The organism is Actinomadura sp. 7K507, from assembly GCF_004348425.1.
Lineage (GTDB): Bacteria > Actinomycetota > Actinomycetes > Streptosporangiales > Streptosporangiaceae > Spirillospora.
The window spans coordinates 1-44,013 of the sequence record NZ_SMKK01000054.1; the positions used below are offsets into that span (position 1 = coordinate 1).

Here is a 44,013-nt window from a genome sequence, read left to right on the forward strand (position 1 = left end):
GGTCCGGGCGGCGGCGGCCCGGCCGGCGGCGAGGGCGACGGTGCCGCACAGGACGAAGGCGAGGATCCCGCCGAGGACGACTTCCTGCGTGGGGAGCTGGTCGGGGACGACGTGCTCGCCCTCTTGGGTGTTGGTCGAGGTGGCGCGGTCGCCGACCTGGTCGACGGTGGGGGCGGGGGCGGCGTGCTTGGGGGTGTACTTGGCTTCGACCTTGACCTTGGACGGGTAGCCGAAGCCCACGACGGAGTCCATGTCGCGGGTCTTGCGCATGAGCTTGTAGCCGTCGGCGTTGCCCTCGATGGTGTGGAGGGTCTTGCCGTCCACCTTCTCGACGATGCCGACGTGGTCGATCCGGTCGATGTCCTCGGAGCCGTTCCAGTCGTAGAAGACGATGGCTCCGGGTTCGGGCTCGCCGCCCCAGGCGTCGTGCTTCTCGAACCACTTGGCGTGATCGACGGTGGCGGCGAACTGCCCGGCCTGCTCTGTGACGTCGGCCTTGTCGGCGGCCCAGGCGAGGAACATGTCGCACCAGGGGGCCGTCTTGAAGTAGTCGTTCTTGTCGCCGTCGACGTTCTCGGTCCACCAGTTGCCGAACTTGGTGTAGCCGTCGCCCTTCTCGGTGTAGCCGAGTTCCTTCTTGGCGATGTCGAGCAGCTGCTTGCCGATCGGGTCCATTACGCTCCCTGCCGTCTCGCGCGTCCGGGCAGGGTGGGGCCCGACCGGGGGGACGGAACTTGCCTCGTTCCAAGGTCACGTTCTGATCTCGATGGAATGTAGCCGAGGTAAAAGGTGGGCGGCAACCTGTTCCGGGGAAACGGTCAAAACGGGCTACCTAGTAGTAGCCCCTGGGCAGGACGGTCACGGGGCACGTTGCGGCGCGCAGAACCTTGAGGGCGACCTCGCCCACGAAGACGCGGTGGGCGGCGGCGTCCTCGCTGGACGCGCACACCAGGATCTCGTCTTCGAGCCAGTCGACGTCGTCCAGGGCGTCGGCGACGTCGTCGCCCTCGGCGAGCTCGGCGGAGACGTCCTCGGGGAGCAGGTCGGAGGAGTCCAGGGCGAGCCGGATGGCGAGGGCCAGGTCGTCGCGGAGCCGCTCGTCGCCGTCGTCCCCGCCGACGTCGCCGATGGCCAGCGTGACCAGGCGGAGGGGGACCTCCAGGCGCTCGGCGGCCTGCGCCGCGCGGAGCACGGCCTCGTCGCACTGCGGCCGCCGGACGTACATGACCGTGATCCGGCCCAGGTCGTCGGGCGTGGCGTAGCCGGACGGGGCGAGCATCACCGCCTCGGTCGCCGAGTGCAGCAGATGGTCGGCGGCGGCGCCGACGCCGATGCGGCCGCGGGCTCCGCCCTCGGGGGAGCCGACGACGATCATGTCGGCGCCGATCCGGCTGGCGAGCACGGTGAGCCCGCGGGCGACGCTGCGGCCCTCCTGGGCGAGCAGGTCCGCGGGCTGGCCGTCCAGGAGGTCGGGTACCTGTTCCAGCAGTGCGCGCGCCTCGCCCGCGGCCGCGGGAAGGCCCGGGGGGTGGACGTTGGCCACGCTCAGCCGCCCGCCGGTCAGCGCGACGATCGCGGACGCCAGGTCGACGGCCTCCCTGCCGCCCCCGTCGTTGACGTATCCGGCCAGCACGTGATCGCCGATCATGCCGACCGCGCCTCGCTCCCGCGCCATGTGCCTCGGCCGTGCGGCTCATCCTCGATCATGCGACCAGCATTCCCCCGATGTGGCGGATCAGACCAGGTGGGATTTGAGGTAGTTTTTCCTGGTTGTCACTTTTATGGGGGGATTTGCATGGGCGCCGAGGTGTCCGACCTCGAAGCCGGCCGCTGGACCATCGACCCGGTCCACTCGGAGATCACCTTCACGATCCGGCACCTGATGACCACGGTACGCGGCACGTTCCCCGACTTCGGGGGCGAGGTCGAGATCGGGGAGGACCCCCTCGACTCCCGCGCCCGCGCCGAGATACGGCTGGCCTCCATCGACACCCGCAACGCCGAGCGGGACGAGCACGTCCGCTCCTCGGACTTCCTCGACGTGGCCGGCCATCCGGTCATGACGTTCACGGCCACGAATGTGGAACGTGCCACAATCGGCCGCCGGGCCCGCAGCCCCCGCTACCACCTGGACGGAGAGCTGACGATCAAGGACGTCACCCGTCCCGTGCGGCTGCTGACCGAGTTCCACGGCGTCGGCCCCGACCCGTGGGGCGGCACCCGCGCGGGCTTCACCGCGACCGCCTCCATCAGCCGCCGTGACTTCGGCATCGAGTTCAACGTCCCGCTCCAGGGCGACAGGGTCATGCTCGGCGACGAGGTCACGATCGCCCTGGAGATCCAGGCGGTCCGCGCCGCCGAGGACACCCCGGCCGAGGAGCCCGAGGCCGCCGCGGACGCACACGCCGACGCGCACGCGTGACCCGCGGCCGGACGGCCTCGCAGCCGGCCCTCAGATCACCGTGTGGCCGAGCGGTGGTCCGCCGCGGACGGGCTCGACAGCAGCTCCAGGCATTCGGTGATCGCGTCGGCGGCCAGGTCGGCGTCCACGGCGAACGGAGTCCCGCGGGCTGGGCGGCCTGGAATACGACCTCCGCCCGCGGCGTTCGCTATTATAGTTGAAAGTTCTACTATATGGGAGGCCGGCATGCAGTTCGGAATCTTCTCGGTCGGCGACGTCACGCCCGATCCGACGACCGGACGCGTCCCGTCCGAGGCCGAGCGGATCCGGGCGATGGTCGCCATCGCCGAAAAGGCCGAAGAGGCAGAGCTGGACGTCTTCGCCACCGGCGAGCACCACAACCCGCCGTTCGTGCCGTCCTCCCCGACGACGATGCTCGGATACATCGCGGCGCGCACCGAGCGGCTGATCCTGTCCACCGCGACGACGCTGATCACCACCAACGACCCGGTGAAGATCGCCGAGGACTTCGCGATGCTCCAGCACCTGGCCGGCGGCCGGGTGGACCTGATGATGGGACGCGGCAACACCGCACCCGTCTACCCCTGGTTCGGCAAGGACATCCGCGACGGCATCCCGCTCGCCATCGAGAACTACCACCTGCTGCACCGGCTCTGGCGCGAGGACGTCGTCGACTGGGAGGGCAAGTTCCGCACGCCGCTCCAGTCGTTCACCTCGACGCCGCGTCCGCTGGACGGTGTCCCGCCGTTCGTCTGGCACGGCTCGATCCGCAGCCCGGAGATCGCCGAGCAGGCCGCCTACTACGGCGACGGCTTCTTCGCCAACCACATCTTCTGGCCCAAGCAGCACTTCCAGCGGCTGATCGGCCTCTACCGGCAGCGCTACGAGCACTACGGCCACGGCTCCGCGGACCAGGCGATCGTCGGCCTCGGCGGGCAGGTGTTCATGCGGAAGAACTCCCAGGACGCCGTCCGGGAGTTCCGTCCCTACTTCGACAACGCGCCGGTGTACGGGCACGGCCCCTCCCTGGAGGAGTTCACCGCCGAGACGCCCCTCACCGTGGGGAGCCCGCAGCAGGTCATCGAGAAGACGCTGACCTTCCGCGACAACTTCGGCGACTACCAGCGCCAGTTGTTCCTGATGGACCACGCGGGGCTGCCGCTGAAGACCGTCCTGGAGCAGATCGACATGCTGGGGGAGGAGGTCGTCCCCGTGCTGCGCAAGGAGTTCGAGGCCCTGCGCCCGGCGCACGTCCCCGCGACCGCCCCGACGCACACCGCCCGGGTGGCCGCCGTGGAGGAGGTTCGATGACCAGCCTCGCAGTGATCTCCGCCGGGCTCGGGCAGCCGTCGTCCACCCGGCTGCTCGCGGACCGGCTGGCCGCGGCGACGGCGGACGCGCTCGGTCCGGACGTCACCGTGGAGACGGTCGAGCTGCGCGACCACGCGCACGCGATGGTCGACGCGGCCCTCACCGGCTTCCCGGGCGGGACGTTCCGCGCCGCCGTCGAGAAGGTCACGGGCGCCGACGGACTGATCGCCGTGACGCCCGTCTTCAACGCCTCCTACAGCGGCCTGTTCAAGACCTTCTTCGACGTCCTCGACCGCGACTCGCTGGACGGCAGGCCGGTGCTGCTCGGCGCGACCGGCGGCACCGAGCGGCACTCCCTCGCCATCGACTACGCCATGCGCCCGCTGTTCGCCTACCTGCGCGCCACCGTCGCCCCGACCGCCGTCTACGCGGCGTCCGAGGACTGGGGCGCGGGCGGCTCCGCCGGCGGTCCCGCCGGCGGCCTCGTGGACCGGATCGCCCGCGCCGGCGCCGAGCTGGCGGCACTGATCGACGCCCGTCCCGCCCCGGCGAAGCCCGACCCGTACGACACCCCGGTTCCGTTCGAGGAACTGCTGTCCGCGAGCACCCGCTAACTTCTTAAGGCTTGGCTTATATAAGCTGAGGCTGTAGTTTGGTCGCATGCACGCATTCGATGTGCTGGGTGACCCGGTCCGACGCAGGATCCTGGAGCTGCTCGCGGACGGCGAGCGGTCCTCCGGGGAGGTGACGGGCGTCATCCGGGAGGAGTTCGGGATCACGCAACCCGCGGTCTCGCAGCATCTGAAGGTGCTGCGGGAGAGCGGGTTCGCGGTCGTGCGCGCGGAGGGGACCCGGCGCCTGTACGCCGTCGACTCCGCGCCGCTGCGCGAGATCGACGTGTGGCTCGACCGCTTCCGCTCGTCCTGGACACCGCACCTGGACGCATTGGCGACGGAGATCGCCCGCGGCAAGCGCGCGCGCCGCCTGAACCGGCGGTCACCGGGCGGCAGCCCGCCCGCGGCGCCGCCAGGCGAGCCGTCGAACCGGCCATCCGGACAAGAAGCAGCAGGGAGCGAATCATGATCGAAGTGACGGGTCAGATCAACGCGGTGCGCCGCCAGGTAGGTCAGCGGGTGCTGGAGGCCGGCACCGCACGGACCTCGACGGTCAGCCAGGTCTACGACACCGGCGTCGACGACCTGTGGGACGCGGTCACCGACCCCGAGCGCATCAAACGCTGGTTCCTGCCCGTCTCCGGCGACCTGAGGCTCGGCGGCCGCTACGAGCTGGAAGGCAACGCGAGCGGGACGATCGAGCGCTGCGACCCGCCCAAGAGCTTCTCCGCGACGTGGGAGTACGGCGGCCAGACCAGCTGGATCGAGGTGCGGCTGGCCCCCGAGCCGGACGGCCGGGCCCGCTTCGAGCTGGAGCACATCGCCCACGTCGACGACGACATGTGGAACCAGTTCGGACCCGGCGCCGTCGGCATCGGCTGGGACCAGGGGCTCCTCGGCCTGGCCCTGCACCTGTCGCCCGGAGGCGCCCCCGGACCGGAGGCCGGCCAGGAATGGGCCATGACGGACGAGGGCAAGGAGTTCACGCGGCAGAGCGGCGAGGCCTGGCGCGAGGCGCACATCGCGTCCGGCGCCGAACCGTCCGTCGCCCGGGAGTGCGCGGACCGCACCATCGCCGCCTACACCGGGAACATGGAATGATCTACGGCTTGTGACGTCGCTACGGGGCCTGGACGAGATCGACTGGACGGCCCTTCGGCACGCCTACGGCTCCGCCGGCGACGTCCCGGGACTCCTGCGCGGCATCGCGGAGGGCCCTGATCCGGACGGTGCGCTGGACGACCTCGACGTCAAGATCTTCCACCAGGGCGGCTTCGTCTGCTCCGCGGCGACCGCCGCGCTGCCGTACCTGACCGCCATGGCCGCATCGCCTCATCCGCTCGCATCGCCCGTGACGGCGGTGCGAGCAGGTGTCCTGGAGCTGATCGGAAGGCTCGTCCAGGAGGCGAACACCCCGTCCAGGGACGACGACCGATCGCACGTCGACGGCGGCTGGCCGGAGGCCTGGGCGGCGGCCCTGCCCCGCCTTCTCGCCCTGCTCGGCGATCCCGCCGTGGCGGTGCGGCGCGAGCTGACGTCCACGCTGTCGGCGGCGACCGGCGACGCCGACACCGTCGTGCCCGCCTTGCGCGCACGCTGGGCGGCCGAGAGCGACAGGGCGGTACGGATCGGGGTCGTCCTCGCGGTGGGGGAGCTCGCGGGCGGCTGCACCGCCGGGGTGCTGCCGGAGGCGCTCGGCTGGCTGCGGGACCTGCGCGGCCGCGAGGACGCGCCGATCCGGGCGGCCGCCGAGATCGCGCTGGCGGAGGCCGTCGCCGCGCAGCGTCCCGATCTCGGCGTGCTCGTGGACGCCGTCAGCGGCGACATCGCGGTGTGGCGGGACGTGCCGTGGGTCGGAGCCGCCTCCCCGGACCTGGCCGAGTTCTACGGCGGCGGAGCGTCCCAGCTGCTCGGCTGGTTCGGCACCAGGCTCACCGACGTCACCGGCCGCACCGGCGCCGCAGCCGCTCACGGGGTCGATGCGCGCACGCGTTTGGCGACCGCGTTCGCCGGCGCGCAGGACGCCGATCGGCGGATCGGAGCCGTCCGCATCGCCGCCGATCTTCTCAGCGGATGGCGCTCACCGGCCCGAACGCTCCTGCCCGCCCTGGCCGAACGCACCGCCGACCCGTCACCGGTGGTGCGCCGCTACGCGACCCACCTGCTCGCGGCACTCGACGAGGACGACACAGACCTGCCCGAAGGCCTGTCCGCAGAGCTGTTCGCCGATCTGCTCGCCGAGCGTTTGGACGACACGGCGCCCCTCGCCCGTCACGGGAGCGAACGGATCTCCGACCTGGCGGCCTGGGGCCTGGCCCGGCGGCGGGATCCGCGCTGCCTTCCCCATCTCATCGACCGGCTCGGCGGCGACGTGTCCTTCGTCGACGCGGTGTCCGGCCCGTCCGGTCCCTTCAGCACGAGTCCGCCGTCGATGCGTCACGTGCTGGCGCCACTCGGCATGTACGCCGACACCCTGCTCCCGGTGATCCGGGGGCGGCTCGGGGAGACCGGTGCCGCGGCCGGCTTCGCGGACGTGCTCGCACAGTGGGGACAGGCCGCGGCACCTGCCGTTCCGGAGTTGATCCGGCTCCTCGAAACCGACGCGGCCGTCCAAGCCGCGAGGGCCATCGCCGCCATCGGGCCGCCCGCGGAGGCGGCCGCCCCCGCCCTGACCGTGCCACGGGAGCCGGGCGGCAGCCGGGAGGACCGGCGGTCGAACATCGTCCTGATGTGGGCTCTCTGGAAGGTGACCGGTGACCCGGACCCGCTGCTCGCCGCCGTGGACACCCTGTTGGACGGCTTCGATGGCGGCGCCGGTCTGCTGAGGTACGTCGCTGACCTCGGGCCGCTGGCCGCCCGTCACGCGACCCGCCTGCGGTTGCTCCTCGACGTCCGCAACGACTGGAGGAGAGTGGAGGCAGCCCACGCGTACCACGCCGTGACCGGTGACGCCGATGCCGCGTCGGCGTCCCTGGCGCGGGAGATCCACGAGCTGGCCGCGGGCCGCTACCTGCCGGTGAGATGGGCCGCGGCGCGCTACCTCACGGCCATGACACCGGGGAACCCCGGCATCAGGGTGGCCGCGGGCGCGATCCTCGCCTCCGACCGTCGCCACCACTGGGCCACCGGCTGGCGTGCCTTCGCCGAGGACCACGAACTGCGCACCCTGGCGTCCCTCCTGGCCCAAACCACCGAGTTGTGAAGCACGGGGTTCTGAAGCACCGAGTTCTGAAGCACGGGGTTCTGAAGCACGGGGTTCTGAAGCGCACCAGGCCATGAGACACGCGCCGCTCCGGCATTCCAGGTTCGCGCGGCCCGGCCGGGCAGAATGGCGGGGTGGACGTCCGGGTCGGCGTCCGTGTCGAGGGGGTCGTGCAGGGCGTCGGGTTCCGGCCGTTCGTGCACGGGCTCGCGACCGGCCTCGGGCTGTCCGGGCTGGTCGGCAACGACGCGGGCGGCGTGTTCATCGAGGTCGAGGGGGCACCCGACGTGGTCGGGCGGTTCCTGAACGGCCTGCGCGCGGATCCGCCCCGGCTGGCCGTCGTCGAACGCCTCACCACGACGGAGCTGGACGCGCGGGGCCGGGACGGGTTCGCGATCGTCCGCAGCGACGCGGCAGGGCAGCGCCGAACGCTGGTCTCCTGGGACTCCGCGACCTGCGATGACTGCCTGCGCGAACTCCGCGACCCGGCCGACCGGCGGCACGGGTACCCGTTCATCAACTGCACGAACTGCGGTCCGCGCTTCACGATCGTGACGGACGTCCCATACGACCGTCCCAACACGACCATGGCGGGATTCGAGATGTGCGGGCCGTGCGCCGCCGAGTACGAGGACCCGGCGGACCGCCGCTTCCACGCCCAGCCGGTGTGCTGCCCGACCTGCGGCCCGTCCCTGTCCCTGCTCCCGGCACCACCGTCCCGGGAGGGGCCGTCGCCTCCCGAACGCGCGTCCCTATCAGCGGCCGTCCCGGCGCCCGCGCCCATGGCCGCGGCGGCTGACGTCCTTGCGGCCGCTCGGGCGATGCTCGCGGACGGTGCGGTCCTCGCCGTGAAAGGACTGGGCGGCTACCATCTCGCGGCGCGGGCGGCGGACGCGGACGCGGTGGCGGCACTGCGCTCACGCAAGCACCGCGAGGACAAGCCGTTCGCCGTCATGGTCCCCGACCTGGCCGCGGCGCGCGCCCTGTGCCTGATCGACGAAACCGAGGAGGCGCTGCTCACCGGCCCCCGGTGCCCGATCGTCCTGGTCCGCCGCCGCCCCGGCACACCACTCGCGGACGCCGTCGCGCCAGGGAACGGATCCGTCGGCCTCATGCTCCCCTACACCCCGCTGCACCACCTGCTCGTCACCGAACCGGTCGTCCTGACCAGCGGAAACGTCTCCGACGAGCCGATCGCCTACCGGGACGACGACGCCCTCGAACGGCTCGGCGGCATCGCCGACGCGTTCCTGCTCCACGACCGTCCGATCCACACCCGCACTGACGACTCGGTGGTGCGCGCCTTCCGTGGCCGCCCCCTTCCGGTCAGGCGCTCCCGCGGATACGCGCCGGAACCGGTACCGATCGCTCGCGGACGCCCCGTCCTGGCATGCGGCGCCGAACTGAAGAACACGTTCTGCCTGACCCGCGACGGCCGCGCGTTCGTCTCCCACCACGTCGGCGACCTGGAGAACTACGAGACCCTCCGCGCCTTCGAAGAGGGCGTCGACCACTTCCGGCGGCTGTTCGACATCACGCCGGAACTGCTCGCCCACGACCCGCATCCCGAATACCTGTCGACCAAGTACGCCCTCGACCAGGAGCTTCCGCTTATCGCCGTCCAGCACCACCACGCCCACATCGCGTCGTGCCTGGCCGACAACGGCGTTGACGGCCCGGTCATCGGAGTCGCGTTCGACGGCACCGGCTTCGGGACGGACGGCACGCTGTGGGGCGGCGAGTTCCTCGTCGCCGACCTGCACGGCTTCGAACGCGCCGGCCATCTGGAACAGGTTCCGATGCCGGGCGGGACGGCGGCGATCCGCGAACCATGGCGGATGGCGGCCGCGTACGGCGTCCCGGACGACCTGCCGGTGGCCCGCCGCCCGGACTGGACGACCGTCGCCGCCATGGCGCACCGCCGCGTCAACGCCCCGCTCACCTCCAGCATGGGCCGCCTGTTCGACGCCGTCGCCGCCGTGCTCGGCATCCGCGACCGCGTCAACTACGAGGGACAGGCCGCCATCGAACTGGAGCAACGCGCCGACCCTGCCGAGTCCGCCGCCTACCGGGCCTCCATCAACGGCACGGACGGCTTCACGGTGACCGGCGCCGACCTGGTCGACGCCGTGGTCGCCGACATCCACGCGAACGTCCCCGTCCCGCTGATCGCCGCGAGGTTCCACAACGCCGTGGCCGCCCTGATCGTGGACGCCGCGGCCCGCATCCGGGACACCACCGGGCTGGGCACAGTCGCGCTGTCCGGCGGCGTGTTCCAGAACATGCTCCTCCTGGAACGCGCAGTGACCGGCCTCACCGCCGCCGGCTTCCACGTACTGACCCACCACCGCGTCCCACCCAACGACGGCGGCATCAGCCTCGGCCAGGCCGCAGTAGCCACGGCCCTATCGTCCTGAAGACCAGCGGGGAGCCGATATATGTCACCGGGACTTCCCGTTCAAGCCGAACTCCGGGCTTCGCCTTCTTCGGGGTGTGGTGATCGCTACGGGCCGATCAAGGCGTTGCTGAGGCGGGTGTTGTGTGAGTTCCGGCGGCTGCGATCGTTGCCGCCATTGCCATTCGGTGGTCCTTTGTCCAGGGTGGGCCGAGCGTCTTCCGTGGGGCGTGCAGGACCTCATCGGTCCGGTCAGCCAAGGTTCTGGCCGCCTCGCTCTCCACGGTTTTGGCGTCATAGAGGTGGATGGCCCAGCCACGTGCGCGTGCGAGTTCAGCCAAGATCTGGCGATACATGATGGAGTCCGCTCGGGATTCGTACGGTGCGCGCCTTTGGACGGCGATGTTCTGGGGGAAATCGTGAGGCCAGGCTCGAAGTGAGATCGAGATGATCGGTTTTTGCAGGGCGGATGCGAGCTCGTCCAGTGAAGCCGACGTCGCCCGCGCTGCCGACGCCCGCACCTGATCCACCAGTTCCACGAGTGCGGCGCCGTCGAGAGGTGCGCCTTCGTGGTGGATGGGCGCCGTCGGCATGCCCGGCTCGATCAGTTCGATCCGCCGGCGGTCCACGACGCGGTGGTCGGGCGATGCCGTGACGGCCACGGCCCAGCCGAAATGATGGGCTATCCCCACGCGCATGGCTTCGATTATGCCCTTGTGCGAACTGGACGTCCCGCGGACTGGAGGCGCCTCGTCCGCGGCCGGCGCAGGCGAGCTGCTCACCGCTCGTCGCGCCGGACGCCGTCCAGCCAAACGACCGTCACCTCCTGCGAGCGGGACAACAGCCTGCCGGCCATTTCGGCGGACGAACACCGCGCGAGCACGCGCCCATCGTGACCTTGAGTGTGCGAATGGTCCTCACGTGGATCGACCGTGACGGTGTGTCCGGGTGGGTGAGGACGCGGCGGCCACAGTGAGGAGACACAGATGGCGTCCAAGAAGTCCTTGATCCCTGCGGCCGGAACCGCGGCGCTCGCCTACTGGGGCGCTGAGCTGCGCTACTACCGGAACAGGCCGGTCTCACCCAGGATCAATATTGGAATAGTGTGGTTGCGGTGGGTGCCTGGCTGAGGTGGCCACTGGCGGGCTGGTGGGAATAGTGCGGGCCGCCGTCGGCTGAAGTCACTTCGGCTGGACTTGGCCGGTCGGGGAAGGGTGCTTCGCTACGGGTCCGTGTGGGGTTCTGTCTGTGCGGCGCGCATGCTTTGTGGCCCGGTCGGTGCTTCGAGTAATTCTCCTCGCGCGTGTGCGAAGATCAACAAGTCGGCCATTAGTGGTCGGCAGCCGCCGCCTGGTCGGTGGTTTCGGCTGTCTGGCTATCTGGAGGGTCTTAATACTCTCACTATGAACCGCTTCTTTGGGTTGTAGTTGTTCGATAATATGGAGTCATGTGTTCGAGTGGGGCGATTGATGTGGCGTCGATGTCCACCAGTGAGTTGGTGGACGCGGCGGCCGTGATCGCGGCCGAACTCGCCCAACGTGAGGCGCCCGACTCCGCGGCCGTGTGCATGCGGGACGCCGAGACCCTGGTCCGAGCCGCCGACCTGCACAAAAGCGCCCTTGCCGCGCTGGTCGGACGCGTCGACGCCGCCGGGGAGATGCGCCGCTTCGGCTATCCGTCCACCCGAGGTTGGCTGCGGTCCCTCGGCATGCGCGAGGCCCGCGCCAAGGAACGCATCGCTCTGGCCCGCCAGCGCCACCGCCTCCCCGATGTCATCGAACGGCTCGCGTGTGGTGAGCTGTCCTACGGCTACGCCGCCACCATCGCCGCCGCCGTCACCCGCCTGAACGACGAAGACTGCGCAGCGGCCGAGGAGATCCTCCTCGATTTCACCGGTCGGGGGTTCTCTGCTGGGAAGGTCGCCGCGTTCGGCAACCGGATCACCGACCTGATCGCCGAACGCGATGGCACCGAAGCCCCCGATGCGGACTCCCGTCGCGGATATGAACGCTCCTGGATCGACTCGACCCGTTCCCTCGACGGTGGCCGCTTCGTCAAGGGCTGGCTCAACGCCGAAGATGCCGCCCTCTGGGACGGGACGCTGGCGCCCCTCGCCAAGCCCGCCGGCACCGATGAACGCCGCGACCTGTCCGAGCGGATGGCGGCCGCGTTGACGAACGTCCTGTCGGGCGGGCACCGGGCCACCAAGGTCACCGTCATCTGCGACCTGGAAACGCTCACCGGCGGCAGGACACCCGCGCGGCTCACCGACGGCACGCCCATCCCGGCCGAACAAGCCCGCCGCATCGCTCTCACCGCAGGGGTGAACGCGCTTGTCCTGGGACGCGGCGGCATCCCCCTCTATCTCGGTCGCACCGTCCGGTTCGCCAGCGCGGGCCAGCGGCAGGTTCTCGAGGCGCTCTACCCGACCTGCGCCGTCCATGGCTGCGAAGTCCCCGGAACGCTGAGCGAAGTGGACCACGTGACTGGCTGGGCCCTCGGCAACTGCCCCACCGACATCGACAACCTCGCCCTGACCTGCGCGTTCCACAACAGATTCAAGGCGGCCCACCCCGAACGGATCCACATCAGCCAAGACTCCGGCTGCCGATATACCTACCGGCTCCTGCCTCCCGCGGACACCCGCGACCGGCACCGGCCACCCGGCGTCCCCAACCCCTGGGATCCACCCGCCGCATCGTGTCCGCCCCGCCACCCGCCACGCCGACATCGAACGCGAACCCCACGAGCTGGGCCCCACGCCCGAGGACGTCTCCCGGCCCCGGGCCCATAACGGGATTCGCGCGGTCAGGTCGCTCGCGGCGGCGAAAACGCGTTGCTGTCATGGAGATGCCGTGACAGCGTTCCGGTGAGGCTCCAGCGCCGCGCCCAAGGAGGTCGTTCATGATGATCATGATTCTCGACATGGCCCCGGCGACCGCTTCGGCCACCAGGCGCAATCCGGTCTGATCGGCACGGTTTGATCGGCACGGTCCGACACCCTTGACCACCGGCCACATGTTCGGCCTGCGTGCCCGGTGCGCACTCGCCTGCGGGGTCGAAGCGATCGCAAGTGCAGGGACGTCCCCTGCCGTCTTGCCCACGTGAAGCCCGAGCGCTTCACGGCTTCGGAACCCAAGGAGTTCGAGTGTCTTCGCACGCTTCCTTCGAGCCGCTCACCGGTGCAGAAGGCCAGCCCACACCCGTCCTACGCCACGGCGACACGGTGCTTCGTCCGGCCGCGCCCTGGACGCCCACTGTCCACGCCTTGCTCAACCATCTGGAGGACGTCGGTTTCACCGGCAGCCCCTGCGTCGTCGGTGACGGATACGACGATCAGGGACACGAAGTCGTCGGCTACATCGACGGCGACTCCGTCCATCCGCACGCCTGGAGCGACGAAGGCGTGTGGTCCGCCGGGCGGTTGCTCCGCGACCTGCACGAGGCGACCGCGTCCTTCCGGCCGCCACACGACGCGGTCTGGCGGCCGTGGCCGTTCCACAGCGACGCACCCGGCGCGATCATCAGCCATCGCGACGCAGGTCCGTGGCACACCGTCGCACGCGATGGCCTGCCGGTCGCCTACATCGACTGGACTACGGCCGGGCCGACCGATCGGCTCGATGAGGTCGCGGGCGCCGCATGGTGGAACGCCCAACTGCACGACGATGACATCGCCGAACGCCAGAACCTGCCCGATGCGGCGGCTCGCGCCCGGCAGCTCCGGCTCTTCCTGGACGGCTACGGCCTCACCGACGAGTATCGGCGCGGTTTCGTCACCAGGATGATCGAGTACGCGGTCCGCGACTGTGCCGGTGTGGCCATCGCGGCCCGGATCACGCCGGAGTCGGACGACGTCGCCCCATTGTGGGCGCTGGCCTGGCAGGCGCGGTCCGCGGCCTGGATGCTCCGCCATCGCCCACTCCTCGAACGCGCCGTCACCACCTAATGGGAGTCGGCGGGCCGTGAGGGAGACTACGGTCCGTAGCCGCCAGCAGGTGAGCACTGCCATCACCCGAGCCGTTTGAGCTCTGGTGTCAGACCGTGCCCCTGCTGGTCGGCCGGGAGGCCTGACCGCTGATGGGATGGCGTGCCCGCCGGGCGGTCGGGCGTGAGCACTGGATCCATTAGGGCGCGAGCCGTGCCTTCCGCAGGCTGGGTGGCATAACCGGACGAGAGCGAAGGGGCGGGTGCTGGTGCTGTTCATCGGTGACGACTGGGCCGAAGACCATCACGATGTGGAAGTGCAGGACGCGACCGGTCGCACACTGGCAACAGTCCGGCTGCCGGAGGGTGTTGAGGGCATCGCGAAGCTGCACGCCCTCGTCGCACGGCACGGCAGCGATGATCTGGAGCCCGGGCAGGTGGTGGTCGGGACCGAGACCGACCGGGGCCCGTGGGTGCAGGCGCTGATCGTTGCCGGCTACCGCGTCTACGCGGTCAACCCCAGGCAGGCCGCCCGGTTCAAGGAGCGGTACGCCACCTCGGGGGCCAAGAGCGACAAGGGCGACGCGCACGCGCTCGCGGACATGGTCCGCATCGACCGCGACCAGCTGCGGCCGATCGCCGGGGACAGCGACCAGGCCCAGGCCGTGCGCGTGGTCGCCCGCGCCCACCAGACTCTGATCTGGGAGCGCACCCGCACGTTCCAGCGGCTGCGCAGCACGCTGCGCGAGTACTTCCCCGGAGCCCTGACCGCCTACGCCGGTCTGGAGCTGACCAGCACCGACGCGATGGAACTGCTGATCAAGGCCCCCACACCCGAGGAGGCGACCAGGCTGACAAAGCCACAGATCACCGCAGTGCTTGCCCGTCATCGGCGCCGCGACCGGGACCAGAAGGCCGCCGCGATCCAGGCCGCGCTGCGCGAGCCCCAGCTCACCCTGCCCGCGCCGGTCGCCGCCGCCTACGGCGCGGCCGCGCTCGCGCACGCGAGACTGCTGATCGCACTCAACGAGCAGATACAGGCGCTGGAAGAGCAGGTGAGCGCGCATTTTCTCGCGCACCCGGACGCTGAGATCTACCTGTCGATGCCCGGCATCGGCGAGATCACCGGCGCCCGGGTGCTGGCCGAGTTCGGCGATGACCCCACCCGCTACACCACCGCCAAGGCCCGCAAGAACTACGCCGGCACCAGCCCGATCACCCGCGCCTCCGGCAAGGTTCACTCCGTCCAGGCCCGCTTCGTGCGCAACAACCGGCTCGCCGACGCTCTGCAACGCCAGGCCTTCTGCTCGCTGCAGAGATCACCCGGCGCCCGCCGCTACTACGACAAACAGCGAGCACGGGACCTGGACTACAACCCCGCCCTGCGCCAGCTCGGCAACCGCCTCGTCGGCATCCTCCACGGCTGCCTCAAAACCCGCACCCTCTACGACGAGGCCACCGCCTGGTCACACCACGCAACCCTCCCAGCCGCAGCTTGACACCGTTACGGCATGGGATGCCTGACACGACCCGCGGAAAGGCGAACAGCGGGGGCACCGCCGAATGCGGCGTCCCCGCTTGGGGGGCGTTTCGCAGCCACGAGGGGCGAGTGTCCGGCCAGCCCGCGGCCCACGCGGCGAGGGCGTCACCCGATCTTGCTGAAGGGGCCCGCGGCGCCCGTCGGTACGGCATGATCGCCGGATGGCGCACGAGGCGGCGGACGGATGGTTCGAGCCGCAGGATGCTGAGCCGCGGTCCTGGCGGGTACGGCGCTGGGCGGCTCCGGTCGCGTTGGCCCTGTCGGTCGCGGCCTCCATCGGCGCAGTGCAGCTGCTGGCAGGTGAGCCCGCGGCGTCTGGGACGCCCGACGGCGCCGAGCGGAAGCCGCGCTTCTTGCTCTCCGTGGGACGCATGGGCCATCCAGCGCAGGGGAGCGGACCGGAACCCTGGTTCCAGGTGCGAGCGATCCAGCAGGATCGCACGAACCGCCTGGTCGACGAGGTTCGGCCGCCGCCCTCCGCTGGTCAGGCGCGAGAGCTCGTCGCCGGGCCCGATGGCGACTTCTTCGCCGTCTCCTCACGGGACAGGCCGTGCGAGTCGCGTCTCTACCGCTTCGGTCTCGCCGGCGACGGCCAGGTGACCGGCATCGAGCCGCTGGCGGGAGGCGTCGTCCCGTCCCGCGTCGCGGGGCTCGCGATCAGTCCGGACGGTGATCGGATCGCTTACACGACGGCCCCTTGTGATGATGGGGCGCAACCAAGCGCCACCCTGACCGTCCGCGATATCGAATCGGGCGACCGCCGCACCTGGAGCACATCCGGTCCCACCATCATCGGAGGAATCGTTTGGGCCGACGACAACCGCACGGTCGGTTACACCATCGGTGACGTCCGGCCAGTCGGCCCTTCCGGGACTTCTCGGCCTGGAAGGACCACTGGACGCGACATCAGGAACGTCGCCGTGCACGCGCTCGACACCGATGGGCAACTCGACACCGATGGACGAGGCGCGGACCTGCGGGGTGGCCGCGTCCTGTTCCGGCAGCCGGACGGTCCTGGGAACGTGAGCACCGCCGTTATGGCCCCGGACGGCCGCACCGGTTACGGCGTGCTGAAGAAGGGTGAGCCGCCGGACACCATCCTGTTCACCTTCACCGAGGGCAATCCGATGCGCGTCAACGGGACCATTCCCGGCAAGTCGAACACCGTGCAACTCGTCGCCGTTTCCATTGGAGAGGAGCGGCCGCGGTATGCCTGCCTTGGCGGAGTCGACTCCCTCGGGAGGGCGAGCACATGCGGTACGACCTTCGCCTACTGATCTTTCGCTTACCGATCTTTCGCTACGGATCCATCTCGTTGCCCTGTGGTCGCCGGCGAGTCCGCCGGGGCCATGCGCCCGCCACTCCGCTGCCGATCGGGTCAGGTCAGGAGCATTCCGCCATCGATGATCACTGACTGGCCGGTGAGGTAGGCCGCGTCGGCGGAGGCGAGGTAGGAGACGATGCCTGCGACGTCCTCGGGGCGTTGGACGCGCCCGAGTGGGATGTCGGGGATCGCGCCGGCGATGACGTCGCCCGGCTCGCCTCCCTGCAGGGCGACGAGCTCCCGGTCCAGGTCGTCCCACATGGTCGTGTGCACGAGGCCGGGGGAGTAGGCGTTGACGGTGATTCCGTGCTCGGCCCATTCAAGGGCGGCGGCCTGGGTCAGGGAGCGCACGGCGAACTTGGACGCCGAGTAATGGCCGACCAGGGCTGAGCTCTGGTGTGCGGACACGGAGGCCGCTCCGATGATCCTGCCTCCGCGTCCCTGCTTGATCATCTGCCTGGCCGCTGCCCGGTAGGACAGGAACGCGCCGCGCGCGTTGACGGACATCACGCGGTCCCATTCCGCCGTTGAGAGGTCCAGCAGCGGGGCCGCGGTGACGATCCCGGCGTTGGCCACCATCACGTCCAGCCCGCCCAGCGTGTCGACCGCCGTCCCGATCAGGCGATCGACGTCGGCCTCGTCCGACACGTCCGCGGTGATCGCATGTGAGCGCACGCCCTGGGCGGCGAGTTCTCCGGCCAGTTGATCGAGTTTCCCGTGCGTGGACTCGAGATCGCTGACCGCGATGTGGAAGCCGTCGTCGGCAAGGCGCCGGGCGACGGCTCGCCCGATGCCTCCGGCCGCGCCGGTCACGACTGCAACCCTTGTGTCGTTCATGCCTGTCTCCACCGTGTTGCTCTCCACCGTGTTGCGTTGTTCGGGACGGGCATAACGGTAAAGTCTCACATCTGTGTGAGGGTCAAGTTGTGGAGGCGGTACCGTGCGCATCGGTGAGCTGTCCCGCCGGACCGGCGTGAGCGTCCGGCTGCTGCGCTACTACGAGGAGCAGGGGCTGCTCTCGCCCGTGCGAGCCGGGAACGGCTACCGCGAATACCGCGACGGTGACGTCGATGTGGTGCGCCAGATTCGCATGCTGCTGGCCGCCGGGCTGTCGACACAGGTCATCGCCTGGCTGCTGCCGTGCGTGCGCGAGGAGGGAGAGCGGCTGGTGCTGTGCGCCGAAATGGCCGAGGACCTCAAGGCCGAGCGCGCTCGCATCGACCACCGGATCGAGAGCCTGACGGCCTCGCGTGAACTGCTGAACGACGTGATTTCCGCAGCGTACTAGCGGTCTACGTAGTTCGCCGGAACGCCTCCGCCCGGTTCGGCGGGGCACGGGTGCGTCGCTGGACGGCGCGCAGGTAACGGGTCTGTCACGGGCGTGGATTCTTCGGGCTCGCCATTGACACTGTTCCGCAAACGTTTTCATACTCGTCGCCATGAGCACGGACAGCACCCGGGCGTCGATCCGGGCCGTGGCGAGCCTCGCGGGGGTTTCGCCTTCGACGGTCTCGCGCGCGCTGAACTCCCCGGAGCTCGTCAACGCCGAGACCCGGCGGCGCGTGCTCGAATGCGCCGAGCGGCTGGGCTACCAGCCGAACCGCGCGGCGCAGTCGCTGGTCCTCGGGCGGACCCGCAACGTCGGGCTGATCGTCCCCGACATCGCCAACCCCTTCTTCGCGCCGTTCATCAAGGGCGTGGAGGCCTACTTCAGGGACACCGAGTTCGCGGTGTTCCTGGCCGACACCGACGAGGACACGGCGACGGAGGTCAGGCTGGCCGAGGCCATGGTCGAGCGGGTGGACGGGCTGATCCTGTGCGCGCCGCGCATGTCGGGGACGCGGCTGCGCGCGGTCGCGTCCAAGACGACCGTGGTCCTCGCCAACCGGACGAGCCGGACGGCGCCGTCGATCTTGCAGGACTTCCAGCCCGGCATGGACCAGGCGGTGGCGCACGTCCACGCGCTCGGCCACCGGCGGTGCGCGTACCTGTCCGGGCCGGCGAACTCGTGGTCGAACCGGCAGCGGCGCAAGTTCCTCGGGGCCGCCTGCGCGGAGCGCGGCATCGAGCTGGTCGATCTCGGCCCGTACGAGCCGCGGTTCGCCGGAGGGTTCCGGGCCGCGGACGAGGTGCTCGCCGCCGACGTGACCGCAGTGTTCGCCTACAACGACCTCGTCGCGCTCGGGGTGCTGTCACGGCTCACCGCGCGCGGTGTGCCCGTGCCCGGAAAGCCCGTGCCCGGAAAGCCCGTGCCTGGAAAGCCCGAGCCCGGCGTGCCCGGTGAGTCCGGGGGGCTCAGCATCGTCGGGGTCGACGACGTCCCGATGGCGTCGATGACCAATCCGCCTCTCACGACGGTGGCCATACCGGTGGCCGCGCTGTCGCGGGCGGCGGCCGCCACCATGCACTCGATGCTCGACCCCGGGGCGCCGAAGGCGCCTCCCCTGCCGCCGGCCGCGGAGCTGGCGACCCGACTCCTCATTCGAGGTACCACCGGGCCGGTTTGAGCCCGGCCCGGCCATCAGGGACCAGACGTCCTGCCAGGAGGACCCACCCCATGAGAACTCCTCGATCCGCCCTCCTCACCCTCGCGACCGCCACCGGCCTGCTGCTGGCCGGCTGCGGCGCACCCGGCTCGGACGGCGGCAGCGCCTCCGAACCGGACGCCGCGGACGTCAGGATGCCGTCCGAGGCAGTCACCCTGAACATCATCGACGTCGCCGGAAACCTCCAGCTCACCGAGCAGATCTTCGAGAACTACAAGAAGGCGCACCCCGACCGCATCAGCAAGATCACGTACACGAAGGCGACCTCGCCGGAGCTGGCCGGCAAGGTCAAGGCCCAGCAGGACGCCGGGCAGCTCGACATCGACCTGGTCCTGACCGGCACGGACGGGCTATCCGCGGGCCTGGAGCAGGACCTGTGGGTCGACCTGGTCGGCAAGTACTCCGACAAGCTTCCCGACCTGAACTCCCTGTACCTGGAGCCTGCCTCCAAGATGCAGGAGCTGGCGCAGAACAAGGGCGTCACCGTGACCTACTACCCGTCCGGGCCGCTGCTGGAGTACAACCCGAAGACGGTGTCCGACCCGCCTACGACGGCGGAGGAACTGCTGGAGTGGGCCAAGGCCAACCCGAACAAGCTCATGTACGCGCGGCCGTCCAACTCGGGGCCGGGCCGGACGTGGCTGATGGGGCTGCCCTACATCCTCGGCGACTCCGACCCAATGGACCCGGTGAACGGCTGGGAGAAGACCTGGAAGTACCTCAAGGACCTCGACCAGTACATCGAGTACTACCCGACCGGCACCACGCAGACGATGAAGGAGCTGGGTGAGGGCACCCGCGACGTCATCCTCAGCACCACCGGCTGGGACATCAACCCGCGCGTCCTCGGCCAGGTGCCGAAGGACGTCAGGATCCAGCCGCTGGACGGCTTCACCTGGGTCACCGACGCCCACTACATGGTCGTCCCGAAGGGCGTCTCGGGCGAGAAGCTGGCCGTCCTCCTCGACCTGATGAAGTTCGCGCTCCAGCCGCAGCAGCAGGCGATCACGTTCGACAAGGGCTACTTCTACCCGGGCCCGGCGGTGAAGGGCGTGACGCTGGACATGGCGCCGGCCGAGAGCCGCAAGGCCATCGAGGAGTACGGGCGCCCCGAGTACGACAAGCTCATCGCCGACAACCCCAAGGCCCCGCCGCTGGACGCCAAGGCGCTCGTCGCCGCGTTCGACCGCTGGGACCGGGAGATCGGCGGCCAGAAGGTCAAGAAGCAATGACACCGGGAGCTATGACACCGGGAGCAGAGACACCGGGAGCAGGGACACCGGACTCCGCGTGGACACCGGGAGCAGGGACACCGGGCTCCGCGTGCCCGGGAGGTGCGTCATGATGGCCGAGACCGTGCTGGAGAAGGACGCGGGTGCCGCGTTCGGGCATCTGCGACTGGACGGGGTCACCCGCCGGTTCGGCAGGGCGACCGCGCTGAGCGGCTTCGATCTGCGGATCGAGGGCGGCGAGTTCATCGCCCTGCTCGGGCCGTCCGGCTGCGGCAAGTCGACCGCGCTGAACTGCCTGGCCGGGCTGCTGCCCCTGTCGGACGGTGCGATCTGGCTGGACGAGGAGCGCATCGACACGCTGCCGCCGGAGCGGCGCGGGTTCGGGATGGTGTTCCAGAACTACGCGCTGTTCCCGCATCTGTCCGTCCGCAAAAACGTCGCGTTCGGGCTGTCGGTCCGGCGGGTCGGCAAGGCCGAGACGGCCCGGCGGGTGGACGAGGCCCTCGCCACGGTCGAGCTGACCGACCACGCGGACAAGCTGCCCGGCCAACTGTCGGGCGGGCAGCAGCAGCGGGTGGCGATCGCCCGCGCGATCGTGCTGCGGCCGAAGCTGGTGCTGATGGACGAGCCGCTGTCCAACCTGGACGCCAAGCTGCGCGTCCAGATGCGGACCGAGATCCGGCGGATCCACCAGGACCTCGGCCTGACCACCGTCTACGTGACGCACGACCAGGAGGAGGCGCTCGCGCTCGCCGACCGGGTCGTGGTGCTGAGGTCCGGCGTGGTCGAGCAGATCGGGACGCCGGAGGAGGTCTACACCCACCCTGCCAGCGCCTACATCGCCGGGTTCATGGGCTACCGGAACCTTCTGGACCTGCCCGTCCTGTCCGGTGACGGCGGCTCCTCGAACGGCGGGATGGCCACCGTCGGTGAACAGGACGGCCTGATGCTGACCGGGCTGAGCCGGCAGCCGATCACGAGCGCGCGGGCGGTCGCCGCCGTCCGCCCCGAGGACTTCCACGTCGCCGGCCCGGCGGACCCGGGTGCCCGGGAGAACCTGGTGATGGTCCGGGTGGAGGTCTCGGAGTTCCACGGACGCGAGATCGCCGCCGAGGGCGTGATGGACGACGGCCGCGTCATCCACTTCAGGTCGCCGGAGCGGGTGACGCCGGGGGAGCGGGTCGCGCTGACCGTCGCGCCCGAACGCGTCCTCGTGTTCGGGAACGGGGAGGTGTTCGGGGACGGGGAGGTGTTCGGCGACGGGGAGGTGTTCGGGGACGGGGAAGGCGCCCGGGACGCCGCGGACGCGGACGAGGACCCCGCCGGGATCGGGGTACGCGATGTCGGTTGAGGCCCCGGCCCGGCCGAAGGCGCCGGTGCCGCGGCGCAGCGGTCTGCGGCACCGGCTCGCCGAACGCGGCGTCGACCGTGTGCTTCTCCTGCTGGTGCCCGCGGTGCTGGTCGTCGGGCTGCTGTTCATCTACCCGATGCTGTACGGGGTGGGCCTGTCGCTGCAGCCGAAGAACGGCGGCGGCCCGCTCGGCAACTACACCGGCTTCTTCCAGGATTCCTACGAGCGCGGCACCGTCTGGAAGACGCTCCGGCTCGCGCTCCCGGCCGCGCTGATCAATGTCGGGGCGTCGATACCGATCGCGTACCGGCTGCGCGGCAGGTTCCGCGGACGCCGGCTGCTGACGGCGGCGCTGGTCCTTCCGGTGACGCTGGGGACCGTCCTCGTCGCGGACGGGATCCTGCGCTACCTCGGCCCCAACGGCTGGTTCAACCGCGTCCTGATCGACATCGGGCTCGTCGACGAGCCCGTCCGGCTGATCTACAACTACTGGGGTGTGCTGTTCTCCCTGATCATCACCGGGTTCCCGTTCGCGTTCCTGCTGGTGCTCGCCTACATGTCGGGGATCGACCCGACGCTGGAGCGGGCCGCGGCCACGCTCGGCGCCGGGCCCTGGCAGCGGATGCGGCGGATCATCCTGCCGCTGCTGGCGCCGGGCCTGGCCACCACGTTCGTCCTCGCGTTCGTGCTGGCGTTCTCGGTGTTCCCGTCCGCCAGCCTCGTCGGCGAACCGGCGGGGGAGACGAGGGTGATGGCGATCGCGGCCTACCAGGCGGCGTTCGAGAAGTACGACTACTCGATGGCCTCGACCATCGCCGTGCTGATGGGCGTGTTCGAACTGCTCGTCATCTCGGTCACGCTGCTGCTGCGCGGCCGCCTGTACACCGGGCCCGCGATGGGAGGTAAGGGATCATGACCGCCACCGTCGCGGGAACCGCCGGGCCGGGAAGGCGGAGGCTGCCGAAGGGGCGGCTGAGCGGCTGGTTCGTCTGGGCGTGCGTCGCGTTCTTCCTCGTCAACCTGGCCGCGCTGATCCTCTCGGTGATCGTCAACTCGTTCGGCACGAGATGGTTCTCCGGGTGGCTGCCGCAGAGCTTCACCACCGCGTGGTACTCCAACGCATGGGACGAGTTCGCGCTCGGCGAAGTGCTGTCGGTGACGCTGCAGATCACCCTCATCGTGGTCGCGCTGTCGCTGCTGATCGGCGTCCCGGCCGGGTACGCGCTCGCGCGGCGCGACTTCCCCGGCAAGCGGATCGTGATGTTCCTGCTGCTGCTCCCGGTGCTGCTGCCGCCGATCACCTACGGCATCCCGCTCGCCACCGTCCTGTACAAGGCTCATCTGGCCGGGACGATGACGGGCGTCATCGTGGCGAACCTCGTCCCGGCGCTGCCGTTCGTCATCCTCGTCATGACCCCGTTCGTCGAGCAGATCGACACCAACGTGGAGTCGGCGGCGCGGATGTGCGGCGCCCGCACGCGGCAGGTGTTCGCGCGGGTGCTGGTGCCGCTGCTGCTGCCCGGCATCCTGGCCGCGGGGATCCTGGTGCTGGTCCGGACCGTCGCGATGTTCGAGCTGACGTTCCTGGTCGCCGACGCCGACAGCCAGACCTTGATCGTCGCGCTGTACAGCGCCGCCTTCACCCCCGGAATCCGCGCCGCGCAGGCCATCGACGCGATGGCCGTGATCTACATGGCGCTGTCGGCGCTGCTGCTGGTCATCGCGCTGATGTTCGTCAACCCGACACAGATCGTCGCCCAGGTGAGGGAGGCTCCCAGCGAATGAGTGACACGTACACGAGCATGTATGGAACGGGCACGGGCGGAATGAGCACGGGCGGAATGAGCGCGACCCTATGAGCGCGGTGCGGTTCGACTTCGCGGGGGAGCGGGTGCTCGTCACCGGCGCCGCGGGGCTGATCGGCCGCGCGCTGGTGCACCGCTTCGCGGACGCGGGCGCCGGAGTGCTCGCCGTGGACGTGGACCGCGAGGGGCTCAAGGTCTTCGACGCAATGCCCCGGGTCACCGCGATGCCGGGTGACCTGGCCCGCGAGGACGTCGCCGACGCCGTCTTCGACCGGCTCCGCCGGGACGGCGGCCTGGACGTCCTCGTGAACAACGCCGCGATGACCGAGTTGCGCACCCCGTTCATCGACATCGACGCCGAGGCCTGGGACGCGATCATCGCCGCGAACCTGCGGTCGGCGTACCTGCTGTCGGTGCGCGCCGCGCGGTACTGGCGCGACAACGGGCGCGGGGGCGCGATCATCAACATGTCCTCGCCCGGCGGCTCCCGCGCGCACGACGATCAGAGCGCCTACGACGTGACCAAGGCGGGCATGGAGGCCCTCAGCCGCGCGATCGCCGTGGAGCTCGGCGGCCTCGGCATCCGCGCGAACTGCGTCGCCCCGGCCAGCGTCGTGGGGGAGGTCCGTCCCGCCACCGACATCCCGGCGGGCCGGACCACCGCTCCCGACGAGGTCGCCGACGCGACGCTGTTCCTGGCGTCACCTGCCGCGGCGCAGTTCAACGGCCACGTCCTCCGCGTGGACGGCGGCCTGCACGCACGGCTGCGCACCGACCCGTCCCAGGAACAGCAGCGCGACGGGTAGGACGTACGGTCCCGCCCCGAGGCGCGCAGGGCGGGACCGCTGCGAGCCGACGTGCTTGCGAGCCGACGTGCTTGGGGCCGACGTGCTTGCGAGCCGACGTGCTTGGGGCCGACGTGCTTGGGGGCCGACGTGCTTGGGGGCCGACCCGCGTGAGCCGGGCCGTCAGACGCGCCAGGAGCGGACGAGTTCGTCCAGCATGGCCTGGTCGTAGACGATGCCCTGCGCCCTCAGTTCACCGGCGACCAGTTCCCCGTTGCCGTCGTGCTTGGCGAGCAGCCGGTACACCGCGTACGGGAACCAGTGGTTGTCGCTGATCCGCTGGATCTCGGTCTCGTCGCAGGTGTAGCCCTCGGCCCGGACCTCGGCGAAGGTCCCGGGGACGTCGCCGTGGCGGCGTTCAAGGATCTCGATGACGAGGCTCCGGAGGCCCTCCGGGTCGGGCGCGGGCACGGGGGCGGGGGCCGGTTCCTCGGTGGCCGGCACGTAGCTGCTGCGGCCGTTGAGGCTCCCGCGCGCGGCGGCGCTGACGACGGCCAGTTCGGGCTCGGGTTCCGGGACGGGCACGGGAGCCGGGGCCGGGGCCGGTGGGGTGTCGTGTGCGCGGGCCGGCTGAGCGGGCGGTGTGGCCGATGGTGTGGCAGATGGTGTGGCAGATGGTGCGGTCGGCGGGGCGGTCTTGGTCTCGCCCGCGGTTTCGGCGCCGGACCGGTCCTGTGCCTTGGCGGCCGTCCCGGTCGCGGTGGCGGCGGCCGGGGTGCCGGACTCGATCGCCTTCCCGGAATGGCCGGGGACCTGGATCTGCGGGAACGGGCCGGTGTTGCGCAGTGGCATCAGCGTGATCTGGTTCAGCGTCACGGGCCCGGCGATGGCGCGGGTCTGCGGCTCCGGCTGCTTGGGAGGCTGCTCCTGTTCGGAGTCCTGCTGCACGTACCGGTGCAGGGTCCGCAGCAGGACGAAAAGGCCGAGCATCGACACGATCGGCGGGACGGCGGCCGTCGCCTGGTACGAGAACGTCTTGTTGCCGACGTGGCCGACGTTGAAGACGAGGCTGGCCGTCCAGCCGGCGAGGGCGATGGTCAGCGGCAGGAAGAAGTCCAGCCAGCTCATCAGGGCCCGGCGGCGCAGCACGAAGGCGTCGATGGCCAGCAGGAAGAGGCCGAGCTCTCCCACGATGATGAACAGGTCGACCAGCAGGGGGAACGACTCGGCCTTCCAGCCCGTCAGGCCGTGTTCCAGCGCCCAGTGGTAGAGGCCCGCGTAGGACTGGGCGAAGCCGCCGGCGGTGGCGGTCAGGACCGCTGCCGCCATGAATGCGATGGCTCCCCACCGTGTGATGACCTGTGCCTTGGTGGCAGCGCTCATGCGGCGTGTGCTCCTGATCTGCTTACGAACAGAAAGTTACCGATGGGAGACTATCCATTCCCTTGACGTTTCGCGGGGGAATCGCACAACGTCTCGATCCCATTGCGTGGGACCGGATGGCGCGCCACGGAAAAGCAGTACGAAACAGAACGTTTCGGACGAATTTCGCATGAGATGCGGGATGTGCAGGGACGATGCCGAACGTCGCGTGCGGCGGCCGGTCGCGAGCGCGGCGAGGTTGAATCGTCCCATTGCGTTGATGTATTGAGGGTGTCGCAGTCTATATTCGCAATTGTCTTGATTGCCGTAATTGTCGGCTTGCTTGGAGGGTGAGCCCCTGCCTGGAAGTCCGGTGGCGTGTGATCCGCCGGACGTCTCGCGCCTCGGCCGGGCCCAGGGCGCGGGCGCGATCGTGGACCGCCGGGGCCGGTGCGCGGCATCGCCGATAGCCGCATCCAGAGGGGCGGTCGGCGGCATCGATGCTCGCTCCCGGGGAAGGGCCGGGAGGAAGGCGACAAAAGGGGGGAACGCTGACATGTCATACCCAGGGAGCCGCACCGCCGACGACGTCCGCGGGGCGGCGCTGCCGCTCGAGTACGAGGAGGACCTCGACCCGCTGCTGGACCGGATCGGGGACGCCCGCTGCGTGCTGATCGGCGAGGCCAGCCACGGCACGCACGAGTACTACGCCTGGCGGGCGGCCCTGACCAGGAGGCTGATCGCCGAACGCGGTTTCTCGTTCGTCGCGGTCGAGGGGGACTGGCCGGACTGCCGCCGGGTCGGACGCAGCGTGACGCTGGCACCGGGCTCGCCGCAGGACCCGCGCGACGCGCTGGACGCCTACGAGCGGTGGCCGACATGGATGTGGGCCAACCAGGAGACCGTCAAGTTCTGCCGGTGGCTGCGCGACCGCAACGCGGACCTGCCGCCAGGTGAGCGGGCGGGCTTCTACGGACTGGACGTCTACAGCCTGTGGGAGTCGCTCCGGGCCGTCGTCGACTACCTGGCCGCGCACCGCCCGGAGTACCTGGAGGCGGCGCTGGACGCCTACCGCTGCTTCGAGCCGCACGGCGAGGACCCTCAGGCGTACGGGTTCAACGCCGCGCTGGTGCCGGACGGATGCGAGGACGAGATCCTCAAGCTGCTGACCAGGCTGCGCCGGCCGGTGGCGCACGGCGACCCCCGCGACCCCGCGGCGGAGTTCGACGCCCGGCAGAACGCCGAGGTCGCGGCGGGTGCCGAGCGCTACTACCGCGCCATGATCGGCGGCGGGCCGCAGTCGTGGAACATCCGGGACGTCCACATGGCCGACACGCTCGAACGGCTCATGGAGTTCCACAGCGGTGCAGGGTTCCACAGCGGCGCAGGGTTCCACAGCGGCGGCGCGGTCCACGGTGGCGGCGGGCCTCACTCCGGCGGGCCCCACTCCGGCGGGGCGGCTCCCGGGGACGGGCCAGGCAAGGCCGTGGTGTGGGCGCACAACACGCACGTGGGCGACGCGCGGGCGACCGACATGGGCGACGCCGGAATGGTCAACCTCGGCCAGCTCGCCAGGGATCGGCAGGGCAGGGACGAGGTCGTGCTGATCGGGTTCGCCGGCGGTCCCGGCGAGGTGGTCGCGGCCCCGCGCTGGGGCGCCCCGATGGAGGAGATGCACGTCCCGCCGCCGGTCCGCGGTTCGCTGGAGGCGGCGCTGGCGGAGTCGGAACTGCACCGCGGAATGTTCATCGTGCCGCCCGAGCAGGACAAGCCCGACTTCCTCACCGACACGCTCGGGCACCGCGCCATCGGCGTGGTCTACGACCCGGACCGCGACCGGCGCCAGTACGTCCCGACGAGGGTGGCCGAGCGGTACGACGCCCTGTGCTGGTTCCGGATCACGTCCGCGCTGGAGCCGTTGCACCTCGAGGCGGCGCGGCGTGGTGAACTGGAGACGATGCCAACGGGGGTATGAGCAACGGGAGCGTTAGGAGACACGGCATGTCGCTGACCATGCGGCCAGGGCCGCTCGCGGGTTCGCCCGGGGACGAGGTCAACTTCACCATCGACGGGCCGAAGCACCGGCTGTTCATGCACGCGTTCCCGCGCCGGGTCCGTGCCCGGTTCGGGGGCGAGACCGTCCTGGACACCGGTCGCGGGCGGTTCCTGCACGAGACCGGCCTGCTGCCCGTCCTGTACGTCCCGGAGGAGGACGTGCGGACCGACCTGCTGGAGAAGACCGGCCACACCACCCACTGCCCGTTCAAGGGCGACGCCGCGTACTGGACGGTCCGCGTGGGCGACCGGGCCGCCGAGAACGCGGTGTGGGCGTATCCGGAGCCGATGCCGGAGTCGGAGTGGCTGCGCGGGCACATGGCGTTCTACTGGGGCCGGATGGACGCCTGGTACGACGAGGACGAGGAGGTCCACGGGCATCTGCGCGACCCGTTCCACCGTGTCGACGCCCGGCAGTCGTCCCGGCATGTCCGGGTGCTTCTGGACGGCGAGGTCGTCGCCGAGACCGAGCGGCCGAAGCTGCTGTCGGAGACCGGGCTGCCCAACCGCCTCTACATCCCCGCCGCCGACGTCCGCACCGAGCTGCTCACCGGAAGCGAGAAGCGGACCGTCTGCCCGTACAAGGGCGAGGCGAAGTACTGGTCGCTCGACGGCGCGGAGGACGCCGCCTGGTCCTACGAGGAGCCGTTGGAGAACGCCTTCAAGGTCGCCGGCCACCTGTGCTTCGACCACGAGGCCCTCACGATCGAGACCGAGCCGCCGCCGGGCACGTGACTCCCCGGCAGTGACAGCGCAGGGCACGCGACGACGCCGGGCACGCGACGACGCCGGGGCGCGCTGTCCGGCTTGTGCCGTGCCCAAGTGATGGCTTCCGGTTTACTGTTCAGGTAACTCTGGGCATGTCAAGGATTCAGCAAGGCCGTTCGGAGCCGACCCGCGCGCCCGCGGCCCCGCAGACCGTGGCCTCTGCCCGCGGGAGCCCTGGGCACGGAAGCAAGGAGGAGGCTGGTGGCATCGCACGCGGCGACCCCTCCGCGCCCGGAGTTCTGGGCCGCGCTGGACCCCGCGCAGCAGTCGGCGCTGCGCGCCGCCGGACGCCCCAGGCAGTACCCGGTGAAGTCGCCCCTGGTGTATCAGGGCGACGAGTCCGACCACGTGATCATCATCGAGCGGGGCTGGGCGAAGGTCACCTCGTCCACGGAGGACGGCCATGACGTGGTGCTGGCCGTCCGGGGGCCGGGCGACCTGCTCGCCGAGAGCGCGGTGCTCGGCGGGCGGACCAGGTCGGCCACGGTCACCGCGCTGTCGCCGATCCGCGCGCTGGTGGTGCCCGCCGCCCGCTTCACCGGCTTCCTGGACGACCATCCGGACGTGTGGATGCTGGTCACGGGTACCTTCGTCCAGCGCCTCGACGACTCGGACCGGCGCCTGAAGGCCCATGTGACCAGCCGGGGCACCCAGCGCCTGGCGATGCTGCTCGCCGAGCTCGCGGAACGCTCCGTCCACTACGCTCCGCCCGCGCCGGACGGGTCCATCGAGATAGGGCCGCCGCTGTCGCAGGAGGAGCTGGGCAGCTGGATGGACGCGTCGCGGGAGACGGTCGCGCGGGCCCTGACCGGGCTGCGCCGCGAGGGCCTGATCCGCACCGGCTGGCGCAAGATCACCGTCATGGATCTGCCCGGCCTCCGCGAGTTCGCCAAGGAGAACGACTAGCGGAGGGAAAGGGGAACGACTAGCGGACGGCGGATCGCGCCTCCGCGATGCGCCGCTGGGCCTTATACCGTGTCCGCGGTGTGAACTAGTCAATGGCAAGATAGGGTTCCGGGTATGAGCGGCGGCACCTACCACCACGGCAACCTGCGGCGGGCGATCATCGAGGCGGCCGTCGGGGCGATCGCCGACTCGGGCCCCGGCACCTGGAGCCTGCGCGAGCTGGCGCGCCGCGCCGGTGTCTCGCACGCGGCGCCCGCGCACCACTTCGGCGACAAGGCGGGCCTGCTGACGGCCGTCGCCGCCGAGGGCTACACGCTGTTCGCGGACGCCCTCGAAGCCGCCGGCGGCGACCTGCACGAGGTGGGCCTCGCCTACATCCGCTTCGCCGTCGACCACCGGCCCTACTTCGAGGTGATCTTCAGTCCGGAGCTGTACCGGCCGGACGACCCCGAGGTGAGCGCCGCCCGCGCCCGCGCCGACCGGGTGCTGGCCGGGGGCGTCCGCGGCGTCTCGCCCGGCCGCCAGGACGACGAGCGGACCGCCGCGCTCGCCGCCTGGTCGATCGTCCACGGGTTCGCTCACCTGTGGCTGAGCGGCGCTCTTCCCGCCGGGCTCGGCGACGATCCGGTGGCCGCCGCGCGGCCTGTCATCCGCCTCCTCTTTGACCGCTGACCGCCCGCCGGTCCTCATCGCCGTCCTCGGCCGGGTGCGGTTGCGGGATGACGGCCACGTCCTCCCTGAACCGGCGGTTGAGCGCGGCCCGCACCCGGTCGACGCCGCTGCGGGCGCGCGGGCTCTCGACGCCGTCGATCGGCGGCGGGATGTCCAGGTCGACGGCGGGCGAGGGGCGCGGGTCGGTGATCGCGGCGGTCGCCTCGTCCGGCAGGTGCCGCTCGACCTCGCTGTACTTCCCGTCCGGCGACTGGCGGATGACGCCGGTCTCCAGCCCGTGCTGGACGAGGCCGAGGTCCCGGCGCTGCAGGGCGACGCACATGCGGTAGGCGATGACGTAGCCGAGCACCGGCCCGAGGATGATCAGGCCGCGGAAGAACCACGTCGTCCAGAACAGCGGGATGCTGAAGCGCTCGGCGAGGACGTCGTTGGCGCCCGCGAGCCAGAGCGTCCCGTAGAAGATCATGCCGGCGACGCCGATCCCGGTGCGGGCCGGGACGTCGCGCGGCCGGTCGAGCAGGTGGTGGATCTGGTGGTCGCCGGTCACCCAGCGTTCGACCCACGGGTAGACGGCGAGGCCGGTGAACAGCAGGCCCGGCACCACCAGCGCCGGGACGACCACGCTCATCGAGACCGTGTGACCCCAGAGGGTGATCTCCCAGGCCGGCATGATCCGCAGCGCGCCCTCCAGCCAGCCCATGTACCAGTCGGGCTGCGATCCGGAGCTGATCGCGCCCGGGTCGTACGGGCCGAACAGCCAGACCGGGTTGATCTGCACGAACGCGGCGAGCAGCGTCGTGATGCCCAGCACCCACAGGAACAGCGCCGTGGTCTTGGCGATGAAGACCGGGAAGAAGGGGTAGCCGTACTGGGTCGTGTTGGACGCGCGCTTCCCCGGGAACTGGGTGTGCGTCTGCCGCCACGTCAGCACGATCGCGTGCAACGGGATCAGCGCGGCCAGGATGCCCGGGATCAGCAGAATGTGGATCACGTACAGCCGCGGGATGATGTCGGTGCCGGGGAACTCCCCGCCGAACAGGAACATCACCGCGTACGAGCCGACCAGCGGGATCCCCGCGAGCACGCCCTCCAGGATGCGGATGCCGGTGCCCGACAGCAGGTCGTCCGGCAGGGAGTAGCCGAACAGGCCGTTCAGCATGACGAGCGTGAACATGGCGACGCCGATCAGCCAGTTCAGCTCCCGAGGCTTGCGGAACGAGCCGGTGAAGAAGTGGCGCAGCAGGTGGACGAGGATCGCCGCCATGAAGATGAGCGTCGACCAGTGGTGCATCTGCCGGATCAGCAGCCCGCCCCGCACATCGAAGCTGATCTTGAGGGTGGAGGCGTACGCCTCGCTCATCTCCACGCCCTGCAACCCGACATAGGAGCCGTTGTAGACGACCTCCTGCATGCTCGGCTTGTAGAACAGCGTGAGGAACACCCCGGTCAGCAGGATGACCACGAACGAGTACATCGCGATCTCGCCGACCAGGAAGCTCCAGTGGTCCGGGAACGCCTTGCGCATGGCCTTCCGGAAGAACCCGGTGGTCCCGAGCCGCTCGTCGAGGGCCTGAGCGGACCCCTCCACGGCCTTGGACGGTCTGCGCCCGCCCGGCCCGCCGCCGGCCGACCCGTTCACCGCCATCGTCAACGTCCTCTCGTCGCACGTCGTCGCACGTCGCCGCGGCGCGATCCGCGTGCCATCCTGGCCGCGCGTATCGCGCCTCTGCGCATACGACCGATCAATGCGGACGAATGTGACATCCTTCGAATGTGAGCCGCGTCACATCCGGATCGCCCGGCGCGCGGTTCAGCAGGCGGGCACGGCCAGGCGGCTGCGGCGCCGGTAACGGGGACGCCAGCTCGTCCGGTAGACGAGCCGGATCGGCGGCGGAAGCAGGTTCAGCACCGCCCGGCGGGTGCCGTCCGGGGCGCCGTCCAGCAGCCAGGGCAGGAAGACGCCGAGCCCCCGGATGCCGGTCTCGCGGCGGAACTCGACGTCGAACGTGCCCCATTCGAACGCGGTGAGGGTCTCCGGGATCAGCGGGAGGACGTCCGACTCCTTGAAGTCCAGGAGCGCGTTCACGGAGATGCGCAGTTCCCGCGCGTAATGGGCGAACATGGGCCGGTCACCGTGTTCCAGCGCCGCGTCCACCCCGTCGAGCATCGGGACGGCCCGCATCGCCCGCGTCGCCATGGCGTCGAGGACGGTCCCGAGCCTGCCCGGGGCGTCTGCGTCCTTGGCGTACATCACCGTCCAGAGGGCGCCCTTCTCCGCGGTGTCCTGGATGCGCCAGTGGGACTTGAACAGGGGCCAGGTGTTCGCGGCCGCCATGTCCATCGGCGCGCCGCCCGCCCCGGCCGCCGCCTCCATCCGGGCCGTGTCGCGTCGGAACGCGCCGTACGCGGCGTGCAGCATCGTCAGGTCGAACCGCCTCGGTTCGCAGCCCATGGCGCCTCCCAAGCTCTCCGCCGGTGCCCGCGGGAACGGGCCCCTACAGAGAAGATGGATCGAGCGTCCCGATTGTGACGTGACTCAGCGCGGACTTCTGTGATCTGCCCCGCAAAGAGGCGGATACACGGTGCGGGGGTACACGGTGCGGCGGATACGGGGAACCGGGCGGAGACGTGACCGGCCGGACGGCGGCCGTGGCGCCGTCCGGCCGGTCGGCCGGATCATCCGGGTCGGGCCGGACGCGATCGGGTTCCCGTGTTGGTCGGGTCCCCGTGTTGGTCGGGTCCCGTGTTGATCAGGTCACCGTGTTGTCGACCAGGTAGACCGTCGGGGACGGGGCGTCACAGGTCGCCGGGGTGGTGCCCGGGGCGCCGTCGAAGGACAGGTCGGCGGCGGCCGACCCGAGGCTGACCGAGACGGTCTCGGCGCCGGAGGACGGCCTGAACGGCCCGGCCGTCAGCGTGCCGTCGCTCGGCAGCGGCACCGTGATCTTCTGGTCGCGGACGAGCGTGGTCTCCGGGATGGCGACACCGCCGGACGGGATGACGTTCTGCGTGGCCGGCGTACCGCCCTCCACCCGCAGGTTCAGGGCCGTGACCGTCCCGGACGCGGAACCGTAGCCCTTGTCCATGAGCCGGTTCACGGTCTCGGCGGGGATGACCAGCGCGCCGCTGGCCTCGCTGAAGGAGAACGAGCCGCCTCGCCGGACGACCAGCGGGATGTGGGCGCCGACGGCGATGCCGACGTTCAGCGGCTCACCGCCGACCGTGCACGCGTAGGGGGCGTTGATGATGCCGACGAGCTCGTTCGAGGCGGGCTCGGGGAAGTTCAGCGGAGCGCCGGTGATCTTGGCGGGGGGCTGGCCGGGTTCGCCGCCGACGCCGATCGTCAGCAGCGCGTTGCCCGCCGAGGGCTTGCAGTCGGCCTTGATCGGCAGGCTGAACCCGGCCGACGAGTTCAGGTTGATCTCGGCCACCGCGTGGTCGAAGGCGAGCGTGACCTTGCCGCTGTCCGGTGCCGTGAAGGGGCCGACGTCGAACGTCCCGGTCAGCGGCAGGCCGACCTTGAGGGGCTCGCCGGGCGTGATCGCGATGTCGTCGATCTCGAACGGGTCGCCTTCGGCGATGTTGATGGCGGACGGCGTGGAGTCGCTCGCGCCGATGGTGAGGTCGGTGACCTTGGCGTCGGCCGTGGTCAGCCCGAGGATCGGGGCGAGGGACGTCAGCCAGGTCGGGAACGTGATGCTCCCCGAGCCCTGGGTCAGCCAGAACTCCTGCCCCGGGCCGATCTGGACCGGCGCGACGCCCTGCACGTCCACGTCCGTCGGCAGGTAGAACACCGGCAGGCCGGCGAGCGAGATCGTGCAGCCGATGGGCAGCTTGAACCGCCCGGTGTCCACGCCGATCTCCGGAACGTCGTCCGGCGGCAGTGCGTGCGCGGCCGAGGGGGCCAGGAGGGAGAGGGCGACCACGGCGGCGCCCGCGACCGCCGTGAGTCTCCGGCGGAGGCGCCCGCCGGGGCCGGCGGTGCCGGCATGTCTGGAACTCATCGGACATCCCTTCAGAAATGCGGGGTGTACTGGTGGGTAGCCGACATGGTGAACCTGGCCCTGCACGGCGTGATACGGACGGTTGTGCGGAAACTCCGTGAAGCGTTAGCAATTGGACATAAAAGCGCCTGGACACGCAGGCCCCGCCCGGCGCAGGGGCCGCCGCATGCCCGGCTTCGGCCATACCTGTACGTTGTCGGGACGTGACGTCCACGAGGGTGTGACCTCGATGAGGGAAGGTGCCGTGAATGGCTGTTGACGCGGCGGGCATCGACATCGCGTCCCTGGTCCTGCGGGTCTCCGTCGGAGGCACCCTGATCGCGCACGGCTGGAACCACGCGTTCGGCGGCGGGAAGATCGAGGGCACGGCGGGCTGGTTCGACTCCATGGGCCTGCGTCCGGGGAAACTGCACGCGCTGATGGCCACCGGCACCGAGCTCGGCGCGGGCCTCCTGCTGCTGCTCGGCCTGCTCACCCCGCTGGCCGCCGCCGGCGCGGTCGGCACGATGGCCGTCGCGTTCGTCACCGCCCACCTGCGCAACGGTTTCTTCATCTTCCGTCCCGGCCAGGGCTACGAGTACGTCGTGATGATCATCATGGTGGCGTGCGCGCTCGGCGCGCTGGGGGGCGGCGGCGCGTCCCTCGACGCCGCGCTCGGGATCTCCGACGAGCTGTCCGGCTGGACGGGCCTCGCCATCACCGCCCTCGCCGGCGGCCTCGGCGCCGCCCTCCTCCTGGCCGTCTTCTGGCGTCCCGGCAAGAAGTCCGCCGAGTCGACCGGAGCCTAGGACCGGGCGAGGGCGGGCCGGCCTCCGCACACCAGAGGAGGCCGGCCCTATGGCACCGGCGGGGGACGGTGCCTGTATCCGGGCGGGTCTATCGGCTCGCGCCGGCGTGGATCGCGACCGCGCCGCCCGCGGGGACGGTCACGGTCGCGGTGCCGCCGGAGACGGTGACGGCCGTGCCCTCACATCCGCCCGGCCGGGCCCCGCCGGTGATGACGTCGCAGTAGACGCCGTCCGCGAGCCCGGTCGTGTAGGACGCGGTGGACGGGCTGGACGAGCCGTTCAAGCCGATCCAGCCCCGCGACCCGCGGCTGAAGCCGATGACGTCGCCCGCGGTCGCCTCGAAGTTGGACACGGTCGTGGCGGAGGCGGTCGCGTTGCGCCACCCGACCATGCCCTTGATCCCGGTCGACCGGGTGATGCACTGCCATCCGCTTGAGCAGTTCGCGCCGGTGACGAAGCCGCGCGCGTCGGCGGGCGGCGACTGCCCCTTGGACGACCAGGTGAACCCGTCGAAGACGGCCGGCTTCCCGTACGGGTAGGCCAGCAGGAAGTAGTTGGCCAGGGTGTAGTCGCTGCCGTTCTTGTAGCTGAGCGTCGAGCCGTCCCGTTCGGTGTCGTGGTTGGTGACCATCGCGTAGGTCTGGGAGCCGTCCGCTTCCAGCGACCAGGACGGGATGCCCGACAGGTTCGACAGCGTGCCGTTCTGGAACTGGGTCTTGATGCCCATCGCGTAGGCGAAGCCGAGCACGTCGCCGTTCGAGGTGAACGCGGCGGCCTGCAGTTCGGGGTTGGACGCCCCCGGGAAGACCTCCTGCGCGATGTAGGGCGGCTTGCCCTCGGCGGTGGTGTCGTTCAGCGCGCCCTTGATGGCCGCGAAGTCGTTCTGGTCTATGTGCTTGGCGGCGTCGACCCGGAACCCGTCCACGCCGAGCCCGATCAGGTCGTTGAGGTACCCGGCGATCTCGCCGCGGACGTAGCCGGACTGGGTCTTGAGGTCCGACAGCGCCACCAGTTCGCAGTTCTGCACCTCGGACTTGTCGTTCCAGTCGTCGATGCCCGCGTCGTCGTCGTCGCAGTAGCCGTCGTTGGCGTGGTGGAAGTCGCCGTAGCCGTACGGGACGGCCGGATAGGAGAACCCCGGCGGATCGAAGGCCGACCCGCCATAGGTGGTGTTCACCGTGTTGTTGTGGCCCGCCATGTGGTTGATGACGGCGTCGACGTAGACGCGGACGCCCGCGTCGTGGCAGGCCGTGACCATTGCGGCGAACTCGGCGCGCGTGCCGAGCCGGCTGGTCAGTCCGTAGGAGACGGGCTGGTACACCTCCCACCACGGATGGGCGCCTTCGCTGGTGTCGGCGAGGCTGACCGACTCGGCGGGCGGCGCGACCTGCACGGCGCCGTACCCGGCGGGCCCGAGATGGTCGGTGCAGGCATCCGCGACCGAGGGCCAGTTCCATTCCCAGAGGTTGGCGGTGACGTCACTGGAGTTGAGGGGTGCGGCGGTGTGCGGGGCGGCGCCGGCGGTGTCGTCGGGGAGGAGGGCGGCGGCAGGCGCCGTCACGCCGAGGGTGAGCGCTCCGGCGGCGAGCAGGGACAGGCGGCGGGGGACTCTTGCGCGTTGCATGTGGGCGAACTCCTGTCACAGGGCACCCGGGCCCCGGCGGAGTCGGGTCACCGGCGGTCTGGGTGCCTGAGGGGGTGGGGGACGGCCGTCCGCGATGCACCGTGAGAATGCTCTCTTCTTGCAGTCAGGTCAAGAGCTTGCGCAAGATTTCAATCGACTTGCAGAAAGCCGCCAGCTCATCCGGCCCCGCCGGAACCGGCTGCGGCCAGGCGTTCCCGCTGGGGCACCACCGTGTACTTGGGGTCCCGGGCCGACTGCAACCCGGCGTGGAAGACACCGAAACGGGTGCAGGCGGAGCCCGCCAGGAGCGCCGCCCCGCTGAGCGCCGCCACCGCGCGGCTGCGCCCGCCGAGCAGGACGCCCCCGGCGGTACCCGCGGCCGTCAGGATCTCTCCCGCGCGCATGTACCTGCCGGCCTTGCCCGTCTTGTACGGCTCGGCGGCCAGCCCGGCTCGATGCTCGACCACCTTCGCCGCGGCCAGCTCCAGCGCCGTCCCGAACACCGTGGCGCTGCGCATCGGACCGGCCTCGCGCGTCGGGGAGACGATCAACCCCATCCCGGCCGCGGCGGCGGTGGCCGAGCCGGCGAACACCATCGGCAGCTCACGGTGGACGTCGTGCCAGGCCGGAACCGCCGTGTCGGCGGCGAGCGCCGCGGTGTAGGTGGCGACGGCCGGGCCGAGCACGGCCGCGCCGGCCGTCGCGGCCCCGCCGATGCGGGGGAAGAGCCCGGTCACGTCCAGCACGGCCGCCGCGCCCGCGGCCGGGCCGTAGGCGGCCAGCAGCCACGAGCCCAGGCTCATCGGCGAGGTGAGCTTCACGACCCGCAGCATGTTGGCGAACCGCGAGGGCCGCCCGAGGTCGTGGATGAGCGCGGCCGTGGACCCGCCGATGGCCAGCAGCGAGGAGATCTTCATCGCCCGCGCGGCGGCGGGACGCCCGGTGAGCTCCGCGCCGGCGGCGAGCACCGACCCGGCCCCGGCCAGGCCGCCGAGGAAGAAGTACCCGGCGATGTCGTAGGACTTCCAGACGGGCGGGTTCAGGATGGGCAGGCCGTAGTAGGAGGTGAACTCCGCCTCCGGCACCATCGCCTTCTCGCCCCGGCGCCTGCGGCGTTTCCCGTCGCGGCGGGCGGCACCGCCGGGCAGGCCCTTCCCGATCTCCGCCTCGCGTCCCGGCCGCTGCCCGTGCACGCCGTCCTTGCCGACGCCCGTCTCCCTGCCCGCGTCGCTCATCGCCCGCCTCCGCCGCGGCCGTGCACGGTGAAGACGGCGGCGATCCCGCCCAGCAGCGCGGCCGCCGCCACCCCCGTGTGCTTCCAGATGGACGGCAGGTCGCGTGTCGTGACGACGGGATCCGGTGGGAGCCCGTACACCTCCGGCTCGTCCAGCAGCAGGAAGAACGCGCCGTCGCCGCCGACGCCGTCGTCCGGGTCGTGGCCGTACAGGCGCGCGTCCTCCACGCCGATGTCGTGGAGCTGCTCGACGCGCATGGCGGCACGCTCACGCAGCTCGTCGAGCGGCCCGTACTGGATCGAATCGGTCGGGCACGCCTTCGCGCACGCCGGCTCCAGCCCAACGCCCAGCCGGTCGTAGCACATCGTGCACTTCCAGGCCCGGCCGTCGCCCTTGCGCTGGTCGATCACGCCGTAGGGGCAGGCGGGGATGCAGTAGCCGCATCCGTTGCAGATGTCCTCCTGTACGACGACGGTGCCGAACTCGGTGCGGAACAGCGAGCCGGTCGGGCAGACGTCCAGGCAGGCGGCGTGCGTGCAGTGCTTGCACACGTCGGACGCCATGAGCCAGCGCATGTCCGTGGCGCCGCCATTGCCGGAAGCCGCGCCGGAAGCCGCGCCGGGGGCGCCGGCGTGATCGACGCCGGACTCGGCGTTCCCCATGGGCTTGTCCTGCTCGATGAACGCGACATGCCGCCAGGTGTCGGCGCCGAGGCCCTGGGTGTTGTCGTAGGACATGCCGGTGAACTCGAGGCCGTCCTCGGGAATGGCGTTCCACTCCTTGCAGGCCACCTCGCACGCCTTGCAGCCGATGCAGACGGACGTGTCGGTGAAGAAGCCCATCCGGGGTGGCGGGTCCGTGTAGCCCGCGTTCTCCGTGACGTTGGGCTCGGGACCCGCCAGCAGGTTCCGTCCGACCAGGCTGCTCATCCCACGACCTCCAATTCCCGACCTCCGATCCGCAAGGCGCTGGGCACCTTCCCGGGGAGCCGGGCCCTACACCTTCCCGGAGAGCGCCTCCGGAACGCCCGCCGATCGGTGGCGCAGTCCATTGACGCCGATTTCGGTGGCTGGATAGCTTCTGGGGATGACGGCTGAACGGGTCGATTACGCGGGACCGCTGGACCAGACGCTCGGTCTCCTCGTGGTCGAGGCGTCCGACCAGGAGGTCCTGGCCGAACTGGAGGTCACCGACAAGCTCATGCAGGCGTACGGCATTGTCCATGGCGGCGTGTACTGCGCGATCACCGAGACGGTGTGCAGCATGGGCGCGGCGCTGACGGTCGGGCTCGACAGCCAGGTCGTCGGCGTCAGCAACCACACCCGGTTCATCCGGGCCGTGCGCGGGGGCAGGCTGACCGCTCGCGCCCGTCCCGTCGACCGGGTGGACGACCATGTGACCTGGCAGGCGACGATCACCGACGACAAGGACCGCGTGGTCGCCGAGGGCACCGTCAACCTGCTGCGGCTCACCCCGCCCGGCTGATCCCTGTGACCCCGTCAGTCCTGTGACCCCGTCAGTCCTGTGACATCGCCTTCCACTGGCGGTCGGCGATGGGGCGCCAGGTGTCGTGGCGTTCGTGGAAGAGGGTGAACGCCTGCGAGCCGCACCAGTCGTCGGGGAGCAGTGCCGCCGGGAGGCCCGGGTCGAGGAACGGGAACCGGCGCCATTCCTGGACGAGCCTGGTGTGCGCGGCGAACGTCCCGGGATCGTCGGCGGGGCGCAGGGAGCTCACCGCGTCGAGGAAGTCCTCGTAGGCCAGTTCGATCTCGTCCAGGTTCCACGCCTGCGCGGCGACCTGCCGGGCCTCGGACAGGTCCCCGAGGCGACCGGTGAACAGCGTGGACGAGTCGGCGACGCCGATCTCGGTGAGGACCTCGCGGACCTCCGGCTCGCGTTCCGGGTGCGGGCTCACCCACACACCGGGGGCGAGGTTGCCGAGCCCGTTCCAGGCGAGCCGGGTACGCAGCAGGTGGCGGAGCCTGCGGCTGGTCTCCGGGACGCTGGCCATGACGATGAGCCATTGCCCGTCCCACTCGCCGACCGGCCTGCCGAAGCCGTAGATGCGCTCGGTGCCGTCGGTCAGGAGCCGCTCCCCGGACGGGGTGAGCCGCCAGGCGGTGCGGCGTCCGTGCCGTTCCCCGGCGACCCAGCCCTCGGACGCGCTGCGGGCGAGCGCCTGCCGGACGGCCTTCTCCTCGACCCCGAGCATGCCGAGCGCCCGCAGGAACGTCGCCGTCCAGACCGGTTCCCCGGCCGGGAGGACGAACTCGCCCAGCACGGTCAGCAGCAGCGACCGGGCGCTGGCCGCGCCGAGCTCGCGGCGCCGCCGGAACTCGGGCCCGGTGTGCGCCGCGTCATCGCCCGTTCGGGGCATCTGCTCTCCTCCTCGGGCCTTCGCGGATCCGGCCGTCCATGGAACGCTGTCCAGTATCGCGCGGCATCCGCCGCACGGCACGGTCATTCCACAAGTCTATTGACTAGCGTTTTGTTCGTGTAGAGCATGTGTGGCACGGTTCCCGGCGAAGGGAAGACCCGATGACCGCTGAAACGGCGACCGCACCGGTCCCGCCGCACACCTTCAACGCTTCGGCATACCTGCTCCAGGCCGCCTCCAAGCCGGATGCGGCGGGCCGGACCGCGCTCACCGGCCCCGGCGGCGACCTCAGCTACGCCGAACTGGAAGACCTCGCCGGGCATGTCGCGGCCGGGCTCCAGTCCTGGGGCCTGCGTGCCGAGGAGCGCGTCGTGCTCTACATGGCCGACGGCCCGTTCATGGCCGCCGCGATCCTCGGCGCGATGAGGTTCGGCGCGGTCCCGGTACCGGTGTCGACCATGCTGACCGGCCCGGAGCTGGCCGCACTGCTCCACGACGCGCGGGCCGGAATCCTGCTGGTCAGCGCCCGGTTCGCGGCGCCGGCGGAGACCGCACTCGCGGTCACCCCAGGCGTCCGGCACGTGGCGGTCGAAGGCGGCGCCGCGCTCCAGGCGCCGCCCGGCGCGCGGTCGCACTCGTTCGAGGAACTGGTCGAGGAGGGACGGCGGCGAGAGGGCGGGCTGATCGACCCTTACCCGACCTCGGACGACTCCAGCGCGCTGTGGCTCTACACGTCCGGGACGACCGGCACGCCGAAGGGCGCGATGCACCGGCACGCCAACATCCGCCATGTCGTGGAGACCTACGGCCGCCAGGTCCTCGGCATCACCCCGGAGGACCGCTGCTACTCGGTCGCCAAACTGTTCTTCGCCTACGGGATCGGCAACTCGCTGTTCTTCCCCCTCGCCGCCGGCGCGACGACGATCCTGGACCCGGACCCTCCCACGCCCGCGTCGGTGGCCGACCGGCTGGCCGAGTACCGTCCGACGCTGTTCTTCGCCGTCCCCACCTTCTATGCCGCGATCCTGAACGCGGACGTTCCGGAGGAGGCGTTCGCGTCGGTGCGGCTCGCGGTGTCGGCGGGCGAGCCGCTGCCCGCCGAGCTGTGCCGCCGCTTCGCCGCGAAGTACGGCGTGGAGATCATCGACGGGATCGGGTCGACGGAGTGCCTGCACATCTTCCTGTCGAACCGTCCGGGGCAGGTCCGTCCCGGCACCACGGGCACCGCCGTTCCCGGGTACGAGCTGCGGGTCGTGGACGCCGACGGCGCCGACGTCGAGCCCGGCACCCCGGGCTCGCTCCTGGTGAAGGGCGAGTCGATCGCGACGGGCTACTGGAGCCGCACCGCCGCCACCCGGCGGGTGTTCCAGGGGGAGTGGCTGCGCACCGGCGACACCTACGTGGTGGACGGCGACGGCTACTACACGTGCCTCGGGCGGACGGGCGACATGCTCAAGTCGGGCGGCATCTGGGTGTCGCCGGCCGAGGTGGAGGCGCGGCTGCTGGAGCATCGGGCGGTGTCGATGGCCGCGGTCGTCGGGCTGCCGGACGCTGACGGGCTGGACAAGCCGATCGCCTGCGTCGTCCTCAAGGAGGGCGCGTCCGCCGAGCCGGGAGAGCTGATCGACTTCTGCCGCGCGGGGCTCGCGTCGTTCAAGCGTCCCCGGGAGGTGCTGATCGTGGAGAGGCTGCCCACGACCCCGACCGGCAAGCTGCGCCGCTTCGCCGTCCGCGAGCTGGCCGCGACCCTGCTCGATACCCCCTGACCGCGGCGCCGGGCCGTCTGGCCGAGGGCGGTCCGCGGGTAAATATGCTACAAACTCTTGACGTTTCGACCGTGTTCTGTGGAGCATGATGGAAGCGGCACGGCCGGCACGCGGAAGGACCTCTCATGACCAGCCCCGACAGCTCGGCCCCTCAAGCGGACACCGCTCCCCAAACGGACACCGCCCCGCACGTGGAGTTCCGGGTGGACCCGTCCGGCTACCGGCACTGGAGCGTCGGCGTCGACGGGCCGGTCGCCACGCTGACGATGGCGGTGGACGAGCAGGGCGGCCTGGTCCCCGGCTACGAGCTGAAGCTCAACTCCTACGACCTCGGCGTGGACATCGAGCTGTACGACGCCGTCCAGCGGCTCCGGTTCGAGCACCCGGGCGTCCGCGCGGTCGTGATCACCAGCGGCAAGGAGAAGATCTTCTGCGCGGGCGCCAACATCCGGATGCTCGCCGGGTCCCCGCACTCCTGGAAGGTGAACTTCTGCAAGTTCACCAACGAGACCCGCAACGGCATCGAGGACGCGACGGCGAACTCGGGCCAGACCTACCTGGCGGCCTGCAACGGCACGGCGTCCGGCGGCGGCTACGAGCTGGCCCTGGCCTGCGACCACATCATGCTCGTGGACGACCGCTCCTCGGCGGTGTCGCTGCCGGAGCTGCCGCTGCTGGGCGTCCTGCCCGGGACCGGCGGCCTGACCCGGGTGTCGGACAAGCGGCACGTCCGCCGCGACCGCGCCGACTACTTCTCCACCAAGGCCGAGGGCCTCGGTGGCAGGAAGGCCGTCGCGTGGCGGCTGGTGGACGAGGCCGTGCCCCGCCCCGCCTGGGAGGCGACGGTCGCCGAACGCGCGAGGGAACTGGCGGCCCGCTCGTCCCGGCCGCACGGCGCCGAGGGCATCACGCTCACGCCGCTCGGCAAGACCCGCACCGGGACCGCCGTCGCCTACCGGCACGTCTCGGCGGAACTCGACCGGGACGCCGGCACCGTGGAGATCACCATCACGGGCCCGGACGCGGCCCCGGACGGCATCGGCGACGTGCACCGGCAGGGCGCGGACTTCTGGACCCTCGCCATGACCCGCGAACTCGACGACCTGATCCTCGACCTGCGCACCAACGAGCCGGACCTCGGAACCTGGGTGCTGCGCACCGGCGGCGACGCCGGGAACGTCCTGGCCCACGACCGGCTCCTGCTCGGAAACACCGGCGACTGGCTCGCCAACGAGATCCTGCACTACCTCAAGCGGACGCTGAAGCGCCTCGACGTCACCAGCCGCAGCCTCATCGCGCTGATCGGGCCGGGAGGCTGCTTCGCCGGCTCCCTCCTGGAGATCGCGCTGGCCGCCGACCGCTCCTTCCAGCTCGCCGGCGTCTTCGAGGACGTCGACCCGGACGCCGACCCCGCCACGATCACCGTGGACGCGATGAACCTCGGACCGCTGCCGATGAGCAACGGCCTCACCCGCCTGGCGACGCGCTACCTCGGCGACGACGAGACGCTGGCCGCCGTCCGCGACGCCGCGGGCAAGCCCCTGGAGGCCGCCGACGCCGAACGCCTCGGCCTGGTCACCTTCGCGCCCGACGACATCGACTGGGACGAGGAGGTCCGCATCGCCGTCGAGGAGCGGTCCGGCTTCAGCCCCGACGCGCTGACCGGCCTGGAGGCCAACTGCCGCTTCCCCGGCCCGGAGACCCTGGAGACCAAGATCTTCGGGCGGCTCACCGCCTGGCAGAACTGGATCTTCACCCGCCCGAACGCGTCCGGCCCCGGCGGCGCGCTGCGCCGCTACGGCACCGGGCGGCGCCCCGACTTCGACCGAAAGCGAGCGTGACCATGGCAACGAGCGGGGCCGACTACTCCGAGAAGATCCCCAACAACGTCGACCTGCACGAGGACCGGCGACTCCAGCGCGCCCTGGAGTCGTGGCAGCCCAACTTCCTGAACTGGTGGGAGTCGATGGGCCCGGCCCTCCCCACCCAGGACGTCTACCTG

At 70.9% G+C, this 44,013-nt stretch carries 38 protein-coding genes; 26 read left to right on the plus strand and 12 right to left on the minus strand.

What is annotated here, in order from left to right:
• Together E1285_RS14600 and E1285_RS14605 are read right to left on the minus strand one after the other, a co-directional pair.
• Nucleotides 1-675: CHAP domain-containing protein (locus tag E1285_RS14600; protein WP_132152195.1), on the minus strand; the 675-nt coding region annotated here is incomplete at its 3' end.
• 157 nt (nucleotides 676-832) lie between these two features.
• Complete coding sequence (locus tag E1285_RS14605) at nucleotides 833-1,675, minus strand: universal stress protein (RefSeq protein WP_243722788.1); 843 nt, start codon at nucleotides 1,673-1,675, stop codon at nucleotides 833-835.
• Nucleotides 1,676-1,795: 120 nt separating this feature from the next.
• Between E1285_RS14605 and E1285_RS14610 the strand changes: the two genes are divergently transcribed.
• The 7 genes from E1285_RS14610 (at nucleotide 1,796) to hypF (ending at nucleotide 9,966) form a co-directional block, all read left to right on the plus strand.
• Nucleotides 1,796-2,422 carry a YceI family protein gene (locus E1285_RS14610; RefSeq protein ID WP_132152197.1) on the plus strand — a complete coding sequence of 209 codons (627 nt, stop codon included), beginning with the start codon at nucleotides 1,796-1,798 and terminating at the stop codon, nucleotides 2,420-2,422.
• Nucleotides 2,423-2,647: 225 nt separating this feature from the next.
• Nucleotides 2,648-3,733: an LLM class flavin-dependent oxidoreductase gene (locus tag E1285_RS14615; protein ID WP_132152199.1), complete on the plus strand. Its 1,086-nt coding sequence runs from the start codon at nucleotides 2,648-2,650 to the stop codon at nucleotides 3,731-3,733.
• Entirely contained in the window at nucleotides 3,730-4,347 is a 618-nt protein-coding gene (locus E1285_RS14620; RefSeq protein ID WP_132152201.1) for an FMN reductase, read from the plus strand. The genes E1285_RS14615 and E1285_RS14620 overlap by 4 nt, the downstream gene beginning before the upstream one ends.
• A 46-nt stretch (nucleotides 4,348-4,393) precedes the next feature.
• Nucleotides 4,394-4,816, plus strand: coding sequence for a metalloregulator ArsR/SmtB family transcription factor (locus E1285_RS14625; protein WP_132152203.1), 423 nt, complete (start codon nucleotides 4,394-4,396; stop codon nucleotides 4,814-4,816).
• Nucleotides 4,813-5,448 (plus strand): SRPBCC family protein, encoded by a 636-nt coding sequence (locus tag E1285_RS14630; protein ID WP_132152205.1) that lies wholly within the window; start codon nucleotides 4,813-4,815, stop codon nucleotides 5,446-5,448. Before E1285_RS14625 ends, E1285_RS14630 begins: the two co-directional genes overlap by 4 nt.
• 10 nt (nucleotides 5,449-5,458) lie before the next feature.
• A complete protein-coding gene (locus E1285_RS14635; RefSeq protein WP_132152207.1) occupies nucleotides 5,459-7,549 on the plus strand; it encodes a hypothetical protein in 2,091 nt (696 codons plus the stop codon).
• A 134-nt stretch (nucleotides 7,550-7,683) separates the two neighbouring features.
• The gene (hypF, locus tag E1285_RS14640) at nucleotides 7,684-9,966 is read left to right on the plus strand and encodes a carbamoyltransferase HypF (RefSeq protein ID WP_132152209.1); all 2,283 of its coding nucleotides are present in this window, start codon (nucleotides 7,684-7,686) and stop codon (nucleotides 9,964-9,966) included.
• 97 nt (nucleotides 9,967-10,063) lie between these two features.
• On the opposite strand, the gene E1285_RS14645 is transcribed toward hypF, so the two are convergent.
• Complete coding sequence (locus E1285_RS14645) at nucleotides 10,064-10,642, minus strand: hypothetical protein (protein ID WP_132152211.1); 579 nt, start codon at nucleotides 10,640-10,642, stop codon at nucleotides 10,064-10,066.
• A 782-nt stretch (nucleotides 10,643-11,424) separates the two neighbouring features.
• Here E1285_RS14645 and E1285_RS14650 point away from each other — a divergent pair.
• The 4 genes from E1285_RS14650 (at nucleotide 11,425) to E1285_RS14665 (ending at nucleotide 16,688) form a co-directional block, all read left to right on the plus strand.
• Nucleotides 11,425-12,738 carry an HNH endonuclease signature motif containing protein gene (locus E1285_RS14650; RefSeq protein ID WP_165966616.1) on the plus strand — a complete coding sequence of 438 codons (1,314 nt, stop codon included), beginning with the start codon at nucleotides 11,425-11,427 and terminating at the stop codon, nucleotides 12,736-12,738.
• A 354-nt stretch (nucleotides 12,739-13,092) separates the two neighbouring features.
• Nucleotides 13,093-13,893, plus strand: coding sequence for an aminoglycoside phosphotransferase family protein (locus E1285_RS14655; RefSeq protein ID WP_132152215.1), 801 nt, complete (start codon nucleotides 13,093-13,095; stop codon nucleotides 13,891-13,893).
• A gap of 247 nt (nucleotides 13,894-14,140) precedes the next feature.
• Entirely contained in the window at nucleotides 14,141-15,370 is a 1,230-nt protein-coding gene (locus tag E1285_RS14660; RefSeq protein ID WP_132152217.1) for an IS110 family transposase, read from the plus strand.
• 202 nt (nucleotides 15,371-15,572) lie between these two features.
• Nucleotides 15,573-16,688 carry a hypothetical protein gene (locus E1285_RS14665; RefSeq protein ID WP_132152219.1) on the plus strand — a complete coding sequence of 372 codons (1,116 nt, stop codon included), beginning with the start codon at nucleotides 15,573-15,575 and terminating at the stop codon, nucleotides 16,686-16,688.
• A 101-nt stretch (nucleotides 16,689-16,789) separates the two neighbouring features.
• On the opposite strand, the gene E1285_RS14670 is transcribed toward E1285_RS14665, so the two are convergent.
• Complete coding sequence (locus tag E1285_RS14670) at nucleotides 16,790-17,572, minus strand: SDR family oxidoreductase (RefSeq protein ID WP_132152221.1); 783 nt, start codon at nucleotides 17,570-17,572, stop codon at nucleotides 16,790-16,792.
• A gap of 103 nt (nucleotides 17,573-17,675) precedes the next feature.
• On the opposite strand from E1285_RS14670, the gene E1285_RS14675 reads away from it, so the two are divergent.
• The 7 genes from E1285_RS14675 to E1285_RS14705 all read left to right on the plus strand — a co-directional run bounded on the left by E1285_RS14675 (nucleotide 17,676) and on the right by E1285_RS14705 (nucleotide 24,475).
• Nucleotides 17,676-18,023, plus strand: a complete 348-nt coding sequence (locus tag E1285_RS14675; protein WP_132152223.1) for a MerR family transcriptional regulator — start codon at nucleotides 17,676-17,678, stop codon at nucleotides 18,021-18,023.
• 151 nt (nucleotides 18,024-18,174) lie between these two features.
• The gene (locus E1285_RS14680) at nucleotides 18,175-19,242 is read left to right on the plus strand and encodes a LacI family DNA-binding transcriptional regulator (protein WP_132152225.1); all 1,068 of its coding nucleotides are present in this window, start codon (nucleotides 18,175-18,177) and stop codon (nucleotides 19,240-19,242) included.
• A gap of 50 nt (nucleotides 19,243-19,292) precedes the next feature.
• Entirely contained in the window at nucleotides 19,293-20,513 is a 1,221-nt protein-coding gene (locus E1285_RS14685) for an extracellular solute-binding protein (RefSeq protein WP_132152227.1), read from the plus strand.
• A 109-nt stretch (nucleotides 20,514-20,622) separates the two neighbouring features.
• Complete coding sequence (locus tag E1285_RS14690) at nucleotides 20,623-21,864, plus strand: ABC transporter ATP-binding protein (RefSeq protein ID WP_207946596.1); 1,242 nt, start codon at nucleotides 20,623-20,625, stop codon at nucleotides 21,862-21,864.
• Entirely contained in the window at nucleotides 21,854-22,780 is a 927-nt protein-coding gene (locus E1285_RS14695; protein ID WP_132152229.1) for an ABC transporter permease subunit, read from the plus strand. Before E1285_RS14690 ends, E1285_RS14695 begins: the two co-directional genes overlap by 11 nt.
• Nucleotides 22,777-23,649 carry an ABC transporter permease subunit gene (locus tag E1285_RS14700; protein WP_132152231.1) on the plus strand — a complete coding sequence of 291 codons (873 nt, stop codon included), beginning with the start codon at nucleotides 22,777-22,779 and terminating at the stop codon, nucleotides 23,647-23,649. The genes E1285_RS14695 and E1285_RS14700 overlap by 4 nt, the downstream gene beginning before the upstream one ends.
• Nucleotides 23,650-23,719: 70 nt before the next feature.
• Entirely contained in the window at nucleotides 23,720-24,475 is a 756-nt protein-coding gene (locus E1285_RS14705; protein WP_132152233.1) for an SDR family oxidoreductase, read from the plus strand.
• 162 nt (nucleotides 24,476-24,637) lie between these two features.
• Here E1285_RS14705 and E1285_RS14710 read toward each other — a convergent pair whose 3' ends face one another.
• The gene (locus E1285_RS14710) at nucleotides 24,638-25,837 is read right to left on the minus strand and encodes a DUF2637 domain-containing protein (RefSeq protein WP_132152235.1); all 1,200 of its coding nucleotides are present in this window, start codon (nucleotides 25,835-25,837) and stop codon (nucleotides 24,638-24,640) included.
• 535 nt (nucleotides 25,838-26,372) lie between these two features.
• Here E1285_RS14710 and E1285_RS14715 point away from each other — a divergent pair.
• The 4 genes from E1285_RS14715 (at nucleotide 26,373) to E1285_RS14730 (ending at nucleotide 30,217) form a co-directional block, all read left to right on the plus strand.
• Nucleotides 26,373-27,791: an erythromycin esterase family protein gene (locus E1285_RS14715; protein ID WP_132152237.1), complete on the plus strand. Its 1,419-nt coding sequence runs from the start codon at nucleotides 26,373-26,375 to the stop codon at nucleotides 27,789-27,791.
• A 26-nt stretch (nucleotides 27,792-27,817) separates the two neighbouring features.
• A complete protein-coding gene (locus tag E1285_RS14720) occupies nucleotides 27,818-28,606 on the plus strand; it encodes a DUF427 domain-containing protein (RefSeq protein ID WP_132152239.1) in 789 nt (262 codons plus the stop codon).
• Nucleotides 28,607-28,840: 234 nt separating this feature from the next.
• Nucleotides 28,841-29,545: a Crp/Fnr family transcriptional regulator gene (locus E1285_RS14725; protein ID WP_243722789.1), complete on the plus strand. Its 705-nt coding sequence runs from the start codon at nucleotides 28,841-28,843 to the stop codon at nucleotides 29,543-29,545.
• Between the two features lie 114 nt (nucleotides 29,546-29,659).
• Nucleotides 29,660-30,217, plus strand: coding sequence for a TetR/AcrR family transcriptional regulator (locus tag E1285_RS14730; protein ID WP_132152243.1), 558 nt, complete (start codon nucleotides 29,660-29,662; stop codon nucleotides 30,215-30,217).
• Here the strand turns inward: E1285_RS14730 and E1285_RS14735 are convergent.
• From E1285_RS14735 to E1285_RS14745, 3 genes are all read right to left on the minus strand, one after another.
• Complete coding sequence (locus E1285_RS14735; protein WP_132152245.1) at nucleotides 30,192-31,862, minus strand: ubiquinol-cytochrome c reductase cytochrome b subunit; 1,671 nt, start codon at nucleotides 31,860-31,862, stop codon at nucleotides 30,192-30,194. The two genes, E1285_RS14730 and E1285_RS14735, sit on opposite strands and share 26 nt — an antisense overlap.
• Nucleotides 31,863-32,027: 165 nt before the next feature.
• A complete protein-coding gene (locus E1285_RS14740; protein ID WP_132152247.1) occupies nucleotides 32,028-32,669 on the minus strand; it encodes a hypothetical protein in 642 nt (213 codons plus the stop codon).
• Nucleotides 32,670-32,967: 298 nt separating this feature from the next.
• Nucleotides 32,968-34,221 (minus strand): DUF6801 domain-containing protein, encoded by a 1,254-nt coding sequence (locus tag E1285_RS14745; protein ID WP_132152249.1) that lies wholly within the window; start codon nucleotides 34,219-34,221, stop codon nucleotides 32,968-32,970.
• A gap of 248 nt (nucleotides 34,222-34,469) precedes the next feature.
• On the opposite strand from E1285_RS14745, the gene E1285_RS14750 reads away from it, so the two are divergent.
• On the plus strand, nucleotides 34,470-35,009 hold the full coding sequence (locus E1285_RS14750; protein ID WP_132152251.1) for a DoxX family protein: 540 nt from the start codon (nucleotides 34,470-34,472) through the stop codon (nucleotides 35,007-35,009).
• A gap of 88 nt (nucleotides 35,010-35,097) precedes the next feature.
• Here E1285_RS14750 and E1285_RS14755 read toward each other — a convergent pair whose 3' ends face one another.
• The 3 genes from E1285_RS14755 to E1285_RS14765 form a co-directional block, all read right to left on the minus strand.
• Nucleotides 35,098-36,633: an alpha-amylase family protein gene (locus tag E1285_RS14755; protein ID WP_132152253.1), complete on the minus strand. Its 1,536-nt coding sequence runs from the start codon at nucleotides 36,631-36,633 to the stop codon at nucleotides 35,098-35,100.
• 176 nt (nucleotides 36,634-36,809) lie between these two features.
• Nucleotides 36,810-37,868 (minus strand): NrfD/PsrC family molybdoenzyme membrane anchor subunit, encoded by a 1,059-nt coding sequence (gene nrfD / locus E1285_RS14760; protein ID WP_132152255.1) that lies wholly within the window; start codon nucleotides 37,866-37,868, stop codon nucleotides 36,810-36,812.
• On the minus strand, nucleotides 37,865-38,710 hold the full coding sequence (locus E1285_RS14765) for a 4Fe-4S dicluster domain-containing protein (protein ID WP_243722790.1): 846 nt from the start codon (nucleotides 38,708-38,710) through the stop codon (nucleotides 37,865-37,867). Before E1285_RS14765 ends, nrfD begins: the two co-directional genes overlap by 4 nt.
• A gap of 244 nt (nucleotides 38,711-38,954) precedes the next feature.
• Between E1285_RS14765 and E1285_RS14770 the strand changes: the two genes are divergently transcribed.
• Nucleotides 38,955-39,353 (plus strand): PaaI family thioesterase, encoded by a 399-nt coding sequence (locus E1285_RS14770; RefSeq protein WP_132152259.1) that lies wholly within the window; start codon nucleotides 38,955-38,957, stop codon nucleotides 39,351-39,353.
• 31 nt (nucleotides 39,354-39,384) lie between these two features.
• Here E1285_RS14770 and E1285_RS14775 read toward each other — a convergent pair whose 3' ends face one another.
• Complete coding sequence (locus E1285_RS14775; protein WP_132152261.1) at nucleotides 39,385-40,245, minus strand: PaaX family transcriptional regulator C-terminal domain-containing protein; 861 nt, start codon at nucleotides 40,243-40,245, stop codon at nucleotides 39,385-39,387.
• A 161-nt stretch (nucleotides 40,246-40,406) separates the two neighbouring features.
• On the opposite strand from E1285_RS14775, the gene E1285_RS14780 reads away from it, so the two are divergent.
• Nucleotides 40,407-42,011, plus strand: a complete 1,605-nt coding sequence (locus tag E1285_RS14780) for a benzoate-CoA ligase family protein (RefSeq protein ID WP_132152263.1) — start codon at nucleotides 40,407-40,409, stop codon at nucleotides 42,009-42,011.
• 125 nt (nucleotides 42,012-42,136) lie between these two features.
• Complete coding sequence (gene boxC, locus E1285_RS14785) at nucleotides 42,137-43,852, plus strand: 2,3-epoxybenzoyl-CoA dihydrolase (protein WP_132152265.1); 1,716 nt, start codon at nucleotides 42,137-42,139, stop codon at nucleotides 43,850-43,852.
• Nucleotides 43,853-44,013: the final 161 nt, after the last annotated feature.

Coding starts and splice junctions, on each gene's coding strand:
- boxC (WP_132152265.1), top strand. CDS start 42,137: ATGACCAGCCCCGACAGCTCGGCCCCTCAAGCGGACACCGCTCCCCAA.
- E1285_RS14730 (WP_132152243.1), top strand. CDS start 29,660: ATGAGCGGCGGCACCTACCACCACGGCAACCTGCGGCGGGCGATCATC.
- E1285_RS14720 (WP_132152239.1), top strand. CDS start 27,818: ATGTCGCTGACCATGCGGCCAGGGCCGCTCGCGGGTTCGCCCGGGGAC.
- E1285_RS14605 (WP_243722788.1), bottom strand. CDS start 1,675: ATGGCGCGGGAGCGAGGCGCGGTCGGCATGATCGGCGATCACGTGCTG.
- E1285_RS14630 (WP_132152205.1), top strand. CDS start 4,813: ATGATCGAAGTGACGGGTCAGATCAACGCGGTGCGCCGCCAGGTAGGT.
- E1285_RS14615 (WP_132152199.1), top strand. CDS start 2,648: ATGCAGTTCGGAATCTTCTCGGTCGGCGACGTCACGCCCGATCCGACG.
- E1285_RS14610 (WP_132152197.1), top strand. CDS start 1,796: ATGGGCGCCGAGGTGTCCGACCTCGAAGCCGGCCGCTGGACCATCGAC.
- E1285_RS14710 (WP_132152235.1), bottom strand. CDS start 25,837: ATGAGCGCTGCCACCAAGGCACAGGTCATCACACGGTGGGGAGCCATC.
- E1285_RS14715 (WP_132152237.1), top strand. CDS start 26,373: ATGTCATACCCAGGGAGCCGCACCGCCGACGACGTCCGCGGGGCGGCG.
- E1285_RS14775 (WP_132152261.1), bottom strand. CDS start 40,245: ATGCCCCGAACGGGCGATGACGCGGCGCACACCGGGCCCGAGTTCCGG.
- E1285_RS14765 (WP_243722790.1), bottom strand. CDS start 38,710: ATGGGCTTCTTCACCGACACGTCCGTCTGCATCGGCTGCAAGGCGTGC.
- E1285_RS14680 (WP_132152225.1), top strand. CDS start 18,175: ATGAGCACGGACAGCACCCGGGCGTCGATCCGGGCCGTGGCGAGCCTC.
- E1285_RS14740 (WP_132152247.1), bottom strand. CDS start 32,669: ATGGGCTGCGAACCGAGGCGGTTCGACCTGACGATGCTGCACGCCGCG.
- E1285_RS14685 (WP_132152227.1), top strand. CDS start 19,293: ATGAGAACTCCTCGATCCGCCCTCCTCACCCTCGCGACCGCCACCGGC.
- E1285_RS14670 (WP_132152221.1), bottom strand. CDS start 17,572: ATGAACGACACAAGGGTTGCAGTCGTGACCGGCGCGGCCGGAGGCATC.
- E1285_RS14650 (WP_165966616.1), top strand. CDS start 11,425: ATGTCCACCAGTGAGTTGGTGGACGCGGCGGCCGTGATCGCGGCCGAA.
- E1285_RS14770 (WP_132152259.1), top strand. CDS start 38,955: ATGACGGCTGAACGGGTCGATTACGCGGGACCGCTGGACCAGACGCTC.
- E1285_RS14690 (WP_207946596.1), top strand. CDS start 20,623: ATGATGGCCGAGACCGTGCTGGAGAAGGACGCGGGTGCCGCGTTCGGG.
- E1285_RS14645 (WP_132152211.1), bottom strand. CDS start 10,642: ATGCGCGTGGGGATAGCCCATCATTTCGGCTGGGCCGTGGCCGTCACG.
- E1285_RS14625 (WP_132152203.1), top strand. CDS start 4,394: ATGCACGCATTCGATGTGCTGGGTGACCCGGTCCGACGCAGGATCCTG.
- E1285_RS14750 (WP_132152251.1), top strand. CDS start 34,470: ATGGCTGTTGACGCGGCGGGCATCGACATCGCGTCCCTGGTCCTGCGG.
- E1285_RS14735 (WP_132152245.1), bottom strand. CDS start 31,862: ATGGCGGTGAACGGGTCGGCCGGCGGCGGGCCGGGCGGGCGCAGACCG.
- E1285_RS14700 (WP_132152231.1), top strand. CDS start 22,777: ATGACCGCCACCGTCGCGGGAACCGCCGGGCCGGGAAGGCGGAGGCTG.
- nrfD (WP_132152255.1), bottom strand. CDS start 37,868: ATGAGCGACGCGGGCAGGGAGACGGGCGTCGGCAAGGACGGCGTGCAC.
- E1285_RS14755 (WP_132152253.1), bottom strand. CDS start 36,633: ATGCAACGCGCAAGAGTCCCCCGCCGCCTGTCCCTGCTCGCCGCCGGA.
- E1285_RS14665 (WP_132152219.1), top strand. CDS start 15,573: ATGGCGCACGAGGCGGCGGACGGATGGTTCGAGCCGCAGGATGCTGAG.
- E1285_RS14780 (WP_132152263.1), top strand. CDS start 40,407: ATGACCGCTGAAACGGCGACCGCACCGGTCCCGCCGCACACCTTCAAC.
- E1285_RS14705 (WP_132152233.1), top strand. CDS start 23,720: ATGAGCGCGGTGCGGTTCGACTTCGCGGGGGAGCGGGTGCTCGTCACC.
- E1285_RS14620 (WP_132152201.1), top strand. CDS start 3,730: ATGACCAGCCTCGCAGTGATCTCCGCCGGGCTCGGGCAGCCGTCGTCC.
- E1285_RS14695 (WP_132152229.1), top strand. CDS start 21,854: ATGTCGGTTGAGGCCCCGGCCCGGCCGAAGGCGCCGGTGCCGCGGCGC.
- E1285_RS14745 (WP_132152249.1), bottom strand. CDS start 34,221: ATGAGTTCCAGACATGCCGGCACCGCCGGCCCCGGCGGGCGCCTCCGC.